Annotated in this window: 51 protein-coding genes and 1 tRNA gene; 45 read left to right on the top strand and 7 right to left on the bottom strand. The window is 69.8% G+C overall.

Annotated features, from left to right (window positions below):
* Positions 1-76: 76 nt before the first annotated feature.
* The 13 genes from IE660_RS03670 to IE660_RS03610 all read left to right on the top strand — a co-directional run bounded on the left by IE660_RS03670 (position 77) and on the right by IE660_RS03610 (position 13,900).
* Complete coding sequence (locus IE660_RS03670) at positions 77-301, top strand: hypothetical protein (RefSeq protein ID WP_203566917.1); 225 nt, start codon at positions 77-79, stop codon at positions 299-301.
* 348 nt (positions 302-649) lie between these two features.
* Positions 650-2,086, top strand: coding sequence for a hemolysin family protein (locus tag IE660_RS03665; protein ID WP_203566916.1), 1,437 nt, complete (start codon positions 650-652; stop codon positions 2,084-2,086).
* Complete coding sequence (locus IE660_RS03660; RefSeq protein WP_203566915.1) at positions 2,073-3,296, top strand: phosphotransferase; 1,224 nt, start codon at positions 2,073-2,075, stop codon at positions 3,294-3,296. Before IE660_RS03665 ends, IE660_RS03660 begins: the two co-directional genes overlap by 14 nt.
* Positions 3,297-3,473: 177 nt before the next feature.
* Complete coding sequence (locus IE660_RS03655) at positions 3,474-4,622, top strand: BMP family lipoprotein (protein ID WP_203566914.1); 1,149 nt, start codon at positions 3,474-3,476, stop codon at positions 4,620-4,622.
* Between the two features lie 146 nt (positions 4,623-4,768).
* Entirely contained in the window at positions 4,769-6,352 is a 1,584-nt protein-coding gene (locus IE660_RS03650) for an ABC transporter ATP-binding protein (protein ID WP_203566913.1), read from the top strand.
* Positions 6,345-7,556 (top strand): ABC transporter permease, encoded by a 1,212-nt coding sequence (locus IE660_RS03645; RefSeq protein WP_203566912.1) that lies wholly within the window; start codon positions 6,345-6,347, stop codon positions 7,554-7,556. Before IE660_RS03650 ends, IE660_RS03645 begins: the two co-directional genes overlap by 8 nt.
* Before the next feature lie 38 nt (positions 7,557-7,594).
* A complete protein-coding gene (locus IE660_RS03640) occupies positions 7,595-8,977 on the top strand; it encodes an ABC transporter permease (protein ID WP_407928987.1) in 1,383 nt (460 codons plus the stop codon).
* A 7-nt stretch (positions 8,978-8,984) separates the two neighbouring features.
* Complete coding sequence (locus tag IE660_RS03635; RefSeq protein ID WP_203566911.1) at positions 8,985-9,407, top strand: cytidine deaminase; 423 nt, start codon at positions 8,985-8,987, stop codon at positions 9,405-9,407.
* On the top strand, positions 9,404-10,486 hold the full coding sequence (locus IE660_RS03630; protein ID WP_203566910.1) for an adenosine deaminase: 1,083 nt from the start codon (positions 9,404-9,406) through the stop codon (positions 10,484-10,486). The genes IE660_RS03635 and IE660_RS03630 overlap by 4 nt, the downstream gene beginning before the upstream one ends.
* The gene (locus tag IE660_RS03625; RefSeq protein ID WP_203566909.1) at positions 10,483-11,466 is read left to right on the top strand and encodes an RNase H family protein; all 984 of its coding nucleotides are present in this window, start codon (positions 10,483-10,485) and stop codon (positions 11,464-11,466) included. The genes IE660_RS03630 and IE660_RS03625 overlap by 4 nt, the downstream gene beginning before the upstream one ends.
* Positions 11,467-11,661: 195 nt before the next feature.
* Positions 11,662-12,426 carry a 5-oxoprolinase subunit PxpA gene (locus tag IE660_RS03620; protein ID WP_203566908.1) on the top strand — a complete coding sequence of 255 codons (765 nt, stop codon included), beginning with the start codon at positions 11,662-11,664 and terminating at the stop codon, positions 12,424-12,426.
* Entirely contained in the window at positions 12,426-13,049 is a 624-nt protein-coding gene (locus IE660_RS03615) for a 5-oxoprolinase subunit B family protein (protein ID WP_203566907.1), read from the top strand. The genes IE660_RS03620 and IE660_RS03615 overlap by 1 nt, the downstream gene beginning before the upstream one ends.
* Positions 13,046-13,900: a 5-oxoprolinase subunit C family protein gene (locus IE660_RS03610; RefSeq protein WP_203566906.1), complete on the top strand. Its 855-nt coding sequence runs from the start codon at positions 13,046-13,048 to the stop codon at positions 13,898-13,900. The genes IE660_RS03615 and IE660_RS03610 overlap by 4 nt, the downstream gene beginning before the upstream one ends.
* A 15-nt stretch (positions 13,901-13,915) precedes the next feature.
* Here the strand turns inward: IE660_RS03610 and IE660_RS03605 are convergent, their stop codons facing one another.
* Entirely contained in the window at positions 13,916-14,689 is a 774-nt protein-coding gene (locus tag IE660_RS03605) for a maleylpyruvate isomerase family mycothiol-dependent enzyme (protein WP_203566905.1), read from the bottom strand.
* A gap of 510 nt (positions 14,690-15,199) precedes the next feature.
* On the opposite strand from IE660_RS03605, the gene IE660_RS03600 reads away from it, so the two are divergent.
* The 5 genes from IE660_RS03600 to IE660_RS03580 all read left to right on the top strand — a co-directional run bounded on the left by IE660_RS03600 (position 15,200) and on the right by IE660_RS03580 (position 21,612).
* Positions 15,200-15,514: a DUF6504 family protein gene (locus IE660_RS03600; protein ID WP_203566904.1), complete on the top strand. Its 315-nt coding sequence runs from the start codon at positions 15,200-15,202 to the stop codon at positions 15,512-15,514.
* An 11-nt stretch (positions 15,515-15,525) separates the two neighbouring features.
* Positions 15,526-15,951, top strand: a complete 426-nt coding sequence (locus IE660_RS03595) for an SAV_6107 family HEPN domain-containing protein (RefSeq protein ID WP_203566903.1) — start codon at positions 15,526-15,528, stop codon at positions 15,949-15,951.
* Positions 15,948-19,922 (top strand): DNA polymerase III subunit alpha, encoded by a 3,975-nt coding sequence (locus tag IE660_RS03590; RefSeq protein ID WP_203566902.1) that lies wholly within the window; start codon positions 15,948-15,950, stop codon positions 19,920-19,922. Before IE660_RS03595 ends, IE660_RS03590 begins: the two co-directional genes overlap by 4 nt.
* The gene (dinB, locus tag IE660_RS03585) at positions 19,919-21,109 is read left to right on the top strand and encodes a DNA polymerase IV (protein WP_203566901.1); all 1,191 of its coding nucleotides are present in this window, start codon (positions 19,919-19,921) and stop codon (positions 21,107-21,109) included. The genes IE660_RS03590 and dinB overlap by 4 nt, the downstream gene beginning before the upstream one ends.
* 113 nt (positions 21,110-21,222) lie before the next feature.
* A complete protein-coding gene (locus IE660_RS03580; RefSeq protein ID WP_203566900.1) occupies positions 21,223-21,612 on the top strand; it encodes a DUF3040 domain-containing protein in 390 nt (129 codons plus the stop codon).
* 247 nt (positions 21,613-21,859) lie between these two features.
* Here IE660_RS03580 and IE660_RS03575 read toward each other — a convergent pair whose 3' ends face one another.
* Genes IE660_RS03575 through IE660_RS03565 form a run of 3 tightly spaced genes read right to left on the bottom strand, consistent with a single transcriptional unit; the run spans position 21,860 to position 26,261 of the window.
* Complete coding sequence (locus IE660_RS03575) at positions 21,860-24,082, bottom strand: transglutaminase family protein (protein ID WP_203566899.1); 2,223 nt, start codon at positions 24,080-24,082, stop codon at positions 21,860-21,862.
* Positions 24,079-25,341 carry a DUF58 domain-containing protein gene (locus IE660_RS03570; protein WP_235997003.1) on the bottom strand — a complete coding sequence of 421 codons (1,263 nt, stop codon included), beginning with the start codon at positions 25,339-25,341 and terminating at the stop codon, positions 24,079-24,081. The genes IE660_RS03575 and IE660_RS03570 overlap by 4 nt, the downstream gene beginning before the upstream one ends.
* The gene (locus IE660_RS03565; RefSeq protein WP_203567003.1) at positions 25,341-26,261 is read right to left on the bottom strand and encodes an AAA family ATPase; all 921 of its coding nucleotides are present in this window, start codon (positions 26,259-26,261) and stop codon (positions 25,341-25,343) included. The genes IE660_RS03570 and IE660_RS03565 overlap by 1 nt, the downstream gene beginning before the upstream one ends.
* Before the next feature lie 341 nt (positions 26,262-26,602).
* Here IE660_RS03565 and mraZ point away from each other — a divergent pair, with 341 nt between their 5' ends.
* From mraZ to pyk, 21 genes are all read left to right on the top strand, one after another.
* On the top strand, positions 26,603-27,034 hold the full coding sequence (gene mraZ / locus IE660_RS03560) for a division/cell wall cluster transcriptional repressor MraZ (RefSeq protein WP_203566897.1): 432 nt from the start codon (positions 26,603-26,605) through the stop codon (positions 27,032-27,034).
* Positions 27,035-27,209: 175 nt separating this feature from the next.
* Positions 27,210-28,184 (top strand): 16S rRNA (cytosine(1402)-N(4))-methyltransferase RsmH, encoded by a 975-nt coding sequence (gene rsmH, locus IE660_RS03555; RefSeq protein WP_203566896.1) that lies wholly within the window; start codon positions 27,210-27,212, stop codon positions 28,182-28,184.
* A complete protein-coding gene (locus IE660_RS03550; protein ID WP_203566895.1) occupies positions 28,181-28,837 on the top strand; it encodes a hypothetical protein in 657 nt (218 codons plus the stop codon). Before rsmH ends, IE660_RS03550 begins: the two co-directional genes overlap by 4 nt.
* 179 nt (positions 28,838-29,016) lie before the next feature.
* The gene (locus tag IE660_RS03545; RefSeq protein ID WP_407928986.1) at positions 29,017-30,792 is read left to right on the top strand and encodes a peptidoglycan D,D-transpeptidase FtsI family protein; all 1,776 of its coding nucleotides are present in this window, start codon (positions 29,017-29,019) and stop codon (positions 30,790-30,792) included.
* Between the two features lie 2 nt (positions 30,793-30,794).
* Positions 30,795-32,348: a UDP-N-acetylmuramoyl-L-alanyl-D-glutamate--2,6-diaminopimelate ligase gene (locus IE660_RS03540; RefSeq protein WP_203566894.1), complete on the top strand. Its 1,554-nt coding sequence runs from the start codon at positions 30,795-30,797 to the stop codon at positions 32,346-32,348.
* The gene (locus IE660_RS03535) at positions 32,335-33,822 is read left to right on the top strand and encodes a UDP-N-acetylmuramoyl-tripeptide--D-alanyl-D-alanine ligase (RefSeq protein ID WP_203566893.1); all 1,488 of its coding nucleotides are present in this window, start codon (positions 32,335-32,337) and stop codon (positions 33,820-33,822) included. The genes IE660_RS03540 and IE660_RS03535 overlap by 14 nt, the downstream gene beginning before the upstream one ends.
* Positions 33,819-34,889 (top strand): phospho-N-acetylmuramoyl-pentapeptide-transferase, encoded by a 1,071-nt coding sequence (gene mraY / locus IE660_RS03530; protein WP_203566892.1) that lies wholly within the window; start codon positions 33,819-33,821, stop codon positions 34,887-34,889. Before IE660_RS03535 ends, mraY begins: the two co-directional genes overlap by 4 nt.
* Positions 34,871-36,376, top strand: a complete 1,506-nt coding sequence (gene murD, locus IE660_RS03525; RefSeq protein WP_407928979.1) for a UDP-N-acetylmuramoyl-L-alanine--D-glutamate ligase — start codon at positions 34,871-34,873, stop codon at positions 36,374-36,376. Before mraY ends, murD begins: the two co-directional genes overlap by 19 nt.
* A gap of 14 nt (positions 36,377-36,390) precedes the next feature.
* A complete protein-coding gene (gene ftsW, locus IE660_RS03520) occupies positions 36,391-37,662 on the top strand; it encodes a putative lipid II flippase FtsW (protein WP_328701820.1) in 1,272 nt (423 codons plus the stop codon).
* A complete protein-coding gene (gene murG, locus IE660_RS03515; RefSeq protein ID WP_203566890.1) occupies positions 37,659-38,789 on the top strand; it encodes an undecaprenyldiphospho-muramoylpentapeptide beta-N-acetylglucosaminyltransferase in 1,131 nt (376 codons plus the stop codon). Before ftsW ends, murG begins: the two co-directional genes overlap by 4 nt.
* Positions 38,776-40,209, top strand: coding sequence for a UDP-N-acetylmuramate--L-alanine ligase (gene murC / locus IE660_RS03510; protein ID WP_203566889.1), 1,434 nt, complete (start codon positions 38,776-38,778; stop codon positions 40,207-40,209). Before murG ends, murC begins: the two co-directional genes overlap by 14 nt.
* Entirely contained in the window at positions 40,209-40,931 is a 723-nt protein-coding gene (locus tag IE660_RS03505; RefSeq protein WP_203566888.1) for a cell division protein FtsQ/DivIB, read from the top strand. The genes murC and IE660_RS03505 overlap by 1 nt, the downstream gene beginning before the upstream one ends.
* Before the next feature lie 190 nt (positions 40,932-41,121).
* Positions 41,122-42,321, top strand: a complete 1,200-nt coding sequence (ftsZ, locus tag IE660_RS03500) for a cell division protein FtsZ (RefSeq protein ID WP_203566887.1) — start codon at positions 41,122-41,124, stop codon at positions 42,319-42,321.
* A 15-nt stretch (positions 42,322-42,336) separates the two neighbouring features.
* On the top strand, positions 42,337-43,116 hold the full coding sequence (pgeF, locus tag IE660_RS03495) for a peptidoglycan editing factor PgeF (RefSeq protein ID WP_203566886.1): 780 nt from the start codon (positions 42,337-42,339) through the stop codon (positions 43,114-43,116).
* 57 nt (positions 43,117-43,173) lie between these two features.
* The gene (locus IE660_RS03490) at positions 43,174-43,713 is read left to right on the top strand and encodes a cell division protein SepF (RefSeq protein WP_203566885.1); all 540 of its coding nucleotides are present in this window, start codon (positions 43,174-43,176) and stop codon (positions 43,711-43,713) included.
* 50 nt (positions 43,714-43,763) lie between these two features.
* On the top strand, positions 43,764-44,057 hold the full coding sequence (locus tag IE660_RS03485) for a YggT family protein (RefSeq protein ID WP_203566884.1): 294 nt from the start codon (positions 43,764-43,766) through the stop codon (positions 44,055-44,057).
* A gap of 180 nt (positions 44,058-44,237) precedes the next feature.
* Positions 44,238-45,197, top strand: a complete 960-nt coding sequence (locus IE660_RS03480; protein ID WP_203566883.1) for a DivIVA domain-containing protein — start codon at positions 44,238-44,240, stop codon at positions 45,195-45,197.
* 155 nt (positions 45,198-45,352) lie between these two features.
* Complete coding sequence (locus tag IE660_RS03475; protein WP_203567000.1) at positions 45,353-45,778, top strand: TraR/DksA family transcriptional regulator; 426 nt, start codon at positions 45,353-45,355, stop codon at positions 45,776-45,778.
* A gap of 82 nt (positions 45,779-45,860) precedes the next feature.
* The gene (lspA, locus tag IE660_RS03470) at positions 45,861-46,370 is read left to right on the top strand and encodes a signal peptidase II (RefSeq protein WP_203566999.1); all 510 of its coding nucleotides are present in this window, start codon (positions 45,861-45,863) and stop codon (positions 46,368-46,370) included.
* Positions 46,367-47,287 carry an RluA family pseudouridine synthase gene (locus tag IE660_RS03465; protein ID WP_203566882.1) on the top strand — a complete coding sequence of 307 codons (921 nt, stop codon included), beginning with the start codon at positions 46,367-46,369 and terminating at the stop codon, positions 47,285-47,287. The genes lspA and IE660_RS03465 overlap by 4 nt, the downstream gene beginning before the upstream one ends.
* Before the next feature lie 63 nt (positions 47,288-47,350).
* On the top strand, positions 47,351-48,790 hold the full coding sequence (pyk, locus tag IE660_RS03460; protein WP_203566881.1) for a pyruvate kinase: 1,440 nt from the start codon (positions 47,351-47,353) through the stop codon (positions 48,788-48,790).
* A 53-nt stretch (positions 48,791-48,843) separates the two neighbouring features.
* On the opposite strand, the gene IE660_RS03455 is transcribed toward pyk, so the two are convergent.
* Positions 48,844-48,926 (bottom strand) — tRNA-Leu (locus tag IE660_RS03455).
* Between the two features lie 128 nt (positions 48,927-49,054).
* Here IE660_RS03455 and IE660_RS03450 point away from each other — a divergent pair.
* Positions 49,055-49,681 carry an ANTAR domain-containing response regulator gene (locus tag IE660_RS03450; RefSeq protein ID WP_328701819.1) on the top strand — a complete coding sequence of 209 codons (627 nt, stop codon included), beginning with the start codon at positions 49,055-49,057 and terminating at the stop codon, positions 49,679-49,681.
* Between the two features lie 29 nt (positions 49,682-49,710).
* Here IE660_RS03450 and IE660_RS03445 read toward each other — a convergent pair whose 3' ends face one another.
* On the bottom strand, positions 49,711-50,175 hold the full coding sequence (locus tag IE660_RS03445) for a PaaI family thioesterase (RefSeq protein WP_203566879.1): 465 nt from the start codon (positions 50,173-50,175) through the stop codon (positions 49,711-49,713).
* 124 nt (positions 50,176-50,299) lie between these two features.
* Here IE660_RS03445 and polA point away from each other — a divergent pair, with 124 nt between their 5' ends.
* The 4 genes from polA to IE660_RS03425 all read left to right on the top strand — a co-directional run bounded on the left by polA (position 50,300) and on the right by IE660_RS03425 (position 54,378).
* A complete protein-coding gene (gene polA / locus IE660_RS03440; protein ID WP_203566878.1) occupies positions 50,300-52,987 on the top strand; it encodes a DNA polymerase I in 2,688 nt (895 codons plus the stop codon).
* 37 nt (positions 52,988-53,024) lie between these two features.
* Positions 53,025-53,357 carry a hypothetical protein gene (locus IE660_RS03435; protein ID WP_203566877.1) on the top strand — a complete coding sequence of 111 codons (333 nt, stop codon included), beginning with the start codon at positions 53,025-53,027 and terminating at the stop codon, positions 53,355-53,357.
* Positions 53,358-53,458: 101 nt separating this feature from the next.
* Positions 53,459-54,103, top strand: a complete 645-nt coding sequence (locus tag IE660_RS03430; protein ID WP_203566876.1) for a hypothetical protein — start codon at positions 53,459-53,461, stop codon at positions 54,101-54,103.
* Positions 54,104-54,165: 62 nt separating this feature from the next.
* Positions 54,166-54,378, top strand: a complete 213-nt coding sequence (locus IE660_RS03425) for a hypothetical protein (RefSeq protein WP_203566875.1) — start codon at positions 54,166-54,168, stop codon at positions 54,376-54,378.
* A 104-nt stretch (positions 54,379-54,482) separates the two neighbouring features.
* Here the strand turns inward: IE660_RS03425 and IE660_RS15635 are convergent, their stop codons facing one another.
* Entirely contained in the window at positions 54,483-55,277 is a 795-nt protein-coding gene (locus IE660_RS15635; protein ID WP_235996733.1) for a class F sortase, read from the bottom strand.
* A gap of 283 nt (positions 55,278-55,560) precedes the next feature.
* On the opposite strand from IE660_RS15635, the gene rpsA reads away from it, so the two are divergent.
* Positions 55,561-57,021 carry a 30S ribosomal protein S1 gene (gene rpsA, locus IE660_RS03415; protein WP_203566874.1) on the top strand — a complete coding sequence of 487 codons (1,461 nt, stop codon included), beginning with the start codon at positions 55,561-55,563 and terminating at the stop codon, positions 57,019-57,021.
* Positions 57,022-57,065: the final 44 nt, after the last annotated feature.

The following is a 57,065-nucleotide window of genomic DNA, read 5'->3' as shown; positions in this document are numbered from 1 at the left end:
CGTGTCGCGCTCACCCCCACCTCAAGGTTGAAGAGCCGGATTTCTGGCCCCTCTCCAAGTCATTCTTGGGTCATTCGTGGCCTACTTGACCGAGGACGTGTTCGGGTTCTCCTGGACTCGCTGGCCGGTCATCTTCCTTGCGGTCTGGGGATTCGGTGCGGCCTCAGTGTTCGCGATGAAGGAGTCCCTTGCTCGGAGGCTGCACTGGACCTTCCGCGTGCCGGGCTGGAGGGATGACCTCCTCGTGAGCCTGTGGGTGGTTGTCCTGCTCATGGCCATGGTGCTGGTTGTCAATTGGTGATGGCATCCGCTCACCACCCCCACTGTGACCGAGGAGGGCGCTGAGCGGCTCGGTCGCAGGATAGCCAGCGCTCTGGGTGTTCCCTTGGTGGTTGACGCGTCTCCACCGGAGTCACAGCCCCCCAAAAGGATGGCACCGTGAACACGCGCACCAGCCGTGGTGCTGTTCCACGGTCAGGTGCACGATGGCCCTCACCAGGCCGATGTACTCATTCGGGACTGCCGACTTCGGACCATACGTCGCCAGCGTCGCCGGCTGAGAAGCGCTGCGGCCCTATGCGCCCGAAGAGGTGGCAGGCGCCCCACCCGCTAGCATGAGGGGGTCGCGACCCCCGACGCAGGAGAGAACTTGACGCAGACCTTGGGCAACTTGGCCCTGATCTTTGTCTTCATCCTGATCGGTGGCGTCTTCGCGGCGGCCGAGATGGCTCTGGTGAGCCTGCGCGACTCGCAGGTCAAGCAGTTGGCCAGCAAGGGCAAGCGCGGTGCGGCCATCGAGCACCTGATCCGCAACCCCAATCGGTTCCTGTCGGCGGTGCAGATCGGTGTCACCCTGGCCGGCTTCCTGTCGGCCTCGTTCGGTGGTGCCACGCTGGCTGACGACCTCGCCCCGGTGCTCGCCCGCACCGGGCTGCCGATGTCGGTGGCGAGCCCGCTGGCCCTGGTGTTGATCACCATCATCATCAGCTACTTCTCGATCGTGCTGTCAGAACTCACCGCCAAGCGGCTGGCCATGCAGCGGGCCGAGGGCTTCGCCCTGGCGCTCGGGCCGATGGTCAACGGCATCGCGACGGCGGCTCGTCCACTGATCTGGTTCCTGGGCAAGTCGACCGACGTCGTGGTGCGCATCCTGGGCGGTGACCCGAAGGCGTCCAAGGAGGAGGTCTCCGACGAGGAGATCCGCTCGATGGTGTCGAGCTCGCAGACCCTGGGCGACGAGGAACGACTGATCCTCGACGAGGTGTTCGACGCCGGCGAACGCAGCCTGCGCGAGGTGATGGTGCCGCGCACCGAGGTCGACTTCCTCTCCGGCGACATGCCCGCCCACCGCGCCATGCGCGAGGTGCAGGGCGCCCCGCACTCCCGCTACCCGGTCACCGACGGATCCACCGACCGGATCGCCGGCTTCCTGCACGTGCGCGACCTGTTCGACCTCGACCCGCAGGTGCGCCAACTTCCCGTGAAGCAACTGGTGCGGCCGGTGCTCAGCCTGCCCGAGACCGTCAAGGTGCTGCGGGCGCTCACCGACATGCGCCGCGAGGGCGCGCACCTGGCCATCGTGCTGGACGAGTGGGGTGGCACCGCGGGCATCGTCACCCTCGAAGACCTGATGGAAGAACTGATCGGCGACATCACCGACGAGTACGACGTGGTCGACGACCAGCGCGCCCACAGCGAACTCAGCGACGTCGACGGCCTGACCACCCTCGAGGAGTTCGAGGAGGCCACCGGCTACGTGCTCGAGGAGGGCCCCTACGACACCGTTGCCGGCTGGGTGATGGCCCAACTCGGCCACGTGCCCCAGGTCGGTGACCAGGTCGAGGTCGAACTGGTGCGCAGCTTCGAGGCCTCACACGACCTGCCCGAGAGTGCCCTGGTGGTCTTCGAGGTCGCCGAACTCGACGGACGACGTGCCGCCTGGCTGCGGGTGCACCGGGCCGACGGCAGGCCCAGCGAGACCGACCCCGGCGACGCCACCGAGGCAGGCGAGACCACCGAGCCCGACGTTGCCAGCACCACCGAGCGCGAGCCGGCGGAGGCCGGCACCGGCGATGCCTCGTCCTGACGATCCCGACGGCGCCCACCTGCTGACCTCTGAGCGGGTCGGCGAACTACTCGCCGCCGCGGTCGAGCACGCCGGGGGAGTGCTGCTCAGCTGGTCGATGGACCACGTCGACGCCCACCCCGGCCACTCCACCACCGCCACCTACGTCGCCAGCGTGCGCTGGCCCTACGGGGTGCGAGAGGAACTGCTCGGGGTGAGCGCCCGATCAGGCGGGCGAACCCCGACCGACGCCCGCGCCGACATCTTCGCCGACGGTTCCCGCGAGGTCGCGGTTTGGCTGTACCCCAAGGATCCTGACCTGCCCGGCCTGGCCCGGGCCGCCTACCCCGAGCAGATGGCCGAACTGGTCAACGCCCACCGCCTGGTCGACCGCCCGGTCAGCGCCGACCAGATCAGCTTGGCCATGGTCGGCTACCGGCCCCGACGCCGCGCCGTGCTGCGGATGGTGGTCACCGACCCGCGCGAAACCTTCTACGTCAAGGTGCAGCGCGAACGCTCCTTCCGCGAGGTGCTGGCCCGCCACCGGCTGCTGCTCGACGCCGGCGTGCCCTCACCCGAGGTGGCGCTGGCCACCGACGACCACCTGCTGGTGCTGCGCGAACTGAGCGGTCGTCCGCTGGCCAAAGCGATGTTCGACCCCGAACCGCCCTGCACCGCCGAGCAACTGATCGACCTGCTCGACTCGATGCCCGCCAGCGTCGCCAGGCTCGATCGGCGCGCCCCCTGGTCGGCCGCCATCGACCACTACGTCGGCATGGTCGCCCAGGCAATGCCGAGCGAAGAGGCCCGGCTGACCTGGATGGCCTCCCAGATCCACCAAGGGCTCGACCGCATCCCGCAGGGGGACGAACCGACCCACGGCGACTTCCACGAGGGCCAGGTGTTCGTCGAGCACAGCCAGGTCAGCGGCATGCTCGACATCGACACCATCGGCCCGGGCCGGCGTGCGGACGACCTGGCCTGCATGATCGCCCACCTGTCGACGGTGCAGCGGATGAACCCCGAGCAGGCCAGCCGGGTGCACCACCTGATTCGCACCTGGGTGCCGGTCTTCGACGAGCGGGTCGACCCGGTGGAACTCAGGCTGCGGGCAGCCGCGGTGATCATCTCGCTGGCCACCGGCCCCTACCGGGGGCAGGAACCACAGTGGGAGCGCGAGACCACCGTGATCGTCGACGCCGCCGAGGCACTCGTCCGCCAGATCGGCTGACCCCCCTCAGAACGGCCCCGACGAACCGGGGCGATGGTTGCAGCTTGGTCACACTTGGCCCCGATCGGCACCCCCGCACTGGCCGGTTTCTGCACCAGTGGTTACAGTGCTCGTGCCCGCCACCAGCGAGCCCCCCAGAATCTCTGGCACGAATCATCTGCTCAGGAGGCAGTTCACGTGAAGAAGTCCCTTCTCGCGCTCTCGGCCCTGTTCTCGGCCGCCGCGCTCACCCTCGCCGGATGCGCCGAGGCGCCCGACGCCGCCGCACCTTCGACCCAGCAGTCCACCGCAGCCTCGTCGGCCCCCTCGGGTTCGGCCACGAGCGCGGCTGAGACCTCGGCCGCTGCTGAGTTCAAGGCCTGCATGGTCTCTGACTCCGGTGGTTTCGACGACAAGTCGTTCAACCAGACCTCGCACGACGGCCTCGAGAAGGCCGCCCAGGATCTCGGCATCCAGGTCGCCGAGGTCGAGTCGAAGGACGCCAAGGACTTCGCCACCAACATCCAGTCGATGATCGCCGAGAAGTGCAACATCATCATCACCGTCGGCTTCCTGCTCTCCGACGCCACCGTCGCGGCTGCCAAGGCCAACCCCGACGTCAAGTTCGCCATCGTCGACGACAACCCCGCCTCGGCCAAGGGCCTGACCAACCTCAAGCCGCTGGTGTTCAACACCGCCGAGTCGAGCTTCATGGCCGGCTACGTCGCCGCCTCGCAGTCCAAGTCGGGCAAGGTCGGCACCTTCGGTGGCATGAAGATCCCCACCGTGACCATCTTCATGGACGGCTACGCCCAGGGCGTGGCCTACTACAACCAGCAGAAGGGCAAGAACGTCCAGGTGCTCGGTTGGGACGCCAAGAAGCAGGACGGCCAGTTCGTGCCTGAGCCCAAGCCGTTCGAGAACATCGCCGGTGGCAAGTCCACCGCCACCAACCTGGTCAGCCAGGGCGCCGACGTGCTGTTCCCGGTCGCCGGCCCCGCCGGTCTGGGCGCCCTGCAGGTCGCCGACACCAGCAACGGTGCGGTCAAGGCCGTGTGGGTCGACACCGACGGCTGCATCTCTGCCGAGAAGTCGTGCAAGAGCATCCTGACCTCGGTGCAGAAGGCCATGGACGTGGCCGTGTTCGACGCCATCAAGGCCGCCCAGGACGGCAGCTTCAGCTCCGATCCCTACGTCGGCACCCTCGAGAACGGTGGCACCACCATCGCTCCGTTCCACGAGTTCGACGGCGCCGTCTCGGCCGAGACCAAGTCCGAGCTGGAGAAGATCAAGGCCGACATCATCGCCGGCACCATCAAGATCGAGTCCGCCTCGCAGCCCAAGTGATCCCGTCGCGGATCCACTGACATGACGGGAGGGGTCCACCGGGCCCCTCCCGTTCGTCATGTCCCCGCCGCCATCGTCGTCATCGCTCGTGGCGGGGCAACCCCGGCCTGAGGGCCACCCACCACCACTTGTGCAAGGATGCCAGCGTGTCGACCACCACGACTGCACCGATCGGCAGCGCCGCCGATCCTGCGCCCCAGGGCCTGAGCCTGCGCGGAATCACCAAGCGCTTCGGAACTCTGACCGCCAACGACCACATTGACCTCGACATCGTCCCGGGCCGCATCCACTGCCTGCTCGGTGAGAACGGTGCTGGCAAGTCGACCCTGATGAACATCCTCTACGGCCTGCTCGACGCCGACGAGGGGACCATCTCGATCGACGGGGTCGAGCAGCACTTCCGCAACCCGCGCCAGTCGATGGCCGCAGGCATCGGCATGGTGCACCAGCACTTCATGCTGGTCGACGTGTTCACCGTCGCCGAGAACATCATCCTCGGCCGCGAACAGGCCACCGGCGGGCTGCTCAACATGCGCCAGGCCCGCCAGAAGGTGCTCGAACTGTCGAACCGCTACCGACTGCGGGTGCAGCCCGACTCGAGGATCGAACATCTGCCGGTGGGCGTGCAGCAGCGCGTCGAGATCCTCAAGGCGCTGGCCAACGACGCCAAGTACCTGATCTTCGACGAGCCGACCGCCGTGCTCACCCCCCAGGAGATCGACGAACTGATGACCGTCATGCGCTCGCTGCGTGACGAGGGACGAGCCATCGTCTTCATCACCCACAAGCTGCGCGAGGTGCTCGCCATCGCCGACGACATCACCGTGATCCGTCGCGGCAAGGTGGTCGGCCAAGCCGACGCCAGCGCGTCCGAGGGTGACCTGGCCGAGATGATGGTCGGACGCTCGGTCAACCTGCAGGTCGACAAGTCCCCCGCCGAGGCCGGCGAGCCCACCCTGGTGGTCGAGAACCTCACCGTGGCGGACGCGTCAGGACAGGTCGTCGTCGACGACGTCTCCCTCGACGTGCGCGCCGGTGAGATCCTCTGTGTGGCCGGCGTGCAGGGCAACGGGCAGACCGAACTCGCCGAGGTGCTGTTGGGTCTTCGTCCGGTGTTGAAGGGGCGAGTGGAGCTGCAGGGACGAGACCTCACCAAGCTCGGCACCCGCGAGACCATCGCCGCCGGAGTCGGGTTCGTGCCCGAGGACCGCCAGCACGACGGCTACGTGTCGACCTTCACCGTCGCCGAGAACCTGGTGCTCAACCAGGTCGGCGGCTTCACCCGGCGCGGCAACCTGCGCTGGGACCAGATCAAGGCCAACGCCCGCGCCAAGGTCGACGAGTTCGACATCCGCACCCAGGGCATCGACCTGCCGCTCAGCTCGCTGTCGGGCGGCAACGCCCAGAAGGTGGTGCTGGCCCGCGAACTGTCCCGCCCCCTGAAGCTGCTGGTCGCCAGCCAACCCACCCGCGGCGTCGACGTCGGCGCCATCGAGTTCCTGCACAAGCGCATCATCGAGGAACGCGACCGTGGCACCGCGGTGCTGATCGTCTCGACCGAGCTGGACGAGATCGAGGCCCTCGCCGACCGGATCGCGGTGATGAACCGCGGCCACGTGGTCGGTATCGTGCCCGCTGGGACCCCGCGCGACGTGCTCGGGTTGATGATGGCCGGCATCCCGTACGACGAAGCGGTCGTCGCCGCTGAGGAAGGAGCCGGCGATGAGTGAGTCCATCGGTTCGGCCGGCCGGCGCATCCGGCTGCCCTGGTCAGACGTCGTGGTGACGCTGTTCGCGTTCATCCTCGCCTTCCTGCTGGGTGCGGTGCTGATGGTGGTCTCAGACCCCGAGATCGCCCCGAAGTGGTCGTACTTCTTCTCCCGCCCCAGTGACGCCCTGGGGGCGTCCTGGGACAAGGTGAGTCAGGCCTACTCGGCCCTGGTCGGCGGCGCGCTGGGCGGCATCGGCCCGATCACCTCGACGCTGGCCCGCTCGGCTCCGCTGATCTGCGCCGGCCTGGGCATCGGGCTGGCCTTCCGTGCCGGCCTGTTCAACATCGGCGCCCAGGGCCAGGCAGTCGTCGGTGCGATGATCTCGGCCCTGGTCGGCTTCTCGATCAAGGGGCTGCCGCTGGCGGTGCACCTGCCGCTGGCCGTGCTCGCCGGCGTCGCCGCCGGTGCGGCCTGGGGTGGCATCGCCGGTGCGCTCAAGGCGCGCGCCGGGGCCCACGAGGTGATCACCACGATCATGCTCAACTACATCGCCCTGGGCATGCTCGGTTGGGCGCTGACCACAACGCTGTTCCAGCGGCCCGGCCGAGCCGACCCGATCTCACCGATCGTGGAGTGGTCGGCCACCTTCCCGCGCATCGAGGGCACCCAGCTGCACATGGGCTTCGTGCTGGCGCTGCTGGCCGCCTTCGGCGTGTGGTGGCTGATGGAGCGCACCAAGCTGGGTTTCCAGATTCGCGCGGTCGGGTCGAACCCCAGCGCCTCGGCCACCGCCGGCATGAGCGTGTCGACCATCACCGCCACCACCATGGCGATCTCGGGTGGCCTGGCCGGTCTGGCCGGCGTGCAGGTCGCCCTGGGCGCGATCTCTGGCGCCACCCCCACCCCGTTGACCGCGGGCCTGGTCGGCTCGATCGGCTTCGACGCCATCACCGTCGCCCTGCTCGGACGCTCCCGGCCGTTGGGCACCGTGCTGGCCGGCCTGCTGTTCGGTGCGATGAACACCGGCGGGCTCAAGATGCAGTCGGCCGCCCAGACGCCGCCTGACCTGATCATGGTGCTGCAGGCGCTGATCGTGCTGTTCGTCGGCGCCCCGATGCTGGTGCGCACCCTGGTGCCCTTCCTCAAGGCGCGCCGCGCCGGCAAGGCACCCACCACGCAAGCTGTGGCCCCGGTGGCCTCGCAGGGAGGACTGGCCTCGTGAACACGACCTACCCTCGTCCCGATGGCACTCCCGAGAAGGTGCCCCCCGTTCCTGGCGACGCAGCACCTGCCGACGCAGAACCTTCCGACGCACGGCGGGCCGACGAGTCGTCGGTGACCACGGCCACGCTCGCGCCCTACCGCCACCCCGCCCAGCTGGACGAGGAGGTGCACCTGCGCACCACCGAGTCGGCCGAGGCCAGGCGCCAACGCCTGTCGACCGGTGCCCTGATCGGCATCGTCGCCGCGGTGATGCTGTGGCTGGTCACCCAGACCTCGGGCACCGCCCGGTTCGCGCTGTCGAACGCGTTGGACGAGGTGCAGTTGCCCACCATCTCGGTGCCGGGCCTGCCGGTCGTCCTGGTCAGTGCGCTGCTGCTGGCCGCTGCCTGCGTGGTCTACGTGCTGCCCGGCATGGGGCGTTGGCGCCGCTGGGCAGGCCTGGTCGCTGGGCTGGCCCTGGTCGCTGGGTTCCTGAGCTGGGCGGCTGCGGGACGATCGCTGCCGTTCCTGGTCTCGAACCAGTTGCAGGGCACCCTGCTGCTGGCCACCCCCCTGATCCTGGGCGCCCTGTGCGGTGTGATGTGTGAGCGCTCCGGTGTGGTCAACGTGGCGATCGAGGGCCAGATGCTCACCGCCGCCTTCGCGGCCGCGGTCGTCGGCTCGGTGACCGGGTCGGTCACCGCCGGGCTGTTCGCCGCGATGTTCGCCGGCGTGCTGATGGGGGCGGTGCTGGCCCTGTTCGCGATCACCTACCTGATGGACCAGGTGGTGCTCGGCGTGGTGATCAACCTGTTGGCACTGGGCCTGACCAGCTTCCTGTTCGACTCGCTGGTCAAGCCGCAGTCGGGCGAACTCAACGACGCGCCGCTGCTCGAGCCGATCCAGATCCCGTTGCTGCACAAGATCCCGCTGCTGGGCGACGTGCTGTTCAGCCAGACGATCCTGGCCTACCTGGCCCTGATCAGCGTGGTCGTGGTCTGGTTCATCCTCGAGCGCACGGTGTGGGGGCTGCGGATCCGCTCGGTCGGCGAGCACCCCAAGGCCGCCGACACCGTCGGCATCAACGTGGTCGCCATCCGCTGGAGCGCAGTGCTGGCCGGCGGCCTGTTCGCCGGTCTCGGCGGATCGTTCTTCACCCTCGGCGTCACCGGAGCGTTCAACGACGACATCACCGTCGGCAAGGGCTTCATCGCCCTGGCCGCGCTGATCATGGGCCGCTGGCGCCCAGGTCTGGCTGCGCTGATGGCGCTGTTCTTCGGCTTCGTCGACCAGTTGGGTTCGCAGGTGCAGACCATGGGCACCCCGATCTCGTCCGACTGGTTGAAGCTGCTGCCCTACCTGGCCACCATCGTCGCGGTCGCCGGCCTGATCGGACGGGTGCGGGGCCCGGCCGCCGACGGCGTCCCCTACGTGAAGTGAGCAACCGATGACCGATCCGTCGTCCACCATCGACTGGGACGAACTGCGCCGCCGCGCGATCGAGGTGAGCCAGCGCGCCTACGCGCCCTACTCGCACTACCGGGTGGGTGCAGCAGCCCTGGTCGACGACGGACGCATCGTGGTCGGCTGCAACGTCGAGAACGCCGGCTACGGGGTGACGCTGTGCGCCGAGTGCGGGGTGATCTCCGACCTGGTCGCCGGCGGTGGGGGACGACTGGTCGCCTTCGCCTGCGTCAACGGCCTCGGTGAGCCGATCATGCCCTGCGGGCGCTGCCGTCAGTTGCTGTTCGAGCACGGTGGACGCGAACTGCTGGTCGACACCCCCGACGGCACGTGGACGATGGACCAGGTGCTGCCGCTGGGCTTCGGGCCCGCAGCGCTCGACCACCTGCGGGAGGCGCAGGGGTGAGCCTGAGCGTTGAGCAACTCCGCGCGCTGCCCAAGGTGGCGCTGCACGACCACCTGGACGGTGGGCTTCGTCCGCAGACTGTGGTCGACCACTGCCTCGAGAACGGCCACGAACCACCCACCCGCGACGCCGACGCACTGGCCGACTGGTTCTTCGAGCACGCCGACTCGGGCAGCCTGGTCAACTACCTGACCACCTTCGACCACACCGTGGCAGCGATGCAGACCCGTGAGCAGTTGGTGCGGGTGGCGAGGGAGTTCGTGCTCGACCAGGCCGCCGACGGGGTCGTGCTCGCCGAGGCGCGCTGGGCGCCCGAACAGCACCTGCAGCGCGGGCTCACCATGGCCGAGGCCATCGAGGCGGTACGCGACGGACTGGCCGAGGGAATGACCCAGGCGGCCGAGAAAGGCACCCCGGTGATCGCCCACCAGATCGTCACCTCGATGCGCCACGGCGAGCCCACCCTCGACGTCGCCGAACTGGCGGTGCGCTACCGCAACGACTCGGTCTGCGGGTTCGACATCGCCGGCGCCGAGAAGGGCTTCCCGCCCAGCCGGATGGCCGCCGCCTTCGACTACCTCAAGCGCCAGAACGCCTATTTCACCATCCACGCCGGGGAGGCGTTCGGGCTGCCCTCGATCTGGGAGGCGGTGCAGGTCTGCGGCGCCCACCGCCTCGGCCACGGGGTGCGGATCGTCGAGGACATCAGCGTCGACGAGTCCGGTGGCGACGTGCTCGGGCCGCTGGCCGACTACATCCGCAACCAGCGCATCCCGCTCGAGGTCTGCCCCAGTTCGAACCTGCAGACCGGCATCGCCGACTCGATCGCCGAGCACCCCGTGGAGTTGCTCAAGCGGCTCAAGTTCCGGGTGACGATCAGTTGCGACAACCGGCTGCAGAGTCGCACCACGCTGTCGCGGGAGTTCGCGTTGTGCAGCGAGGCCTTCGGTTGGAGTGTGGACGACGTGCGCTGGCTGACCATCAACGCCGCCAAGTCGGCCTTCCTGCCCTTCGACCAGCGGCTGCGCCTGATCGACGAGGTCATCAAACCTGGGTTCGCCGCGGCGGGGGCGTCATGATCACCGCTGCCGCCGACGGCTCTTCCCTGTCGAACCCGGGCCCGGCCGGCTGGGCCTGGTACGTCGACGACCCGCGCGGGGCCGCCGGCGGGTGGGCGCACGGGACGAACAACATGGGCGAGTTGATGGCCGTGCTCGACCTGCTGCAGCAGACCGCAGACGTGGACGAGCCGCTGCACGTACTGTGCGACTCGCAGTACGTGATCAACTGCGCCACCAAGTGGATTCCTGGCTGGAAGCGGCGCGGCTGGCGCAAGGCCGACGGCAAGCCGGTGCTCAACGTCGAGTTGTTGCGCGAGCTGGACGCCGCCCTGGCTGGGCGCCGGGTGAGCTTCGAGTGGGTGAAGGGCCACGCCGGCCACGAACTCAACGAGGCCGCCGACCTGCGTGCCCGGGCCGTGGCCACCGCGTTCCGCGACGGCGCCGAGCCCGAGACCGGTCCGGGATGGGCCGGCGCGAGCTCCCCGGCCCGCGAGATCGCCTTTGCACCCACCCCGAAGCCCGAGCCGGAGCCTGACCTGTTCAGCCTGGACGAGCCGCCGGCCGGGGTGGATCAGCCGGTCGACCAGGGTGCGCCAGCAGGCGGTGAGTCGTTGGTTGAGGAGCGAGCGCCAGCGAGCGTCCCGAAACCCACACCCATCGACCCCGACCACCCGGTGCTCGCCCTCGAGCGCCGCCTGCTCGACGACGACGTCCGCACCGACCGCACCGCACTCGAACAGCTGCTGCACGCCCTGTTCGTCGAGCACACCGCCTCTGGCGGCATCCTCACCCGCAACCGGGCCGTGCTCGGGCTCGGTCCGCTCGGGCTCACCCCCAGGCTCGAGGTGATGGGCATCGACGAACTCGGCGCCGGGCTGGTCAGCCTGCGCTACCGCCTCACGCTGGGCTCGCGGGTGACCCTTCGCCACTCGCTGTGGCAGCAGGGCGGTCCGCAGGGCTGGCAGCTCCGGTTCCACCAGGGGACGCCTGCGCGCTGACCGGCGCCAGGTAGTCGACCAGCCAGTCGTCCAGCTGCGCGAACCGGCGCACATCCAGGCCGACCGTGGCGTACAGCGCCTCGGCGCGCTCGACCACGGCGTCGATGATGCGCTGGTTGCGTGCGTGCAGGTGGTCCACGACTCGTCCTCACTGCCCCGGCGTCGGCAAGCGGGGGTTCGGTGCAGACTACTGCCATGCGCATCGACCTCAACGCCGACCTGGGCGAGAGCGATGCGCAGGCGGGGCTGATCTTCCCCGACGAGCAGATGCTGGCCATCGTCACCTCGGCCAATGTCGCCTGCGGCCACCACGCCGGCGACCGGGACTCGATGCTGGCGACCACCCGCCGCGCCGCAGAACTGGGGGTGGTGGTCGGGGCCCACGTCTCCTACCTCGACCGTGACGACTTCGGCCGACGCCGCATGGACGTCGATGCCCCGATCCTGCACGGCTGGGTGGTCGAACAACTCGACCTGATGGCCGAGGTCTGTCGCCGGACCGGCGCCGTGCTGGGCTACGTCAAGCCGCACGGTGCCCTCTACAACCGGATCGCGGCCGACGACGAGCAGGCGCAGGTGGTGGTCGAGGCAGTTGCCGAGGCCGGTGGAGGCATCGGGCTGCTCGGCCTGCCCGGATCGGCGGTCGAGTCCCGGTGTCGACGGGCCGGGTTGCCGTTCCACATCGAGGCGTTTGCCGACCGCGGCTACGCAGCCGACGGCAGCCTGGTGCCCCGAGGCGAGCCAGGGGCGCTGCTGCACGACCCGGACGAGGTGGCCGCCCGGATCGTGGGTCTGGTCACCCGCGGCGAACTGGCCGCGGTCGATGGGACCGTGCTGCGGGTGAACCCGGACTCGGTCTGTGTGCACGGCGACTCTCCGGGGGCGGTCGAGATGGCCGCCGCAGTGCGCGCCGCACTGACCGCCGCCGGCGTTCACCTCTCTGCCTTCGCGGGGTCCTGATGCGGCTGCTGCCCTGCGGGGATCGCGCGTGGCTGGTCGAACTGCCCGATGCGGCCACCCGTCGCCACTGGGACGAGGCGCTGCGCGCCAACCCCATCGCGGGCGTGCTCGAGCACGTGCCCGCCGCCCGCACGATCGGGGTGCTGCTGGACGGTTCGCGCCCGCTGGCCGAGGTGGCGGCTGACCTGCGTGCCCTCGAGGTCGGGCAGGTCGACGAGGATGCGACGTCGGGGCCGGTGGTCGAGGTCGAGGTGGTCTACGACGGCCCGGACCTCGCCGAGGTCTGCGCCCTGCGTGGCTGGAGCGCCGACGACCTGGTGGTCTGGCACACGAGCCAGGCCTGGACCTGCGACTTCGTCGGCTTCCTGCCCGGGTTCGGCTACCTGCTCGGCGACGGGGAGCCGTTGGCAGTACCGCGCCGGACGAGCCCTCGTCCCCGGGTGCCGGCAGGCTCGGTCGCGCTGGCCGGGGACTTCTGCGCGGTCTATCCCCAGGCCAGTCCCGGTGGATGGCAACTGGTCGGGCGCACCGAGGCGGTGCTGTTCGACGTGACCCGCGAGCCGGCCTCGCTGCTGGCCTCGGGCACCCGGGTGCGGTTCGTCGACGCGGGTGGCCGGCGATGACGCTCCGGGTGGTCGAGCCGGGCCTGCAGTGCCTGGTGCAGGACCTCGGACGCCCCGGCTGGGCCCACCTGGGGGTCAGCGAGGGTGGGGCGATGGACCGCAGCGCACTGCGCCGGGCCAACCGCCTGGTCGGCAACCCCGAGCAGGCGGCAGGGCTCGAGCTGCTGCTGGGTGGGACCAGGTTCATCGCCGAGGACGACTGCCTGCTCGCGGTGACCGGTGCGGTGGCTGAGGTGACGGTCGACGGACGAGCCGTCGACCAGCACCGCGCGGTGATGGTCGCGGCCGGGCAGGAGGTCACGATCGGACGAGCCGTCGCCGGCCTACGCTGCTACCTGGCGCTGCGGGGCGGGATCGAGGCCGAGGCGGTGCTCGGCTCGTGCAGCACCGACCCGGTGACCGGGCTGGGACCAGCGCCGGTGCGAGCCGGGGACGAGCTGGTGGCCGGCGACGCTGGTGGGGCGGTGCCGACCGCCGACCTGGCCCAGGTGCACCTGCCCAGCGCCGAGGTGACCGTGCGGGCGATGCTCGGCCCGCGCCACGACTGGGTCGAACCCGATGACCTGGCCCTGCTCGGGTCACTGGCCTGGCGGGTCTCACCCCAGTGCGACCGGATCGGCATCCGGCTGACCGGGGGCGTGCTGCGACGCCGGGTCACCGACGAACTACCCAGTGAGCTGGTCGTCCGGGGGGCGGTGCAACTGCCACCCTCGGGCGAACCGCTGGTGTTCGGCGCAGACCACCCCACCACCGGTGGCTACCCGGTGGTGGCGGTCGTGCTCGACGACGACATCGACCTGCTCGGACAGGTCGGACCAGGATCCGTGGTGAGGTTCGACCTGCTCAGGTGAGGAGCGCCGCCGACCTCACTGCAGGGGTGCGGCGGCCGCGGTGACCAGGCGGGCCACGGCGTCCTCGTCCCCGCTGGTGACCACCTCCGACGGACGACCCCACATCCACAGGTCGAGTTGCTCGACGGTGCCTGACGCCTCGGCGGTGGGGGCGGGGGAGTCAGCGCCGGCCCGGCGCAGGAACGGCTCGTCGAACTCGTTGCCCGACTGCGGCCCGATGCCGCTCCAGCGGCCGACCTCGACCGTCCAGGTCTGGCCGGTGTCGGTCGCCCGCAGCACCGCGGTGACCGCCGGCGTGAGGGTGGCCCAGTCGGGCACCCCGCCGCGCATCACGTCGATCGAGTGGTCGATGCCCTCGGCGGCCACGGCGGCGGCGATCGGGCTGATCGGCACACCGGCGGTGAGTTCGGCGTCCACCCGGTGGATGGTGGCCTCGTGGGTCTGCATGCGATGGGTGAACCCGACGGTCTGGTCGTCCTCGAACCAACTCCAGGCCTGCTCGTCGTCGCTGCGCTGGCCGAGGGCGTCGAGCAGGGTGTCGGTGGCGTGGGTGCGCAGGTCGAGCAGGGCCTCACGGCCGTCGGGCCGGGGCGGGTTGCCGGCGGCGAAGGCGGCCTCGTCGTCGACCTCGGTGACCCGGTCGCCGATGATCCGTGACCAGAACAGGTGCACCTCGGTGAGGTGCCAGAGCAGGTCGTCGGCGGTCCATTCCGGGCAGGAGGGCACCGGCGCGCCGGCGTCGGTGGTGGCGAGCACGCTCGCGAACCGGTCGGACTCTGTGCGGATCACCCCGTCCCGGTCGATNGAACCGGTCGGACTCTGTGCGGATCACCCCGTCCCGGTCGATGCCGCCGGTGACTGGGCCGCCGGTGACTGGGCCGCCGGTGACTGGGCCGCCGGGGTCGGTACTGCTGGAGTCTGTGGTCATGGGCACACCCTAGGTTGCGGTGGGGACATTTCAGCGACATCGGCGGTGACTTCGTTCGATCCCGCCACAGGGCTGCAAGGGGATCGCCCCGAACGCCAGAACTCCCCCTTGACGAATTGTCGGTGGGTCGGCCTATAGTGGAACACGTTCGAACAGCTGTTCGATTGACTGGTTCACCCGCCAGTCGAACACCCGGGCCGGATCTTGGGGAAGGGCCACCCGGCGAGAACCGTTGGACGAACACCCGGACTGCTCCGGTGCGGATGGCTTCGACCCCCGTCCGCACCGGGGCTTCCGTCGCCTCTGGGTCGACACAGCGAGGCACCCCGAGCGATCCGACCCGTGCGGTCGGCCCCAGGAGGTGGACCACGATGCGTCGACACCACGACCCGGTGCAGGTGCGGCTCGGCCGCGAGGAGGATCCGGTCCAGTTCGTCTGGCGTGAACAACTGTGGCGGGTGCTGGCGGTGGAGTCGCGCTGGATCGAGTCCGGCCAGTGGTGGACCTCGCCGGCGGTCCGCGCCGCACGTGGTGAAGAGCTGCCCGAGGCCGAGAACGACCTGCTGTGCGAGATCGAGGTCTGGCGGGTCGAGGCCGCCAACGGCATGGCCGGCAGCCGCGGCATCTACGAGTTGGCCCACACCTGGAACGACGGCGCCTGGCAATTGCGCACCGTCGTCGACTGAAGGGGCGAGCGATGGACACCGAGCGCACAGCCGCCGACCGGCTGCTGGTCGACCTGACCCAGGTGCGGGCGCTGGTGGTTGAGGCCGAACTGGTCGAGGCCGCCGGGCACCGCTACGTGGCCGCCCACCAGGCCGCCGTGCGGGCCGCCGACCTGGTGCTGCGTGCCCGCACCGGGCGAGGCGTGGCCCCCGGGGTGATCGACCCCTGGGTGCTGGTTGCGCGCTACGCCCCCGAACTGGGGGAGTGGGCCAGCTTCTTCGCCGCCACCTCGGTGCGTCGCCGCCTGATCGGTCAGGGACGAGCCCACGCCACCACCCGCGAGGCCGACGACCTGGTCAGGGACGCCGAACGCTTCTGCACCGAGGTGGAGAGGTGGCTGCGCCGAAGCGGCCGCCGCCCCCGCTGGTTGCACGCGGTCGAGGACGACACGGCATGAACGACCCCTTCGTGCACCTGCGCGTGGCCTCGGGCTACTCGTTGCAGCACGGTGCCTCCCACCCCGAAGCCCTGGTCGCCAAGGCCGCCGAGCACGGCCAGGACATCCTCGCCCTCACCGACCGGGACGGGCTCTACGGCGCCATCCGGTTCGCCAAGGCCTGCCTGGCCCACGGGGTCGCCCCGGTGGTCGGGGTCGACCTCGCCCTGGCCCCGACCGGACGACCGCGGGACCGGTCTCGTCCCCCCACCGCGGTGCGCGGCGGCGAACTGCGCGACCCCCGACTGCCCCGGGTGGTGGCGATGGCCACCTCGCGGCGCGGCTGGGGCAGCCTGTGCCGGCTCACCAGCGCCACCCACCTGACCGGGGTGCGAGGTGAGCCGATCAGTTCGTCCGACCTGGTCGCCGAACATGCCCGCGACGGCGACCTGGTCGTGGTGCTCGGCAGCGACTCACCGTTCGGCGAACTCGTCGCCCGCGGCGAACGACAGCGTGCCCAGCAGGAGTTGCAGGCCTGGGTCGACCGGGTCGGCCCCTCGCAGGTGGTGGTCGCTGCCACCAACCACCGGGTCAGTGGACGCGGCACCAACTCCGCCGCCCAGGCCGGTGCCATGGTCGAACTCGCCGACCGGTTCGGACTCACCGCAGTGCTGACCAACCACGTGCGGATGGCCGAACGCCACCAGGCCGCCACCGTCGACGTGCTCGACGCCGCCCGACGACTCGTCCCTCTCGACCTGCGCAACATCGACCGCCGCAACGCCGAGGGCCACCTCAAGTCGGGCAAGGACATGCTCGAGGTCGCCGAACAGGTCGCCCGCGCCGCCGGACGAGGGTCCTCCGGCACCGCCCAGTTGCTGGGGCAGACCCGCGAACTGGGCCTGCGCTGCCAACTCGACCCGCACGCCGACATCGGTCTCGGCGAGATCCACCTGCCCGAGTTCGAAGTGCTCGGCACCACCGGACGCGAGGCGATGAGCGTGCTCAAGGCCCGCTGCGAGGCCGGCATCGCCGACCGCTACGCCACCGTCACCGACGAACTCACCCGACGACTGGACGAGGAACTGGCGGTGATCGCCCACCTCGGGTTCGCCTCGTACTTCCTCACCGTCGCCGACGTGGTCGAGATGATCCGCGACATGGGGGTGCGCTGCGCCGCCCGCGGATCGGGCGCAGGCAGCCTGGTCAACCACCTGCTCGGGGTCTCCGGGGTCGACCCGCTGGCCAACGGGCTGATCATGGAACGGTTCCTGTCACCGCTGCGGCGGGCACTGCCCGACATCGACCTCGACGTCGAGTCGGCCCGACGCACCGAGATCTACCAGAAGATCTTCGACGTCTTCGGGGGCCAGCGGGTGGCCTGCGTGGCGATGATGGAGACCTACCGGGTGCGCCACGCGGTGCGCGACGTCGGTGCCGCGCTCAGCCTGCCGCCGATGGAGATCGATGCCATCGCCAAGTCGTTCCCCCACAGCCGCGCCCGAGATGCGCGCAACGCGTTGCGCGACCAGCCCGAACTGCGCGCCGCTGGGCTGGCCGAACGTCGTCTCGACGTGCTGTTCGAACTGGTCGAATCCCTCGACGGGCTGCCCCGCCACGTTGCCCTGCACCCCTGCGGGGTGTTGCTCAGCGACGTCACCCTGGGCGACCGGACCCCGGTCGAGGCCAGCTTCGGCGGGTTCCCGATGAGCCAGTTCGACAAGGAGGACGTCGAGGACATCGGGCTGCTCAAGCTCGACGTGCTCGGCATCCGGATGCAGTCGGCGATGGCTCACGCCCTCGACGAGATCGAACGCACCGGGCACCCTCGTCCCGACATCGACGCCCTGGCCCCCTTCGACGACCCCGACACCTACGACATGATCGGCCACGCCGCCACCCTGGGCTGCTTCCAGATCGAGTCACCCGGCCAACGCGAACTGGTCGGCAAGTTCGGGCCCGCCGACTTCACCGACATCATCATCGACATCTCGCTGTTCCGGCCCGGGCCGGTGAAGTCCGACATGGTGGTGCCCTTCCTCAACGCCCGGCAGGGATGGGGCGCACCCCATTACCTGCACCCCGACCTCGCCCCGGTGCTCGCCGAGACCGGAGGGGTGGTGGTCTTCCACGAACAACTGATCCAGATCGTGTCGATCATGACCGGCTGCAGCCTGGCCCAGGCCGACGAGGTGCGCCGCGCCTTGGGCGACATCGCCGGACGACACGACGTGCAGGACTGGTTCATCCCCACCGCCCGCGACCGCGGCTACACCCCCGCGGTGGTCGACAAGGTCTGGGAGGTGCTGGCGGCCTTCGCCTCGTTCGGGTTCTGCAAGGCCCACGCCGCCGCTTTCGCCCTGCCCACCTACCAGTCGGCCTGGCTCAAACGCCACCACCCGGCCCACTTCATCGCCGGGGTGCTCACCCACGACCCCGGCATGTATCCCAAGCGGCTGCTGCTCGAGGAGGCCCGCCGGATGGGCATCCCGGTGCTCGGTCTCGACGTCAACGCCTCCACCGACACCTACCGGGTCGAATGCCTGCACCCCCACGAACGTTGGTCGAGTAGGGAGCGAAGCGACCGTGTCGAGACCACGCGCGACCGTGTCGAGACCACGAGCGACCGTGTCGAGACCACCAGCGACCGTGCCGAGCCCCTCCCCGAACCCGAGCAACCCGGCCTCGAGGAGTCCACCGACGGCTGGGCCGCCGTGCGTCCCCTCGACCACCGCGGACTGCCCGACGACTCCGAGCACGGCATCCGGCTCTCGCTGTCAGAAGTCAAGGGCATCAGCCAGGTCGAGGTGCTGCGGATCGTGGCCGGCCAGCCCTACCACTCGCTGACCGACTTCTGGAACCGTGCCCGGGTCGAAGCCCCCGTGGTCGAACGCCTGGTCAAGGCCGGTGCCTTCGACCGGATGTACCGGGTCGGACGAGCCAGCCAGGTGCAGTCACGCGATCAACTCACCCGCCGCGACCTGCTGCTCAGCGTGGCCGACCTGCACAGGTTGGCCGTGGTCGAACGCCGCACCCTCGCCCGGGGACGAGGCCTGCGCCGCACCAAGCCCCTACCCATGAACGGGGACGACCCACGCGACCTCGCCGCCCGCCAGGCCCAGGGTGAGGTGGTGCCGTCGCGGGTGGCCGAGTCGTTCACCGGCGTCCAACTCGCGCTCGACTTCGATGCGGGGGATGACCCCCTGCACCCCCACGCGGGGGATGACCCCCGGCACCCCCCGACAGACCATGCCGTCGGCCTGCCGCCGACCCCTGCTGACGTCACCGCGTCGCGGCTGCCCGAGATGAGTGACTCCGAACGCCTCGAGGCCGAACTCGACATCCTCGGACTCGACGCCAGCCATCACATCGTCGACTTCCACCGCGACTTCCTCGAGGCCCTGGGCACCACCTGGTCGACCGACCTGATCAGGCAACGCTCCCAGGCCGACCTGCTGGTGGCCGGGGTCAAGGTCGCCACCCAGACCCCACCGATCCGCAGCGGGCGCCGCGTGGTCTTCCTCACCCTCGACGACGGCACCGGCCCGGTCGACGCCACCTTCTTCGAGGACGCCCAGGGTCCCTACGCCCACACCGTGTTCTCCAGTTGGTTGCTCGTCGTCCGCGGAGAACTGCGCCGCACCGGCCCTCGCGGGATCTCGTTGCGAGCCACCGGCGCCTGGGACCTGCAGGTGCTGCACCGCTGCTGGACCGACGAACTCGCCCAGCACGGTGACCGCGACCAGGCCATGTCGGCCGTGCTCGACCTGGTCAACGCGGTCCCTGCCGGCGCGATCGCCCCCCAGGCCTCGGCACCCCGCCTGGTCGACGCCCCCACCCACACCTCGGGCGGGATGGGACCGCGGCGCGTCCTCGTCCACGCCTCCGGGTTCAAGCAGTCGCCCTATGCCGACGTCAAGCCCGCCGGCACCCCCGCCGACCAGGCCCCCCGCAAGCTGTGGCACTCGTCCCCGGGTAGCTCGGGACGATGACCCCCACCCCCGCGCCAGCTGCGCCCGGCTCTCGCAGCATCCTCCACGTCGACATGGACGCCTTCTACGTCTCGGTCGAACTGGCCCGTCGTCCCGAACTGCGCGGACGACCGGTCTGGGTCGGGGGAGCCGAGCGGGGAGTCGTCCTGGCCGCCAGCTACGAGGCACGCCAGTCGGGGGTGCGTTCGGGCATGCCCAGTTCACGCGCCCGACGGCTGTGCCCCCACGGGGTGCCCATCCCGCCCGACCACGACACCTACGCCGAGGTCAGCAAGGGAGTGTTCGCGATCTTCTCCGGCATCACCGCCCAGGTCGAACCGATCTCGATCGACGAGGCCTTCCTCGACGTCACCGGAGCCCAACGGCGACTCGGACCCGCCCGCGAGATCGCCGAACTGATCCGCATCCAGGTCGCCGACGAACAACAGATCACCTGCTCGGTCGGGCTGGCCCCCAGCAAGTTCGTCGCCAAGATCGCCTCGGGCCAGGCCAAACCCGATGGCCTGATCGAGGTCTCACCCCACCAGGTCACCAGCTTCCTGCACCCGCTGCCGGTCGAGACCATCTGGGGCGTGGGGGAGTCCACCGCCGCCAAGCTGCACAGCCTCGGCCTGACCCAGGTCGGCCACCTCGCCCACACCTCGCGCAGCACCCTGCAACGAGCGCTCGGCATGCACCAGGGCACCTGGCTGCACGACCTGGCTTGGGGACGCGACGCCCGCACCGTCGCCACCACCGCCGTCGAACGCAGCATCGGCGCCCAGGAGACCTTCTCGCGCGACACCGACGACGCCGAGGTGGTCACCACCGAACTGCTGCGGATGGCCGCCCGCACCGCCTCACGGATGCGTCAGGCCGAAGTGCTCGGACGAGCCGTCTCGATCTCGGTGCGGTTCGCCGACTTCACCACCATCACCCGCACCACCCAACTCGCCACCCCCACCGACGTCACCGACGAGATCTACGCCGCCGCGCTGCGCTGCTGGACCAAGCTGCACCTGCAGCGCGCCCGGATCCGCCGGGTCGGGGTACGGGCCGAGCACCTCGTCGACGCCGACGAGGCCTTCCAGCAGTTCACCCTCGACGCCCCCGAACGCGGCATGCGTGAGGCCGAACGCGCCGCCGACGCTGCCGTCGCCCGGTTCGGGCCCCACGCCGTGCGCCGAGCCCGGCTGACCACCCGGTAGGGGGGCTACAACAGTCGGTTCGCACCAGCCCTGTTGTGCGACCGCCCAGCGACCTACACTGGAGCGACCACCCCCGAGCAACGGGGGCAACTGGGCAAAGGGGGTCAGGAATCGTGGCACTGTCCGACGAGGAACAGCGACTGCTCCAGCAGTTGGAGGCGTCGTTGGCCAAGGACGACCCCAAGCTCGCCCACACCCTGCGCGGCACCCGTCCACGGACGATGGTCAGCGCCCGCACCACCGCCCTCAGCGCAGTCGGATTCGTGCTCGGACTGGGCTTGCTGGTCGCTGGCATCTCGATCCACTGGTCGGTCAGCGTCGTCGGATTCCTGATCATGCTGGCCTCGGCCCTGGTCGGCCTCGGCGCCTGGAAGGCCGGCGATCCCGACCCGGACAGCCCTCCACCCACGGTGCCGACCTCGTCGGCGCCCACCGGATCGTCATCGCCGTTCATGGACAAGCTCGAGGAGCGCTGGCGTCGCCGCCAGGACGAGGGCTACTGAGCTGAGGCATTGACGCGGGGGAGCACCCCCTGCAACCCCGGTTGCGGGGAACCCCGGAGGCGTCGTCCGATCATCGAGCTCCACCGGGCTATCGGCTGACCACGAGGAACAACGTTTCCGGAATTGCCGCGATGACGAGGCAATGGCCGAAACCCCGATCAGGCCGCGCCCCAAGCCTGCCCGACCCCACCCACAGCGTCCCCCACCGCGACTTCGTCACAGCGCGACCCGGGCGCGGGGCCGCTGATCAGCGCCCGAAGTGCGCCATCAGGTTGCGCCACAGCGAGGCCGGTGCCCACTTCATGGCGAACTGACCCGCGCGAGTCTGGCGCAACCGAAGTTCGCTGCTGACCGTGCGCACGTCGTCCACCAGTCCCTGCGGCACCGAGCCCAAGGCGCGGGCGTAACGCGAGCGCTCGACCGCGTCGGCCAGACGGCCGATTGCGGCAGTCGAGTTCTCCGACAGGCCCATCGACAGGACGGCTGCCCGCTCCCGGGGCGAACCCGACGGCCAGCGCTCCCGTGCGTCCCAGAAGGTGTCACGCAACTCCGCCCACGCGGCCGCGACCTGTTCGTGCGGATCGGTCACCGACTCACCGAAGCGGCGCCGGCGCACCAGCATGCGGGCCAGCCCGGGCACAGCCGCGACCGCCAGCACCGCAGCCAGGATGCCCAGCCCGGTCAGCACCTGACGCCACGGGAAGCCACCGCCCTCGGTGGGCAGCGGGTCGTCGCCCATGTCGATGCTCGGACCGGCCGTCGGGATCTCAGCCGTGTTGGACGAGGAGGTGGCGCTCGGCGAGGCGCTCTGCGAGGCCGACGGGCTCGGGTCGACGTCGCCCGAGGTCACCGTCCACTCCGGGGCGTCCGCGACCGCGCTGGTCGGCTCGAAGCGCACCCACCCGAAGCCCTCGAAGAACAGCTCGGGCCACGCGTGCATGTTCTTGGCCTGCACCTGCCAGGTGTCACCCTCCTGGGTGCCGGGCAGGAAGCCCACCGCCACCCTGCTCGGGATGCCCTCGATGCGGGCCATCAGCGCCATCGCCGAGGCGAAGTGGATGCAGTAGCCGGCCTTGTCGCGCAGCAGGAAGTTGCTCATCACCTCGTAGCCGTCACCGGCTGGGGCCTGGGTGGAGTACTGGAACTGGCGCGGGTCGCGCAGGAAGTCCTGGATCGCCGCCGCCTTCAGCACGTCGGTCGGCGCGTCCTTGGTGACCTCGGCGGTCAACTCGATGATCTCCTGCGGCACGTCCGACGGCAACGCCTTGGTGATCGCCGAGTCGGGCGGAGTGCCCGCCCTCGCCTGCGAGAACGCCGCCGGATCCGGGGTGTTCGGCACGCTGGTCACGCGGTAGGTGATGTTGCGGGTGGCGGTGGAGTTGTTGTCGGCGGTCGAGACCATGGTCAACGTCCGCGGGTCGTAGCCCCAGGGCCCCTCGACGGTCACGTCGGTGGGGGCGTAGGGCACCGGCAGGTACTGGCTGGAGAAGTCGCCGGTGGTGATCTCGCTGGTCACCGTCGGCGACGAGGCCGACGTACCGGACGGACGCCCGGGGGACGACCCCTGCCGCAGGTCCATCGTGGTCAGCTTCCACCCGGAGCGGTCCATCACCGGCAGCGCGGTCATCCGCAGGTACTCACCGGTCTGGCTGGTGGTGCGGTAGGTCACCACCACACGCTCGGACTGCTGGGCCAGGTTGCGGTTCAGTTCGACGGTGGGGTCCTGCAACTGGATCGGCCCGCTGCCCCGAGGACGCTTGGAGTCGATGTCGAGGCTGCCCAGCGCCGGCAGCACCGCACCCAGCAGCAGCGACAGTGCGATCGCGGGCACCCCGACCACAGTCGCCATGCGCCAGATGCCCGACTGGCTGTGACTTCGGGCGGCATTGTCCTCGGCCAGGTTCCTCGTCCAGCCGGCCAACTGGTTGAGCGAGTCGGTGGCCATCACCACCAAGTAGGCCAGCGCCAGCGGCACGAAGGTGCGCCAGCTCACGTCACTCGGCAGCGCGAGCGCGGGGATCGCATAGAGCGTGAGCAGGGGGGCCAGCGACCACGCCGGGGTCGCCAACGAGATCACCAGGATGTCGGCAATGATCGTGATCAGTCCCACCAGCAGCACCAGCAGCCAGCGCACGCCCGGGCTCGGTGACATGGGGGCCGACGAGGTCTGGATGTGCAGCAGGCCCTCGAGGTAGAGCTGCCACAGCTGCGACAACCAGTTGCCCGACTCGGGATTCGCGCCGAGCCCCAGCCCCAACCCGATGCCGACCAGCACCAACAACTGCCACAGGTGGATCAGCCAACTGGTGATGCCGAAGCGGCGTGACAGGGCCGAGATCGCCATGATCACCGCGATCACCGGCACCACGACGAACAGCATGCCCCGGTCGCTGGTCAGCTCGAACAGGGTCAGGGTGGCCAGCGTCATCGCCACCCCCAGCGCCAACGCGAGGCGATCGGTCGACTTCACAGCGAGGCTCCCATCCGGTCGAGGGAGCGCCATGCCTCGTCGACGCCCATGGAGTGCTTCACGTCGACCACGCGCCAGGCGTGCCGGCGCAGCAGGTCGATCGATGCCTGGTGTTCATCGGCCTGCTCGGGAGTGCCCCGGAACCGACGAGCGGTGAAGGTGTCGACGTCGAGCACGAGCGCCAGCCCCTGCGAGCGGCGGGCCCGCATCGTCACCAGCGCCTGCACGTCGGCCTGGGTCAGTCGTCCCATCACCGCCACCATCATGTCGCCGGCCTTGTACTGGCCACAGGCCTCGGTGGCCACCTTGAGGTCGGTGGTCTGGCTGAAGTCCTCATCGGTCATCGCAACCAGCAGCGCCTCACGGGCAGCGGCGGGGTCCTGGCTGGACGCCTCCAGCAGTTGGCCCTCGCAGTCGACCACGGTCGTGCGGAACCCGGAGCGGATCATGTGCATGCCGATGCTGGCCAGCGCCGAGACCGCCCACTCGAAGGAGTTCTCCCGTCCCTGCCCCGCGTGGGAAGCCGGACGATTGTCCAGGAACAGCGTCGCCGCCGGGTCCCAGGCCTGCTCCTCGCGGCGCACCATGATCTCGTCGCGTCGGGCGGTCGAGCGCCAGTGGATGCGGCGTACGTCGTCACCGGCGCGGTACTCACGCACCAGCACGTCGTCCTGGCCGACCAGGCCGATCTTCTGCGGGGTCGACTCGCCACTCTGCCCACTGCCCGGCGCGGTGCTCATCGACGACAGCGGCACCACCCGTGGGGTGATCATCACCTCGCGCACCGAGCGGAACCGGCGATCGATGTGGGCCAGGCCGAACGGGTCCTGGGCACGCACCAGCAACGGCCCCACGGTGTAGCGGCCGCGGGCCAACCCCACCAACGGGTAGCTCACTCGCCGGGTCCACTCGCCGGTGAACTGGTGCACCGTGAACCGAGGACGACGCCCCAGCTCGCGCGGCACCGTCTCTTCGAAGCGCAGCAGGCCCAGCGGCCACTGGTCACGCTTGGTCAGGTCGAGGTGGGCGATCAGGCGCTCACCGATCGCCGTCCGGCCGGGCTCGAGGCGACGCTCACAGGCCAACTGCATCCGTGAACGACCGACGACCACCACCGCAGCCACGGGCAGCAGCACCAGCAGCGCGAACAACCAGACCAGGTCGCGCTGGCCGAACGACATGGCCGCGATCGTCCCCACCACCCCGGCGACCAGGAAGGTCCACCCTCGGGCAGTGAGCAGTTGCCAAGGCTTGAGCATCACCTGCGATCAGGAATCTCCACCGAGGTGACCGCGGCGTCGACGATCTCGTCCACGCTGCGGCCGTCGAGCTGCGAGGCCGTCGACGGCAGCACGCGGTGACCGAGCACCGGCCCGGCCAAGCGCTTCACGTCGTCCGGGATGGCGTAGTCGCGGCCGGACAGCGCGGCGAACGCGCGCACGCCACGCAGCAGGTGCAGGCTGGCGCGCGGCGATGCGCCCAGACGCAGGTCGGGATTGTCTCGGGTCGCGCCGATCACGCTGACGATGTAGTCCTTGACCGCCGGAGCCACGTAGACCTGCTTGACGATCTCGATCAGGCGAATCACCTCGTCGGCGTCGGTGACCGGCTCGAGCTGCCGCAGGGGGTCACGCGCCCCGTGGCTGTCGAGCATGTCCAGCTCGGACGCCTTGGTCGGGTACCCCATCTGGATGCGGGCCAGGAAGCGGTCACGCTGGGCCTCGGGCAGCGGGTAGGTGCCCTCCATCTCGATCGGGTTCTGCGTGGCGATCACCATGAACGGCGCCGGCAGCTGGTGGGTCACACCGTCGGCCGAGACCTGGCGTTCGGCCATGGCCTCGAGCAGCGCCGACTGGGTCTTGGGTGAGGCGCGGTTGATCTCGTCGCCGACCACGATGTTGGCGAAGATGCCGCCGGCCTTGAACTCGAACTCCCGGGTGACCTGGTTGAACACGCTGACACCGGTGATGTCGCTGGGCAGCAGGTCGGGGGTGAACTGCAGCCGCCGCACGGTCGAGTCGATCGAGCGGGCCAACGAGCGGGCCAGCATCGTCTTGCCGACACCGGGCACGTCCTCGACCAGCAGGTGGCCCTCGGCCAGCAGCACGGTCAGGGCCAGGGTGATCTGGTCGGACTTGCCCTCGATCACGCTCTCGATGGCGCCGCGTACCCGGCCCATCACCGTCACGACGTCGTTGACGTCGACCCGGTCGTCGGCGGTGGTGGCCTGGTTCTGATCGGTCACAGGTTCTCCTCGGTTCGTCACCGACCACGGGCGCGGCCTACGACAGGACTGGCGGTCGTGCGTTGAGCAACAGGCATCAGGGAGCCTGCAGCAGCAGGACACGCCCCACAGCCTAACGGTTGGCCACAACCCGGCTGGACGAGCGGGTGGCACCGATCACGACCGCGGTGGAGAAGTCGGCGGGTCAAAGGAGTGGAAAGTGGAGCGAAGTGGAGTACTGTGGGGCCAGGTGGAGCGGATCGGCGCTTCTGTCAGCCAACGGGAGGGGTCCAGGCATGTTCTTGGGGACCCATACTCCGAAGCTTGACGAGAAGGGTCGGTTCTTCCTCCCGGCGAAGTTCCGCGAAGGACTGGCCGAGGGGCTGGTGATCACCAGGCAGCAGGAGCGCTGTCTGGCCATCTACCCCACGGAGACGTTCGTCGCACTGGCACAGCGGGCACAGAGTGCCCCCAGCACGGTCAAGCAGGTGCGTGACTACCAGCGCATGCTGGCCGCTGGGGCCTCGGACGAGGTGCCGGACAAGCAGGGACGGGTCACCATCCCGCCGACCCTGCGCAGCTACGCCGGGCTCGACAAGGAGATCGTCGTGATCGGGGCGGTCAATCGGGTCGAGGTCTGGGACGCCACCACGTGGCAGACGTACTCCGTCGAGCAGGAGGCGGCGTACGCGGAGATGAACGAAGTGGTCTTCCCCCTGGGGGAGTGACCACGGGAGCGAGGCAGGCCGTCTGCGCGGCGTGGCTCCATCCCGATGCCGGGCCCCCTGGCGCACCTTCCCCGGTGCCAGGTGGCCGGGCATGGGGCTGGAACCAGGCTGCACAGCCGGTGCAGTGGCAACGACGACGAGTCAGTGGGATGGGGTCGACACGGTGGTCAGCGACATGGCGCAGCCCGAGCCGCATGATGCGGCCGCGGCGCACGTGCCGGTGATGCGTGACCGCATCGTCGCCATCCTCAGCCCTGCGCTCGATCGTCCCGGCAGCGTTCACGTCGACGGCACCCTGGGCATGGGAGGGCACGCCGAGGCGATCCTCGAGGCCCACCCGACGTGTCGGGTCGTCGGCATCGACCGTGACCCCCAGGCCCTGGCCATGGCCGGTGCACGTCTGGCTCGCTTCGGCGACCGGGCCACGCTCGTCCACGCCGTCTACGACGAACTGCCGCAGGTGCTGGACGACCTCGGCCTGCGCCGTGTCGACTCGGTGCTGCTCGACCTCGGCCTGTCGTCGCTGCAGATCGACCGCACCGACCGTGGCTTCGCCTACGCCACGGACGCACCACTCGACATGCGGATGGACTCCTCGTCCCCGCTCACGGCGGCGGTCGTGGTCAACACCTATTCGGCCGCCGACCTCACCCGGATCCTGCGCACCTTCGGCGAGGAACGCTTCGCCGACCGGATCGCCCGCCGCATCGTCCAGGCCCGCGCCGAGGCACCGTTCGACCGCTCCGCCCGCCTGGTGCAGGTGATCAGCGACGCGATCCCGATGGCCGCGCGCGCCACCGGTGGTCACCCGGCCAAGCGCAGCTTCCAGGCTCTGCGCATCGAGGTCAACGCCGAACTCGAGGCACTCGAGGGCGTGCTGCCGGCCGCCATCGACGCGGTCGCCGTGGGTGGACGAATCGCCGTGCTCGCCTACCACTCGCTCGAGGACCGGCTGGTCAAGAACGCCTTCCGCGACGCCACCTCAGACCACGCCCCGGCCGGGCTGCCGATGGTCCCCGACCACCTGCGCGCCCAGTTCACCAACCTCACCCGAGGAGCCGAACGACCCACCCCCGACGAGGTCGGGCAGAACCCCCGGGCGGCCTCGGCCAGGTTCCGGGCGATCCAGCGCACCAGGGAGGCCGCATGAGCGCGCTCAGGAACTTCTGGCCGATCGCGGCCAAGCCCGAAGCCAAGCCCGAGGTCAAGCAGCGTCCGGCACTCAAGGCGGTGCCGACCCCCCGGCGTGCCCCGCTGGCGCGACTGCCCTTCCTGGCGATCCTGGGTGGGCTGTTGGCGCTCGGCATGGTGGGACTGGTGGTGCTCAACACCGCCATCCAGTCGCAGGCCTCAGAACTCGCCCGGCTCAACGGCCAGGCCTCCCGGCTGGGCAACGAGCAGGCCGCCCTCACCGTCCAGGTGCAGTGGCTGCGCTCGTCCTCACACCTCACCCAGGCCGCGCACGCGCTGGGCATGCGCCCCAACCCGCACCCGGCGTTCATCGTCCTGCCCGATGGCAAGGTGCTCGGCACCCCCAAGCCGGTCACCGGCAAGGAGATGCCCGACCAGACCTACAAGACCTGGCAGCAACTGCAGGCCGAGCAGGAGGCCGCGCGAGCCAAGGTCGCCGCCGAGGCCAAGGCCAAGGCCGATGCGGCAGCCAAGAAGAAGGCCGAAGAAGCCAGGAAGAAGGCTGAAGAGGCCAAGAAGAAGGCCGAGGAGGCCAAGAAGAAGGCCGACGCGAAGAAGAAGGCCGACGCGAAGAAGACCGCCAGTCCGACCCCCACCCCCGGAGGACGCTGATGAGCGATCGCCCACCCGCCAGGCGAAACCAGCCCAGGCCGCGCCCCCAGACCGCTCGGGGCAGCGCGAGCCGTTCGTCCTCGTCGAGGACGGGCACCCGCCCGACCCGTCCCGCTGGGCGCCCAAGCGGGCGCAGTGCGTCGTCTCGGCGTGTGCACCGCCCGGCCTTCAGGCTGCCGCTGGCCAAGCCGGAGCGCCGCCTCAACGTGGCGCTGGTGGTGCTGATCGCGGTGATGGTCGCCTTCACCGGTCGTGCCTTCGTGCTGCAGGCCTGGGACGCGCAGGCCTATGCGGCCGAGGCCGCCGCGAAGATGAAGGCCTCGAACACCCTGGTCGCCCAGCGCGGCCAGATCACCGACCGCAACGGTCAGGTGCTGGCCGCCACCCAACCCGCGGTCCGCGTGGTCGCCGACCCGCTGATGATCTCGCGCAACGGCGTGGACTCCCGGATCACCATGACCAAGAAGCAGAAGGCCAAGGCCGAGGCCGCCCCGGGCGAGATCGCCACCATCCTGGCCAAGTACCTCGGTGGTGATGCGGCCGAGTACAAGGCCCAACTGACCGACCTGTCGCGCAAGCACTACGTGGTGATCGCCCGCCAGGTGCCGGCCTGGACCTACCAGAAGATGCGCCAGGAGATCGCCGACGGCGGCTGGCTCGGCATCTACAAGGAGGACGACCCGATCCGGATCTACCCGGCCGGCGACGTGGCCAGCAACGTGGTCGGCTTCATGAACGCCGAGGGCAAGGGTGCCGGCGGCCTCGAGTACTCCCTGGACGCCCAACTCACCGGGATCGACGGCAAGGAGGTCTACGACTCCTCGTGGAACGGCCGGATCCCGCTGGGCACCAACACCCTGGTGCCCGCCCAGGACGGCACCAGCTACACCCTCACCCTCGACTCCGAGATGCAGTCCATGGTCAACCAGGCGCTCTCGGCCGGGGTGAGCAGGGCCGGTGCCAAGCACGGCACCGCCATCGTCATGAACGTCAAGACCGGCGAACTGCTGGCGCTGTCGACCACACCCGGCTTCGACTCCAACAGCCCCGGCACCGCTGATGCGGCCAACCTGGGCAACCGCGCGGTCTCGTCCCCCTACGAGCCGGGATCGGTGCAGAAGGTCATCACCATGGCCGCGCTGGCCGACCAGGGCCTGGTCACCCCCGACACCAAGGTCGAGATCCCCTCGCGCCTGGCGAGCGGTGACGGCCGGATCAAGGACGCCTACGAGCACGGCACCATCCACCTCACCGCCCGCGGGGTGGTGGCGAACTCGTCCAACATCGGCACCGTGCTGCTCACCCGCCAGATGCCCAAGAACCAACTGCGCGACTACCTGCTCGCCTTCGGGCTGGGCAGTCGCACCGGCATCGGCCTGCCCGGTGAGTCGGCGGGCTGGCTGCCCCCGACCCAGATGCCGGACTACTCCCGAGACCAGATCGCCTTCGGCCAGGGCCTGTCGGTCACCGCGGTGCAGGAGGCGGCCGCCGTCGCGGCGATCGCCAACGGCGGGCTCTACAACGCCCCCACCCTGATCAAGTCGGCCACCGACGGCCAGGGCAAACCGGCCGCGGTGCCCAGCACCGAACCCCGCCGGGTGATCTCGCCCGAGGCAGCCGGGCAGGTGATGGAGATGATGGAGTCGGTCATCACCCTCAAGGACGCCCGCAAGCTCGACAACTACCGCTGGGCGGGCAAGACCGGCACCGCGCAGCGGGTCGACCCGACCTGCTCGTGCTACCGCGGCTACACCGCCAGCTTCGTCGGCGTCGCCCCCGCCGAGGACCCCCAGATCCTGGTCTACGTGGTCATCGACCAGCCCACCCGCGGCACCGACGGCTCCGCACTGGCACTGCCAGTGGCCCAGCAGATCATGAACCTGGCCCTGCCGCGCTACGGGGTCGTCCCCTCGACCACCCAGCCCCCCAAGGGCAAGCTGACCTACGAGCCGTGACCATGCTTCGCCCGACCCGGACCGAGCCCACTCGGCTGGCCGACCTTCTGGACGGGTTGGTCACCTTTGACCAGACCGCCCTCGACCAGGGCGTCGGCGACCTCACCGTCACCGGCATCGGCCTCGACTCACGGGCCAGTTCGGCCGGAGACCTCTACGTCGCGCTGCCCGGCAGCCGTGCCCACGGTGCGGTGTTCGCCACCTCGGCCCAGCAACGAGGGGCGGTGGCCGTGCTGACCGACCCAGCCGGACGAGCCCTGGTCGCCGACCAGGGCGATCCGCTGCCGGTCGTGACGGTGGACGATCCGCGGGCCGCCATGGCCGAGGTCGCGGCCCGGCTGTACCGGCGTCCGTCGTCAGCGATGGAGATGTACGGCATCACCGGCACCAACGGCAAGACCACCACCGCCTTCCTGGTCGAGGCCGCGCTCACCCACCTGGGCGCCACCACCGGGACGATCGGCACCATCGGCTTCCGGATCGACGGGCGGCCCCTGCACTCGGGTCGCACGACGGTGACCACCCCGGAGTCGGTCGACCTGCAGGCACTGCTCGCGGTCTTCGTCCAGGAGGGCGCCCGCGCCTGCGTGATGGAGGTCAGCTCGCACGCCCTGGCCCTGCACCGGGTGGACGCCTGCGAGTTCGACGTCGTCGGCTTCACCAACCTCGGCCGCGACCACCTGGACTTCCACGCCGACCTCGACGACTACTTCGAGGCCAAGGCCACCCTGTTCGCTCCCGGTCGGTCGCAGCACGCCGTGGTGATGGTCGACGACGAGCACGGACGAACGCTCGCCGCCCGCATCCGCGAGGCCGGTGCACCAGCGGTGACCACGGTCGGCAGCGCCGAGGGTGCCGACGTGCGCATCGTCGAGCACGACGCCATCCCCGGCGGTGGTTCGCGCATCGTCCTCGACCACCGCGGCGACCACGTGGAGTTCACCATCGACCTGCCCGGCGAGCACAACGTGCGCAACGCGGCGCTGGCGCTGGCCATGGTGGCCGCCTCCGGCCACCCCATCGACCGGGCCGCAGCCGGTCTGGCCCACGCCCAGGTGCCCGGCCGCATGCAGCGCATCGACCTCAAGCGAACGGGACGGCCGGCCCCGAGCGTCGTGGTCGACTTCGCCCACACCCCGCAGGCCATCGCCGAGGCGGTCCGCCTCGCCTCGGCCTTCCGCCGCACCGCCGTCGTGGTGGGTGCCGGGGGGGACCGTGACCGGGCCAAGCGCGCGCCGATGGGTGAGGCGGCCGCAGCAGTCGACCTGGTGGTGGTGACCGACGACAACCCACGCACCGAGGACCCTGCCCAGATCCGCGCCGAGGTGGCCTCCGGCGCCCGCAACGGACGAGCCGAGGTGCGTGAGGTGGACGACCGCCGCGCAGCGATCGCCGAGGCACTGGCCTGGGCCGGGCCGGACGACCTGGTGCTCGTCCTCGGCAAGGGCCACGAGACGGGGCAGCAGGTCGGCGACCAGGTGCGTCCGTTCGACGACGCGGCCGTCGTCGCCGAGGTCTGGAACGAGATCGCAGGAGGTGGCGATGCGCACCCATGACCTGGCCGAACTCGCCCGCGTCGTGGGCGCGCAGGCGCCGTCGGAGCAGGAGCACGACCTGCTGGTCGGACCCGACGTGGTGATCGACTCGCGCCGCGCGACGCCCGGGGCGCTGTTCGTCGCCCTGCCCGGCGAGCACGTCGACGGCCACGACTACGCCGGTGCCGCCGCCCAGGCCGGTGCGGTGGCGGTCCTGGCCCAGCGACCAGTGGCGGCCGACGTGGCCACGCTGGTCGTCGACGACGCGGTCGAGGGACTGTCGCGGCTGGGTCGCCATGTCGTGTCGGAGGCCAAGCAGCGTGGGCTGAAGGTGTTCGCCCTGACCGGCTCGTCGGGCAAGACCAGCACCAAGGACCTGCTCGCCCAGGTGCTCGAGGCCCACGGCCCGACCGTGGCACCGGTCGGCTCGTTCAACAACGAGATCGGCGTGCCGCTCACCGCCTGCCGGGTGGACGAGCACACCCGCCACCTGGTTTCGGAGATGGGTGCCCGGGGCCCTGGCCACATCGCCTGGCTGTGCTCGATGACCCCACCCGACATCGCTGCGGTGGTCAACGTCGGCACCGCACATCTGGGTGAGTTCGGGTCGGTCGAGGGGATCTCCGCCGCCAAGGGTGAACTGGTCGAGGCCCTGTCACCGCAGGGGTGGGCCGTACTCAACGCCGACGACACCGCCGTCGCCGCCATGGCACAGCGCACCCAGGCCCGGCTGGCCTGGTTCTCGGTCGGCGACCAGCGTCCGGACCCGGTCTCGAGCACCGACCTGTGGGTGCAGGCCGCCCGGGTCGAGGCCGACGACCTGCAGCGCCACGATTTCGACCTCGTCGTCCACCACCCCGACGGCGTGGACGCCACCACCCACCGCGTGAGGCTGCCGCTGATCGGTGCCCACCACGTCGCCAACGCCGCTGCCGCGGCCGCGATGGCGATCGCCGGGGGAGTCGACCCCGCCCTGGCCGCCCAGGTGTTGGGCCGGGTCGAGGTGCGCAGCCGCTGGCGGATGGAACTGCTCGAACGTCTGGACGGTGTCGCGATCATCAACGACGCCTACAACGCCAACCCCGACTCGATGGCCGCCGCACTGCACGCCGTGGCCGCCATCGCCCGCGCCCGGCGCTCCACCACCCCCATGGCCCGAGCGGTGGCCGTCCTGGGCGACATGCTCGAACTCGGCGCCGACGCTCCAGCGCGCCATCGTGAGGTCGGACGACTGGCCGCCACCCTCGGGTTCGACGAGGTGTGCGCCGTCGGTGAGTGGGCCGACGAGGTGGTGGCCGGGGCCACTGAGTGCGGGGTGTCGGCGCGGGTGGTCAGCCGGGACGAGGCTTCGTGGCTAGATTTGCGCGTGGGTGACGTGGTCGTGGTCAAGGCCTCCCGAGGTCTGGCGCTCGACGAGGTCGCCGAGGCGTTGGCCCGTCCGCGGGGCGACGGGCCGACGACTGGGGCCGAGTTCGAGGGTGGAGGACAGCTGTGAAGAACATCCTGCTGGCGGGCGGGTTGGCCATGATGGTCACCCTGTTCGGCACGCGGTCGCTGATCAAGTTCCTGGTCAAGCGTGGCTACGGGCAGTTCATCCGCGACGACGGCCCCACCACCCACCACACCAAGCGTGGCGTGCCCACCATGGGCGGCCTGGTGATCATCTTCGCCGTGCTGTTCGGCTACGGCATGGCCCACCTGATCACCTGGAGCCGGATCACCCTGTCGGCCGTGCTGGTGCTCTACCTGTTCGCCGGGCTCGGGGTCATCGGCCTGCTCGACGACTGGGCCAAGATCCGCAACCAGCGCTCGCTGGGGCTCAACGCCAAGGGCAAGCTGCTCGGCCAGATCTTCGTGGCCGCCTCGTTCGCCGTGCTCGCCCTCAACTTCCCTGACGCCCGCGGCCTCACCCCGGCCTCGCAGGCGGTCTCGTTCCTGCGTGACATCGACTGGTTGGTGCTGCCGCTACCGCTGGCGGTGCTGTGGTTGATGGTGCTGATCGCCGGTGCGTCCAATGCCGCCAACCTCACCGACGGCCTCGACGGGTTGCTGTCGGGTGGGGCGACCATGGTGTTCGCCGCCTACGTGATCCTCAACGTGTGGCAGTACAACCAGTGGTGCGGCCGCACCTCGACCGCTGGTCCGCTGTGCTACGAGGTGCGCAACCCCTATGACCTGGCCGTGGTGGCGATGGCCTTGGCCGGGGCCTGCTTCGGCTTCCTGTGGTGGAACGCCAAACCGGCCAAGATCATCCTAGGCGACACCGGGTCGCTGGCCATCGGCGGCGCGCTCGCCGGCTTGGCGATCATGAGCCGCAGCCAGTTCCTGCTGGTGATCATCGGCGGACTGTTCGTCATGGAGACCCTGTCGGTGATGCTGCAGGTGAGCTGGTTCAAGCTCACCAAGGGCAAGCGGCTGTTCAAGATGACCCCGATCCACCACCACTTCGAACTGCTCGGCTGGGCCGAGATCACCGTGGCGGTGCGGTTCTGGATCATCTGCGGCCTGTGCGTGGCCGCCGGGTTGGGCCTGTTCTACGCCGAGTGGGTGGCCGGCCAGTGACCCGACTGTCGTGGTTGGCCGAGGCCGACCGCCGTTCCCCGTGGTCGCAGGCGAGGGTGGTCGTCGCCGGCCTGGCCCGCTCGGGCATGGCAGCGGCCGACGCCTTGGTCGAGGCCGGTGCCACGGTGATCGTCCTCGACGAGGCCTCCGACGAGGCCACGGCAGAACGCGGCCGGATCCTGGAGTTCCTCGGGGCCGAGGTCGAGCTCGGTCCCGGCTCGACCGCCACCCTGCCCGACGAGGTCGACCTCGTGGTCACCTCACCCGGATGGCGTCCCACCGCGCCCCTGCTGGCCCAGGCCGCCGAGCGTGGCGTCCCGATCTGGGGCGAGACCGAGCTCGCCTGGCGCTTCATGCACCCCGACCAGGTGGTGCCCTGGCTGGCGATCACCGGCACCAACGGCAAGACCACCACCACCCAGATGCTCGAGTCGATCCTCGCCGCCGCAGGACTGAAGGTGGCCTGCGTGGGCAACATTGGTCGTCCGGTGATGGAGGCGGTGCTCGACGAGGTGGCCTACGACGTCTTCGTCGTGGAACTGTCCAGCTTCCAGTTGCACTGGTCACCCTCGCTGCAGATGCACTCAGCAGCGGTGCTCAACCTGCACGACGACCATCTGGAGTGGTACGCCCACGCCGACGACCCGGCTGCCGCCTACGCCGACGACAAGGCCCGGATCTACCACATGGTGCGCCACGCCTGCGTCTACAACGTGGCCGACCCAGCCACCGAGCACATGGTCGAGGAGGCCGACGTCGTCGAGGGGGCACGCGCGATCGGCTTCACCCTGGGCATCCCGGGCCCGTCGATGCTCGGGGTGGTCGACGACCTGCTGGTCGACCGGGCCTTCGTCGAGCAGCGCCAGACCTCGGCGCTGGAGCTGTGCAAGGTGACCGACGTGCAGCCCGCGGCCCCGCACAACGTCGAGAACGCCCTGGCTGCCGCGGCGCTCGCCCGCAGCTTCGGGGTGCCCGCGACCGCCGTCGGACGAGGCCTGCGCGCCCTCGAACTCGGTGGCCACCGCATTCAGACCGTGGCCGAGGCCGACGGCATCACCTGGGTCGACGACTCCAAGGCCACCAACCCGCACGCCGCCAACGCCTCGCTGCAGGCCTACCCCTCGGTGGTCTGGATCGCCGGCGGGCAGGCCAAGGGGGTCAGCTTCGACCAGCTGGTCACCGACAACGCCTCGCGGCTGCGGGCCGCAGTCCTGCTGGGCGTCGACCGGCACGTGGTGGCGGCGGCACTTTCCCAACACGCCCCCGATGTCCCGGTGATCATCATCGACACCGCCGACACTGGAGCAATGGCCCACGCGGTCGAGGCGGCAGCCGGTCTGGCCCAGTCGGGTGACACCGTGCTGCTGGCCCCTGGCTGCGCGAGCAAGGACATCTGGTCGGGATACGACGCACGCGGTGACGACTTCGCCGCTGCCGTGCGGGCACTCCTCGACCAGGACGACGACCGGCACGACACCGACAACTGACGAGGAGGGCGCAGGTGGCCACCACGACCAGCGAACGCCTCTCCCGGTCCAGTCGCCGCGTCGGCCTGGTCGGGCAGATGCTGTCGCAGCCGATGGCCAGCTACTACCTGGTGCTCGTGCCCGTCGCCCTGCTCACCGGCGTCGGGGCGTTGATGGCGCTCTCGTCGTCCTCGGTGTACGCCCAGTCGCAGGGCCGCGCCCCCTACTACTACGCGATCCGCCAACTGCTCTTCCTGGCGGTCGGCATTCCCGCTGCGCTGTGGTTGTCGTACCGAAGCCCCAAGGTGCTCAAGATCCTGGGGCACCTGGGCATGTGGGGGTCGTTCGTCCTGCTGGCCCTGATGCACGTGCCGGGGATCGGTGTCGAGACCAAGGGCAACCGAGCCTGGATCGGCATCGGGCCGCTCACCATGCAGCCAGCAGAGTTCGCCAAGGTCGCCCTCGTGCTGTGGTCGGCGGCCGTGCTCGCCGACCGACACCGCCGCCTGGACGAACCGCGGCAACTGCTCTTCCCGCTCAGCCTGGGCTTCGGCCTGATCATCGGAGCCGTGCTGCTCGGCGGCGACCTCGGGACCGCCATGGTGTTGTGCGGTCTGTTCTTCGCGGTGCTCTGGGTCGCCGGCGCGCACATCGTGCTGATCGGTGGGCTGGCCACCATCGGGTTGGCCATCGTCGGCGTGCTGGTCGCCTTCAACGAGAACCGGATGACCCGGATCATGTTGTTCCTGTCGCCGCGCACCGACGACCCCTCGGTCTCGCAGCAGCCTCTCAGCGCGATCTACGCGCTGGCCACCGGCGGCTGGTTCGGTGTCGGTCTGGGAGCCTCGCGCCAGAAGTGGGGCAACCTCGCCGACGCCGCCCAGAACGACTTCGTGTTCGCCGTGCTGGGTGAGGAGATGGGCCTGGTCGGCACCCTGACGGTGATCGGGCTGTTCGGGGTGCTGGGCTATGCCGGCATCCGGATCAGCCAGCGGGTCAACGACCCCTTCCTGCGGATCGCGGCCGGCACCGCCACCGGCTGGCTGATGATGCAGGCACTGCTCAACATCGGTGTGGCCATGAAGATCTTCCCTGTCGTCGGCGTCACCCTGCCGTTCATCTCGGTCGGAGGTTCGGCGCTGGTGGCCAACCTGCTCGCCGCGGGCATCCTGCTGGCCTGCGCCCGCAACGAACCCGCCGCCCGCCGACTGATCGAGGCATCCAAGGGCGTGCCCCGGGCACGCGTCACCAGCGTGGTCGCTGACCGCCGAGCCCGGGCCGGCGCCGGCCGAGGGAGGAACGCGTGACCAGTGTCGTGCTCGCCGGCGGGGGTACCGCCGGCCACACCTCGCCCCTGATCGCCACCGCTGAAGCGCTGCGCGAGGCGGGCGTCGATTCGTTGAGCGCGATCGGCACCTCACGGGGTCTCGAGACCACCGTGATCCCGGCCGCCGGGCTCGAACTCGATCTGGTCGACCCGGTGCCGCTGCCGCGTCGTCCCTCGGTCGAACTGGCCAAGGTGCCGCTGCGCCTGGGACGAGCGGTTGCTCAGGCCCGCGACATCCTGCGCCGCCGCCGCGCCGACGTGCTGGTGGGTTTCGGGGGCTACGTCTCGCTGCCGGCCTACCTCGCCGCCCGGACGATGGGGGTGCCCGTGGTCATCCACGAGCAGAACGCCCTGCCCGGCCTGGCCAACAAGGCCGCCGCCCGCTTCGCCCACACGGTGGCGGTCTCGTTCCCCGACACCCCGCTGCCGAAGGCCCAGTTCATCGGCCTGCCGGTCCGCGCCGCGATCGCCGACCTGGCCCGCACCGGACGCACCGCGGCGAGGGTCGAGGCCCGTGCCGCGCTCGGGCTGGACGCGGATCGTCCCACCCTGTTGGTCAGCGGCGGGTCACAGGGAGCCCGCTCGATCAACGAGGCCACCGTTGCCGCGCGCAACGACCTGCTCGCCGCCGGCGTCCAGGTGTTGCACGTCTGGGGCGCCAAGAACTTCACCGACCAGGCCCTCGTCCGCGACGAGACGACCGGCGCGGCCTACCAGCCGGTGCCGTACGTGCCTGCCATGGAACAGGCCTACGCCGCCGCCGACCTGATGGTGGGACGATCCGGGGCCGGCACCGTGGTCGAGACTGCCGTCGTCGGGCTGCCGGCGGTCTTCGTCCCCCTGCCCCACGGCAACGGCGAGCAGGCCCGCAACGCGGTGGCCTCGGTCGAGGCCGGGGCAGCAGTGCTGGTGGCAGACGCCGAACTGGATGCCGCCCGCCTGGTCGCCGAGGTGGTGCCCAGGATCACCGATCCCGACACCCTGCAGCGCATGGGTGAGGCCGGCACCACGCTGATGAGCCCCGACGCCGCTCGCCAGTTGGCCGAGTTTGTGCGCGCCGCTCAGCGTCCGCGCCGCCGCAGAGGAGTCGGCCATGGCGCTGCGTGAACCGGTCGAGGTCGCCGCACCCGAACAGCTGGGTCCGATCCACTTCATCGCCATCGGCGGGGCGGGAATGAGTGGCATCGCCCAACTCTTCCGCCAACGGGGCAGCCAGGTCTCGGGTTCCGACCAGGTCGACTCGGCGGCACTGCGACAACTGGCGACCCAAGGCATCCAGACCCACGTGGGCCACGACGCCGACCAACTCGGACAGGCCAGCACGGTGGTGGTCTCGTCCGCCATCCGCGACGACAACCCCGAACTGGTCGAGGCCCGCGCCCGGGGCCTGACCGTGCTGCACCGCTCGGCGGCGCTCGCAGCGTTGATGACCGGGCACCGCGGGGTCTCGATCGCCGGCACCCACGGCAAGACCACCACCACCGGCATGACCGCGGTGATGCTCGACGTCGCCGGCGCCGACCCCAGCTACGTGATCGGTTCGCCACTGGCCTCGTCGGGGGTGAGCGCCCACCTGGGCGGCGGCGACGTGTTCGTGGTGGAGGCCGACGAGTCCGACGGCTCGTTCCTTCAGTACCCGACCGAGGTCGCCGTGGTGACCAATGTCGAGGCCGACCACCTCGACAACTGGGACACCCCCGAGGCGTACTACGCGGGCTTCGTCCGCTTCGCCACCCAACCGTCGGTCCGGGTGCTGGTGGTCAACTCCGACGATGCCGGCGCGGCCGAACTGGCCACCATGGTCGAGGCCCGCGGCACCCGCGTCGTGCGCTACGGCACCGGCGACGAGGCCGACGTGCGGCTGTCCGAGATGGACTTCGAGGGCACCCACGCCTCGGCGCGGCTGCAGTGCGGTTCGTCCGACGGGCGGATCGAACTCAAGGTGCCCGGCCGCTACAACCTCGAGAACGCCGCTGCCGCCTACGCGGCTGGACGAGAGCTCGGGCTCGACCACGACCGGCTGCTGGCCGGCGCCGCGTCGTTCACCGGGACGCTTCGTCGGTTCCAGCTGGTGGGGGAGCGGGGCGGTGTGCGGGTGTACGACGACTACGCCCACCATCCGTCCGAGCTGCGCGCCGCGCTGACCGCTGCCCGTCGTGCGGTCGGTGCGGGACGGCTGATCGCCTGCTTCCAGCCACACCTGTACAGCCGCACCGTCGAGTTCGCCGACGACTTCGGCCAGGCGCTGGCGCTGGCCGACGTCGCGGTCGTCACCGACGTCTACGGCGCCCGAGAAGACCCGGTGCCCGGGGTGAGTGGCCAACTGGTCGCCGACGCCGCCCGCGCGGCCGGCGCCCAGGTGCACTACGTCGCCGACAAGCGTGACCTGCCTGCCGCCCTGGCCGACCTGGCCGCTGATGGTGACCTGGTGATGACGCTGGGCGCCGGTGACGTGACCATCGTCGGTCCGCTGCTGGTCGACCAGCTGGGCCCGTCCGCCACGACGTCCGAGCGGGCCGGGTCCTGATGGCCTCGCGCGGCTCGGTGGCCGACGCGACCGGCCGGCTGAAGCAGCGAGCCTCCCGTCGCCGTCGCCAGCAACTGGTCGGGTTGGCCTGGTTGCTCGGGGTGGTCGTGCTGCTCTCGGGGCTGGCCTACCTCTTCTTCGCCTCGCCCGCCTTCGTGCCCCGACAGGTCAGGGTCGACGGGGTCAGCCTGCTGACCGTCGACCAGGTGCGGGCCAAGGCCGCCGTGCCCCGCATGCCGTTGGCCAGGATAGACACCGGCCAGATCGCCGAGCGGGTGGCGACCATGCCCGAGGTGGGCTCGGTGCGGGTACGCGTCCGCTATCCCTCGACCGTGGTGATCGAGGTGGTCGAGCGCACACCGGTGGTGCAGCGGCTCGAGGGCTCCAGCTTCCAGTGGGTCGATGCCGAGGGTGTCGTCTTCCACTCCCGCACGGCCCGGCTGCCCAACGTGGTGGCGGTCAAGACTCCGTCGGTCGACACCCGGCTGCTCAAGGACGCCGGGGTGGTCGCGCGCTCGCTGACCCCCCAGCTCAAGAAGCGTGTGGTCAGGATCGAGGCCGACACCCCCGATGCCTTCACCCTGGTGCTCGACAAGAACCAGAAGGTGGTCTGGGGCAGTGCAGCCGACTCCGAGACCAAGTCCCAGGTGGCCACGGCCCTGCTGACGGTGAAGGCGACCGTCTACGACGTCAGCTCACCCTCGACGCCGACCTCCCGCTGACCCGGCAACCCGCCGACTCTCCACCACTACTTGAGGCTTGGTCGAGACCTCCCGAGCGTGATGGACAGTCTTTCGCGGGCCACCCTAGCCTTGCCAAGGACGACCCCTGCGTCCCTGCGGGGAGTTCCAACCCCGGCCGGGTAGGGTCGACGCAACCGGCTGGCAGGACCTGACGAGAAGGCGGACTTCGGTGGCAAGTGCATCCCAGAACTACCTGGCGATCATCAAGGTCGTGGGCGTGGGTGGTGGCGGCGTCAACGCCGTCAACCGAATGATCGAGGCGGGGCTGAAGGGCGTCGAGTTCATCGCGATCAACACCGACGCCCAGGCGCTGCTGATGAGCGACGCCGACGTCAAGCTCGACGTCGGCCGCGACCTGACCCGCGGTCTGGGCGCCGGCGCCGACCCCGAGAAGGGTCGTCAGGCCACCGAGGACCACTCCGAGGAGATCGAGGAGACCCTCAAGGGCGCCGACATGGTCTTCGTCACCGCAGGCGAGGGTGGCGGCACCGGTACCGGGGGCGCCCCAGTGGTCGCCAAGATCGCCCGCTCGCTGGGCGCCCTGACCATCGGTGTGGTGACCCGGCCGTTCGGCTTCGAGGGCAAGCGCCGCGCCAACCAGGCCGAGGCCGGTATCGCCGCGCTGCGCGAAGAGGTCGACACCCTGATCGTCATCCCCAACGACAAGCTGCTGCAGATGACCGACCACCAGGTCGCCATCCTCGACGCCTTCAAGCAGGCCGACACGGTGCTGCTGCAGGGCGTGCAGGGCATCACCGACCTGATCACCACCCCCGGCCTGATCAACCTCGACTTCGCCGACGTGAAGTCGATCATGTCGAACGCCGGCTCGGCGCTGATGGGCATCGGCAACGCCCGTGGCGAGGACCGTGCCCGGGCCGCCGCCGAGATGGCCATCAGCTCTCCGCTGCTCGAGGCCAGCATCGACGGCGCACACGGTGTGCTGCTGTCGATCGCCGGTGGTTCCGACCTGGGCCTGTTCGAGGTCTCGAATGCCGCCAACCTGATCGAGCAGGCTGCCCACGACGAGGCCAACATCATCTTCGGCACCGTCATCGACGACACCTTGGGCGACGAGGTGCGGGTGACCGTGATCGCCGCCGGTTTCGACGGTGGCCAGCCGCCGCGTCGTCAGCCCGGTGTCGCCCGCCAACCCGACCTGCGCCGCCCCACTCCGGCCACCAGCGGCCAGTCCTCCAGCGGTCAAGCCCCCAGCGGCCAGGCCTCCTCGAGCAACCAGCCCGGTGCTGGCCAGCAGGCTCGTCCTGACCAGGCCGAGCAGGCCTCGTCGACCCCGACCGCTCCGCGCCCGCAGGCTCGTCCGCGCAACGATGACGACGACCTGGACGTGCCGGAGTTCCTCAAGTGAGCGCTGGCTGACCCGGTGTTCCGCATCCTGATCGGCCCCGACGCCAACCACGGCGTCGGGGCCGCTTTCACTGATCGCCACGGCGGGGTCTCGTCCGGCACGCACGGCTCGCTCAATCTGGGCCGCACCGACCTGGACGACCTGGCAGCGGTCGAGACCAACTTCGAGCGGGTGCGCCGAGCCATCGGCGTCGCCCGGGTGGTCACCCTCGACCAGGTGCACGGCGACCAGGTCGTCGTGGTCGACCAGCGCTGGATGCATGGTTGGGGTCCGCTCTCACACCTGGGTGGAGCGGCCGGTCAGCCCCCGCTGGTGAGCGCCGATGCGATGGTCACCACGCTGCCCGACGTCGCCCTGTGCATCAGGGTGGCCGACTGCGTGCCGGTGCTGCTCTGTGACACCTCCGCGGGGGTGATCGGTGCAGCGCACGCCGGACGAGCCGGGTTCCTGTCCGATGTGGCCGGACGCACCGTCGAGCAGATGCGTGACCTGGGTGCCCGCGACATCGTGGCTTGGCTGGGACCGCACATCTGCGCCTCCTGCTACGAGGTGCCCCAGTCGATGGCCGACGAGGTGGCGCAGTCACACCGGTACGCGGTCTCGACGACGACCTGGGGCACCCCCTCGATCGACCTGGCCGGCGGGCTCGAGCACCAACTGCTGCAGCGTGGCGTCGAGGTGGTCAGGCTCGACCCGTGCACGCGCACCGAACCCTCGCTGCACTCCCACAGGCGCGATGGCGCGGACGCCGGCCGGCTGGGTGGACTGATTTGGCGCGTGTCGGGCGCAGCCTGAAGGGCTGGCGAGCACTCAGCCGGTACCGTGGAGGCGACCCGAGGGAGGACTTTGGCGATGGCAGACACGTTCAAGCGAGCAGCGCAGTGGCTCGGCCTGGTGCAGGATGACCGCTACGACGACTACCGCTCCGAGGACGAGCTCACCGAGCAGGTCGCCATCGACACCGACGAGTGGGACGAGGCGGAGCCCTCGACCGAGGTCGCGCCGATCAACGCCCGGTCGACGCAGACGCGCGGCAGCCAGTCCCGTGAGCAGGCGCCCATCGCCGCGGTGGCCCGCACCACGAGCCGTCCCGCGGTGAAGCGGATCGACGACCTCTCCCGGATCATCACCGTGCACCCTCGCACCTACAACGAGGCCCGCACCATCGGCGAGCACTTCCGCGACGGCGTGCCGGTGATCATGAACCTCACCGACATGGAGGACACCGACGCCAAGCGGCTGGTCGACTTCGCCGCGGGGCTGATCTTTGGCCTGCATGGCACGATTGAGCGCGTCACCAGCAAGGTGTTCCTGCTCTCGCCCGAGAACGTCAACGTGACCGCCGAGGACAAGCAGCGGATCGCCAGCGGGGGCTTCTTCAACCAGAGCTGAGCACCGTCTGGCCATCGATCTGCGACGGTTGCGGTGCAGGGGAGTACGTCGTGGCAGGGATCGGCACGCTGATCGTCGCAGCGCTGCAGCTGTACCTGCTGCTGTTCCTGGTCAGGATGGTGCTGTCGCTCGTTCCTGCCTTGAGCCCGGGCTTCACCCCCAGGGGCGGGACGCTGGTGCTGTTCGAAGTGGTCTACACCCTCACCGACCCGCTGATCAGGTTCTACGAGCGCTTCCTGCCGCCGTTGCGGCTGGGACAGGTCAGCTTCTCGCTGGGTTTCCTCGCCGCGTGGTTCACGCTGGTGGCACTGCAGCGGTTGACGGTGATGGTCTTCCACAGCTGAACCGGGCGTCGATCGCCCCGTCACACGCTGCCGACGAGCGCGACTGCGGCCAATGACGATGTGATTGTGTCTGGTTCCAGTGGAACCACGCGAGCGGGCTGGAGTAGCCTGACGGGTGTCCTTGGCGCCGTCAGCGCCGAGAGCGGCACCCGAGTAGTACCTGACAACCAGGAGTTCACCATGACGCTGACCCTCGAAGAGGTCAAAAGGATCCGCTTCCCGATGGCGCGGCGCCCCAACGAGGGCTACCGGGCGGGAGAGGTCGACGACTTCTGCGACAACGTGCTCGCCACCTTCACGGCGCAGACCGATGAGATCGAGCGGCTCAAGGCCCAGATGGAGGCCCTGAAGGCTGACCAGGGCCAGGCCGCGCCGCAGGGTGACGACTCCGAGAAGGCCGCGCTCTCGCAGGAGAACGAGCGTCTGCGCGCCGAGGTGGAGCAGCTGCGCCAGCGTCCCGAGACCACCGGTGACCAGCCGGTCGTCGACACCACCGAGCTCGACGGCCTGCGCCGCCACAACGAAGACCTGCAGGGCCGCGTCCAGCAGCTCGAGGCCGACCTGCAGCAGGCCCGCGAGCAGGCCGCTCGTCCCTTCGCCGGCGACAGTGAGCAGGCTGCCCCGCAGCCCCAGAGCCTGGTCGTCACCACCTCGGCCGAGGCGAGCTCGTCGGCGATCCGCCTGGTCAGCCTCGCCACCGAGCAGGCCGAGCGCGTGATCGCAGAGGCCGACAACGAGGCCCAGAGCAAGCGCCAGGAGGCCGACCGGGTCGCCGCCGAGACGACGTCGGCTGCCGAGGCACGTGCCGAGGAGATCAAGACCGCCGCCCAGGGCGAGGCCGACCGCATGCTCGCCGACGCCAAGGCCACGGCCGACCAGGTCGAGGTCGACGCCCGCGGACGTCGCGAGGAGCTGTTCAGCCGGCTCGAGGCCGAGCGCGAGGAGTTCGCCGGCAAGATCGACCAGCTCAAGTCGTGGGAGTCCAGCTACCGCCAGGCCATCGCTGACCACCTGCGTGCCGAGGTCGAGAAGGTGCAGAGCGGAAACTTCCACCCCGCCGACTCGCCGACGCTGCTCGGTGAGGAGCGTCACACCTCGCCCACGCCGCGCCTCGATGCGCTGCTGGCCGAGAAGGAGTGAGCAACGCCCGCACGTGACCACGGCCGTCCCCGATGGGGGCGGCCGTGTCGCGTTGTGGGTGGCTGGGGGCAATCCTGCTTGACAGCGGGTATACCGTATGGGCTCAGCCACCCGTCGAGGCGTGGTGACCCACGCCCAGGAATGGAGCAGTGCCGATGGTGAGCAAGGCGTCCCGCGAGCCGCAGGAGACCACCCTGCCCGTGCGAGAGGGCGAGGATCCGTGGACCCCTGACGAGGTCGCCGAGATCCGCAGCGAGCTCGAGGACGAGATCGACCGGCTCGAACGGGCGATCCACAAGGCTGAGGCCGAGCTGCAGGGCCTGATGCGCGAGGGTTCCGACGGTGCCGGGCGCGACCCGGCCGACGTCGGCTCGTCCAACTTCGAGCGCGACCAGGAGATGTCGCTGGCGCAGAACGCCCGCGAGATGCTCGAGCAGGCCCAGCTGGCGCTGCGGCTGTTCAACGCCGGCGAGTACGGACTGTGCGAGAGCTGTGGCCAGCCCATCGGCAAGGCCCGCCTGCAGGCCTTCCCACGGGCCACGATGTGCGTCAGCTGCAAGCAGCGTGCCGAGCGACGCTGAGGCTCGCACCGAGCCCGTCGACGAGCCGGTGACCGGCCCGGACGAGCAACCCGCGGACGAGAGCCCCCGCGACGAGGCTCCGGTGCCGCGGCACCGGGCGGCGCGTGTGCTGATCGCCGGCCTCGCGGTGGTGCTGCTGGCCATCGACCAGGCCACCAAGGCGTGGGCGGTGGCCACCCTCGACCCCAGCGACCCCCCGTCCTACCTGGGCGGGTTCCTCACCCTGCGGCTGGTCCGGAACCCTGGGGCTGCGTTCTCGCTGGGCTCGTCGGCCACCTGGTTGTTCAGCCTGTTGGCCATCGCTGCGCTGACCTACTGCCTGTTCGTGCTCGCCCCGCGGATCACCTCGCGTGGCGGTGCGGTGGTCACCGGGCTGGCGATCGCCGGCATCGCCGGCAACCTGATCGACCGGATCGTGCGCCCACCGGGTGTGATGCGTGGCCACGTCATCGACTTCCTGCAGATCCCGCACTGGGCGATCTTCAACGTGGCCGACATGTGCATCGTCGCCACCGCGATCCTGGTGGTGCTGGGCGCGATCCGTGAGGCGGTCGTCGAGCGGCGCCAGAAGCAGGCAGCGGCGACCCCATGACCGTGCTGCTCGTCCCCGACGGCCTCGCCGGCGAGCGGGTCGACGCCGCCGCAGCCCGGATGACCGGACTGTCACGTTCACGGGTCGCCGACCTGATCGACGCCGGCGGGGTACGACTCGACGGCGAAGCAGTCACCAGGTCGTCGACTCGGGTCAGCGCCGGGGCGATGCTCGAGGTCGACCTCGACCAGCCCGCCCCCAGCGTCCAGGTGGTACCCCAGGAAGTGGCCGGGGTGCGCATCGTCCACGACGACCGAGACCTGGTCGTGGTCGACAAACCCGCTGGGGTGGCCGCCCACCCGTCGCTGGGGTGGGACGGGCCCAGCGTGGTCGAACACCTGGCCGGGGCGGGCTTCAGGATCTCGACCAGTGGCGCCCCCGAGCGGCAGGGCATCGTCCAGCGCCTCGACGTCGGCACCTCGGGCCTGATGGTGGTGGCCAAGTCCGAGACCGCCTACACCGTGCTCAAGCAGGCCTTCCGCGACCGTACCGTCGACAAGGTGTACCACGCCCTCATCCAGGGCCACCCCGACCCGTTCGAGGGGACGATCGACGCCCCGATCGCCAGGCATCCCGGCCACGACTGGAAGATGGCCGTGGTCGAGGGTGGACGCCGTTCGATCACCCACTACGCCACCCTCGAGGCGCACCGTGCGGCCACCTTGGTCGAGGTGCACCTCGAGACCGGCCGCACCCACCAGATCAGGGTGCACTTCGCCGCCCTGCGCCACCCCTGCGTCGGGGACCCGCTGTACGGCGCTGACCCGGTGCTGGCCGCCCGGCTGGGACTGGAACGACAGTGGCTGCACGCGGTCGAGCTCGCCTTCGTCCACCCCGGCACCGGCGAACCGGTCCGGTTCCACAGCGACCCCCCGGACGACCTGGCCCGGGCGCTGTCGTTGGTCAGGCAGGGATGAGCGACTCGCGCAAATGGTGGCGGCGTGCGGCCATGGTCGATCTGGGCTTGTAGGGTGGGGCACGTGCGTAGAGCAAAGATTGTGTGCACGCTGGGGCCTGCGGTCGAGAGCCCGGAGCGGATGGACGAACTGGTAGCGGCCGGCATGAACGTCGCCCGCCTGAACATGAGTCATGGTGACCACAACGAGCACCTGAACCGGCTCAGCCTGGTGCGCGAGGCTGCCCTGCGCGCCGGCAAGCGGGTCGCCTCTCTGGCCGACCTGCAAGGACCCAAGATTCGCTGCGGTCGCTTCACCAATGGGCGTGAGGAACTGGTGATGGGTCAGACCTTCACCATCACCATCGACGACATCATGGGCGACAACACCCGGTGCTCGACCACCTTCAAGGGCCTGCCCGGCGACGTCACCCCCGGCGAGATCATCCTGATCGACGACGGCAAGATCCAGCTCGACGTGACCGAGGTCACCGAGCGTGACGTGGTCTGCGTGGTCACCGTGCCCGGCATCATCAGCAACAACAAGGGCATCAACCTGCCCGGCGTCGCCGTGAGCGTGCCTGCGCTGAGCGAGAAGGACGAGGCTGACCTGCGCTGGGCGCTCTCTCAGGGCATCGACGTGGTCGCCCTGTCGTTCGTCCGCTCGGCCGACGACGTCGTGCGGGTGCACGAGATCATGGCCGAGGAAGGCCGCAAGGTGCCGGTCGTCGCCAAGCTCGAGAAGCCTCAGGCGATCGACAACCTGCAGGCGATCATCGACGCCTTCGACGCCGTGATGGTGGCCCGTGGCGACCTGGGTGTCGAACTGCCGCTCGAGGACGTGCCGCTGGTGCAGAAGCGGATCATTCGCGCTGCCCGCCGCTGGGCCAAGCCCGTGATCGTGGCCACCCAGATGCTGGAGTCGATGATCGACAACCCGCGCCCGACCCGGGCCGAGGCCTCCGACGTCGCCAACGCCATCTTCGACGGCGCCGACGCGGTGATGCTGTCGGGCGAGACCTCAGTGGGCCAGTTCCCGATCGAGACCGTGCAGACCATGGCCCGGATCATCGAGGAGACCGAGCGTCACGGCCACGCCGAGATCAGCAAGATCGAGTGGGACATCCACACCACCGGTGGTGTGGTCTGCCAGGCCGCCACCGACGTGGCCCGCAAGCTCAACTGCAAGGTGGTCGCCGCCTTCACCGAGTCGGGTGACTCGGCCAAGCGGCTGGCCCGGATCCGTCCCGAGACCCCCATCATCGCGTTCACCCCGAACACCGACACCTGCCAGCAGATGATGCTCAGCTGGGGCGTCGAGACCGTGCTGACCCCGAAGTTCGTCGAGCCCGAGGACATGATCGTCGAGGTCAACCGCTGGCTGATCGAGAACGGACGGGCCGAGCCCGGCGACATGGTCGTGATCGTGCGCGGCTCGCCGCTGGGTGTGGCCGGAACCACGAACTCGCTGCGTGTGCACCTGGTGCGCAAGTACGAGGACATGACCTACGCATCGAGGCGCTGACGCCAGCCGTGCAACGAGGGGGTGGGACCGGTCGGTCCCACCCCCTCGTCGCGTGCCCGGGAGGGGAGTCGAACCCCTACGGTCTTTCGACCAGACGGGTTTGAGCCGTCCGCGTATGCCATTCCGCCACCCGGGCGGGCAGCGCGCACCATTGTGCCACAGGGCGGCGAGCGCTCGTCCACCGCGACCGTGGGTGCGGGTGGGCGCTGCAGGCGGCTGGCCAGTACGATGGACGAGGCAACGATGGCGCGAGAGGTGACGACTGTGACGAACACCGAGAACGGCTCTGGCAAGGGCACCAGGCCCCGTGTGCTGGTGGCCGAGGACGAGGCCCTGATCCGGATGGACCTGGTCGAGTTGCTCACCGAGGAGGGCTACGAGGTGATCGGCCAGGCCGGCAACGGCGAGGAGGCCCTCACCCTCGCCCGCGACCTCAACCCCGACCTCGTCGTGATGGACGTCAAGATGCCGGTGATGGACGGCATCACCGCTGCCTCGACGATCGCCGAGGAGCGGATCTGCCCGGTGGTGATGCTCACCGCCTTCAGCCAACGTGACCTGGTCGAGCGGGCCCGCGAGGCCGGCGCCATGGCCTACGTGGTGAAGCCCTTCGACGCCTCCGACGTGGTGCCGGCGATCGAGATCGCCATGGCGCGCTTCGCCGAGATCCGCGCGGTCGAGGACGAGGTCAGTGACCTGGAGGAGCGACTTGCCTCACGCAAGGCCGTCGACCAGGCCAAGGGCATCCTGCAGGAGGGGCTCGGGCTGAGCGAGGCCGAGGCCTTCCGGTGGATCCAGAAGACCGCCATGGACCTGCGCAAGTCGATGCGCGAGGTCGCCGAGGGCGTCATCGACCACGGCAAGCAGACCAAGGGCCGCAGCAAGTCCTGACGCTGGAGTGTCTGCCGGGTGTCGGCCCGTCAGTCGGCGTCGTCGGGTAGCGGCACCAACTGGCAGGTCAACCTGCCGGTGCCCACGTGGTTGCCCTCGTCGTCGTGCAACAGCACCTGCCAGGTGGTGGTGCGTCCGCCCTTGTGGAGCGGTGTTGCGGTGCCGGTGACCCAGCCCTGGCGCACCGGCCGGTGGTGGGTGACGTTGAGGTCGACGCCAACCCCGATCATGTTGCGTTCGCGGCCGTAGGCGTAGGCGCCCAGCGAGGCCAGCGTCTCGACCGCCACCCCTGAGGCGCCGCCGTGCCACAGTCCGACCACCTGGGTGTTGCCCTCGACCGGGTAGCGGCCGACCACCCGGTCGGATGAGATCTCGAGCAGTTCGAAGCCCAGCTTGTGGTCCAGACCCAGCCGGAAGCCACGGGCCCACTCGGGCAGGTCGGGGTGGTGGCCCGCTCCCTGCGGATGGTCGAGGGGTGCGGATGACTCAGCCATGGCGCCACCCTAGTGGCCACGCCGATTCCGGGCACGGAGCACGCACTGCCCCGCAGCATCGCTGCCAGAAATCGGCGCATCACTCGCGCCAGTGGCTGTCGGCGCCGCCCGGTAGTGTCGCGGTGTGAACGAGACCAAGCTGCTGCTGATCGACGGCCACTCGGTGGCCTACCGCGCGTTCTTCGCCCTGCCGGTCGAGAGCTTCTCCACCACGACCGGGCAGCACACCAACGCGGTCTACGGCTTCACCTCGATGCTGATCAACGTGCTGCGCGACGAGCAGCCCACCCACGTCGCGGTCGCCTTCGACGTGTCACGCCAGACCTTCCGCACCACCGAGTACGCCGAGTACAAGGCCAACCGCTCCACCTCGCCCGACGAGTTCAAGGGCCAGGTGCAGTTGATCAAGGAGGTGCTCGACGCGCTCAACATCGTCCACCTCGAACTCGACGGTTACGAGGCCGACGACATCATCGCCACCCTGGCCACCGTGGTCGGCGCCGACCCCGAAGCCCAGGTGCTGATCTGCACCGGCGACCGCGACGCCATGCAGTTGGTCAACGACCAGGTGACCGTGCTCTACCCGCGCAAGGGTGTCTCCGACCTGGCCCGGATGACCCCCGAAGCGGTGCTCGAGAAGTACCTGGTCGTCCCGGCCCGCTACCCCGAGTTGGCGGCCCTGGTCGGTGAGACCAGCGACAACCTGCCCGGCGTGCCCGGGGTGGGTCCCAAGACTGCGGCCAAGTGGCTCGAGGGGTTCGACGGGCTCGAGAACCTCGTGCTGCGCGCCGACCAGGTGCCGGGCAAGGCGGGGGAGAGCTTCCGCGCCCACCTGGATGACGTGGTGCGCAACCGCCGGCTGAATGCCCTCGTCCGTGACCTGTCGCTGACGGTGGGGGTGGACGACCTGGTGCGACAGGACTGGGACCGCGAGGCGGTGCACACCCTGTTCGACGGGTTGGAGTTCCGGGTGCTGCGTGAGCGGCTGCTCGAGGCGCTCCCGGCCACCGAGACCGCCCCCGACGGTGGCTTCGAGGTCGAGGGGACGGTGCTCGAGCCCGGCCACCTCGCGGAATGGCTCGACGCGCACGCCCGCACCACCACCGGTGTCGACGTGGTCGGCCGTTGGGGATCGGGCACCGGTGACATCAGCCGGATCAGCATCGCCAGCCCCGACGGGGCAGCCGCCCACCTCGACGTCACCGAACTGACCCCCGCCGACGACCAGGCGCTGGCCGACTGGCTGGCCGACGAGTCCGCAGGCAAGGTGCTGCACTCGGCCAAGGGCCCGATGCTGGCTGCCTGGGCACGCGGCTGGAACTTGGCCGGTGTCACCGCCGACACCCTGTTGGCTGCCTACCTGTTGCGTCCCGACCAGCGCAGTTACGATCTGGCAGACCTGTCGGTGCGCCACCTCAAGCGTGAGCTGCGGGTCGAGTCCGGCGAGCAGCCGGACGAGCCCCAGCTCAGCCTGGACTTCGGCGACGACGACTCCGACCAGCAGGCCGCCTCGGCCTCGATGGTGCGGGCCCGCGCGGTGCTCGACCTGTCCGAGGCCCTGATGGCCGAACTGGACAGCTCGGGTGGCGCAGCGTTGATGCGCGATGTCGAACTGCCGCTGCAGGCGGTGCTCGCCCGGATGGAGCAGGTCGGCATCGCGGTCGACCTCGACCTGCTCGAGCAGTTGCGTTCGGACTTCGACGTGCGAGTGGTGGCTGCTGAGCAGGAGGCCTACGCGGTGATCGGTCGTCCGATCAACCTGGGCTCACCCAAGCAGCTGCAAGAAGTGCTGTTCGGCGAGCTGGACATGCCCAAGACCCGGCGCACCAAGTCGGGGTACACCACCGACGCCGACGCCCTGGCCGACCTGTTCGCCAAGACCGAGCACCCGTTCTTGGCCCACCTGCTCGAGCACCGCGACGCGATCCGCCTGCGCCAGGTGGTCGACGGACTGCTCAAGTCGGTTGCCACCGACGGCCGCATCCACACCACCTACGAGCAGACCATCGCGGCCACCGGCCGGTTGTCGAGCACCGACCCGAACCTGCAGAACATCCCGATCCGCACCGAGGCCGGACGACGGATCCGAGAGGCCTTCGTCGTCGGGTCCGGCTACGAGACGCTGATGACCGCCGACTACTCCCAGATCGAGATGCGGATCATGGCCGACGCCTCCGGCGATGCCGGCCTGATCGAGGCCTTCCGGTCGGGGGAGGACTTCCACACCCAGATGGCCTCCACGGTGTTCCGGGTCGAGCCCGACGACGTCAGCCTGGCCCAGCGGGCCAGGATCAAGGCGATGAACTACGGCCTGGCCTACGGGCTGTCGGCGTTCGGGTTGTCGGGCCAGCTGGGCATCCCGGTCTCTGAGGCCCGCGGCCTGATGGACACCTACTTCGAACGCTTCGGTGGGGTGCGCGACTACCTGCACGACGTGGTCAACGAGGCTCGTCGCACCGGGTTCACCGAGACCTTGCTGGGACGACGCCGCTACCTGCCCGACCTCGGCTCGTCCAACCGGCAGCGCCGCGAGATGGCCGAGCGGATGGCACTCAACGCCCCGATCCAGGGATCTGCGGCCGACATCATCAAGGTGGCGATGGTCAAGCTCGAGCAGGAGTTGGCCGGCTCGGGGCTCGCGTCACGGCTGCTGCTGCAGGTGCACGACGAACTGGTGATCGAGGTGGCCACCGGCGAACGCGAGGCCGTCGAGCAACTCGTCCGCCACACCATGGGTCACGCGGTCGAACTGCAGGTGCCGCTCGACGTCTCGGTCGGAGTGGGACGAAGCTGGCACGAGGCCGCCCACTGAAATGGTGCCGAGGAGACGGGTGCGGACGCACCTCGAGATGACCTCACCCGACAACCTGAGACCGTCCAGCCAGTCGGCGGTGATCACCTTCGAAGAGCGTCCTCCTGGAGATCGGGGAGTCCGGGACACCGTGGCGGCGGTGGGAAAGCCCTATGGGTGGCGGTGTGCCAGCCGCGATGAGCAGGGGTGGGTCGACTACTTCAACTCGGGCCGGCGCTACTGGCTGATCACGGACGGTGACCGGACCATCGGTTTGCTCGAGCTCGACATCGTCGGTCAGGTGGTGGAGATCGACACCTTCGGTCTCGTGCCGGAGGCGGTTGCAAGCCGCTGCGTGACCAGGAGATCCTGGACTGGGCCTCCCAGCTGATCCGCTCGATCTTCCTGGACGACTTCACCGCGGCGTAGGCGTGTCCGGCGGCGGTGCGGTGACTGATGAGACGGGCGCCGTGCCGAGGCTAGGGTTGATGTATGCACTTTCCCTTCGGTGGCATCTCGACTGAATCGCTTGAGGCTGCGGGCTACACGGTCACGGTCCGAGACCGCCCCGAGGGCACAGCCGGTTATGAAGACGTCCAGTCCCGCTGGCCGATCCTGAAATTGCCCCACGTCCGTGGCGACCTGCCCGCGACTGTGAAGCATCCCGACGACGCGCTGGACGTCGTCAGCGTGGACTGGAGGGGTGTGGCCATCGGCAACGCGGGCGAGACTCTGCTGGTCCTCGTCGAGGGCGTCACCGGGACCATCGACGCCAGCGCAGCTGACCTCTCCAGGATCGTCCCCGGCAGCGTCGCAGCTCTCCTTACTGACCAGGGGGACCGCGATCCGGATGGCTTCCGGGTGCGCTTCGTAGCCCCATCCATGAAGGCTTATGCCCGCTGCCACGTCCGCGCCCAGATGCTCACGCTGCAGTGGTGGACCTATGCCATCGATGGCGACGTGACGCCCCAGATCGAGATCGAGTCGGCCGTGCGAGCATTCGAGAGTGAGGTGGCGCAGATCGCCGGAGAGACCGACTTCTGGCCCGATCTCGTCGCAGACCTGGAAGACATCGGTCCGACGACGATGGTGATCTGGGACATGCTCGTTGGGCGAGCGGGGCTTCCCGAACGTTGAGAGCACCTGCCCTCACCGGTATGCCGCCCGGCCGACTCGTACTCCATCGGGGCCTCCCGAGGGTGTCATGGATTCCGGCCACCGAGGGCGCGATCATCTGGCACCTGTTCGACAAGGCCACCTTCGACCTCGGCCGTGACGCGATCGACATCCCCGGCACCGATGCCCTCCAGATCGGCCTGTACAGCCCGGAGCGGTGCATCGCCGACGCCTACCGACTCCGCGGGAAGCTCGGCTACGAGATCGCCACGCAGGCGTTGCGCACCTGGGGTTGACCACCACAAGCATCGATGCCCCCACAGCGTTGCCCAACTACCTTGCCCGCGGCATGGTCGTGACCCACACCGAGCTGGTCACCGACTGAATCCTGCGCGAGACCTCAGACCAACGGGGTGAGGTAGTACAGGATCCGGGAGTCCCACTCCTCGGTGCCACGGTTGAAGTCCCAGCAGATCACGATCACGGCCTGGGGCTTGCCGTTGTTGTTGTACAGCACGGTCGAGTTGGGGTCGTAGTCCTTGACCCAGATCTTGAGGGCGCGCTCGTACTTGTAGCACATGGTCTTGCCCTGGGCGTCGGTCATCCGCACCACCATGCCGGGCTTGATGCCCTTGTCGGAGTTGAGTTGGTTGCCCAACGCACCGCCCTGGCGGTAGGTGTGGATGGTCAGCACCACGTTGCCCTTGTCAGAGCCGACCTTGGGGCCCTTGTTCCACCAGCCGACGGTGTGGCTGGCGTTCTTGGGCGGGGCGGCGGCTGCGCCCGAGGAGTCGGTGCCCAGCGACAGCATCGGTGAGTCGACCTTGATGTCCTCGATCACGAAGCGGGTGGGCTCGATCTCAGTGGCGGTCGACATGCAACCGGGGTCGACCTTGGCCGGCGGAGAACTGGGACGAACCTGCGAGGCGATCCGGGTCGGGCTCGGCTTGGGGCTGGTGGCCGATGTCGACGCGCTCGTGGCCGAAGGGGTGGGGGTGTAGACCGGGACGTCGCCGGAGTGGGTGTCGGCGTCCCGATTCATCCACCGGTCGACCAAGAAGCCACCGGCCAGGCCGAGAGCCAGGACGAGCACGATGATCGGCAGCAACGGCGACCGGCGGCGACCACCGTCGGGAGCACCACGGCGCGGTGCGGGTGCCGACCTCTCGGGCCTGTTGTCCAGGTTCTCCGACATGCTCTCTCCCAGTGCTGTGCGCGCCTCGTTCAGGGTGCGCAGTGGCGATGATCCATTCCTACTCGATGAGCAGGCTACCTGACCGACCAAGCCACCCGTCCCGGCCGGGTTGGCGCAAGCCGACCCCGGATTGACCCTCGTGTGCGCGCGCAGGTAATCTGGGCGGGCACTGTGACCTGCGTCGCCTCGGACCTAGTGGGTGTCGCTGGTGGTCTTCGAGGATCCCTGTCTTCCACCGCGGTTGCGGTGTGCACACATCATCCATCCATCGGAGCCCTACTACATGACCTCCTCCACTGAGGCCTCGACGCAGGTCGCGGTTGACGACCTCGGCTCGCCGGAAGCGTTCCTCGCTGCGGTTGACGCCACCATCAAGTACTTCAACGACGGTGACATCGTCACCGGCACCGTCGTCAAGGTCGATCGGGACGAAGTCCTGCTCGACATCGGCTACAAGACCGAGGGCGTCATCCCGTCCAAGGAACTGAGCATCAAGCACGACGTCGACCCCTTTGAGGTGGTCTCCGTCGGTGACGAGATCGAGGCCCTCGTCCAGCAGAAGGAGGACAAGGAGGGTCGTCTCATCCTGTCCAAGAAGCGCGCCCAGTACGAGCGCGCCTGGGGCACGATCGAGAAGGTCAAGGAGGAGGACGGCGTCGTCACCGGCACCGTCATCGAGGTGGTCAAGGGCGGCCTGATCGTCGACATCGGCCTGCGTGGCTTCCTTCCCGCATCGCTGGTCGAGATGCGCCGCGTGCGCGACCTGCAGCCCTATGTGGGCCAGGAGCTCGAGGCCAAGATCATCGAGCTCGACAAGAACCGCAACAACGTCGTGCTCTCGCGCCGCGCCTGGCTCGAGCAGACCCAGAGCGAGGTCCGCCAGACCTTCCTCAACCAGCTGCAGAAGGGCCAGATCCGCAAGGGTGTCGTCAGCTCGATCGTCAACTTCGGTGCCTTCGTCGACCTCGGTGGGGTCGACGGCCTGGTGCACGTCTCGGAGCTGTCGTGGAAGCACATCGACCACCCGAGCGAGGTCGTCGAGGTCGGTACGCCGGTCACCGTCGAGGTGCTCGACGTCGACATGGATCGCGAGCGGGTCTCGCTGTCGCTGAAGGCGACCCAGGAGGATCCGTGGCAGACCTTCGCCCGCACCCACCAGATCGGCCACATCGTGCCCGGCAAGGTCACCAAGCTGGTGCCCTTCGGTGCGTTCGTGCGGGTCGAGGAGGGCATCGAGGGCCTGGTGCACGTCTCCGAGCTGGCTGAGCGCCACGTCGAGATCCCCGAGCAGGTCGTGTCGGTCAACGACGACGTCATGGTCAAGATCATCGACATCGACCTCGAGCGTCGCCGCATCTCGCTGTCGCTCAAGCAGGCCAACGAGGGTGTCGACGTCGCCGCTGACGACTTCGACCCGTCGCTGTACGGCATGACCGCCAGCTACGACGACCAGGGCAACTACATCTACCCCGAGGGCTTCGATCCGGAGACCAACGAGTGGAAGCCCGGCTACGAGGAGCAGCAGCGCGCTTGGGAGCAGCAGTACGCCGAGGCCCACGCCCGCTGGCTGGCCCACAAGAAGCAGGTCGAGGACGCCGAGACTGCCGACAAGAACGCGGCTGTCGCCGAGGCCAAAGCGGCCACCTACAGCAGCGCCGCCGAGTCGACTGAGGAGCCCGAGGGTTCGCTGGCCTCCGACGAGGCCCTGCAGGCCCTGCGCGACAAGCTCACCGGCGGCAACTGAGTCACCGGCTGATCTGACACGACCGGGGGTCCCCATCCACGCGG

It is taken from the genome of Aestuariimicrobium ganziense (assembly GCF_015352975.1).
In the GTDB taxonomy this organism is placed as follows: Bacteria; Actinomycetota; Actinomycetes; order Propionibacteriales; family Propionibacteriaceae; genus Aestuariimicrobium; species Aestuariimicrobium ganziense.
The sequence above is the reverse complement of the archived record's forward strand: the minus strand, read 5'-3'. Positions and strand labels throughout refer to the sequence as shown.

What these genes read in the sequence shown, in the direction of transcription:
- IE660_RS03660 (WP_203566915.1), top strand. Translation starts at nt 2,073, where the DNA reads ATGCCTCGTCCTGACGATCCCGACGGCGCCCACCTGCTGACCTCTGAG.
- IE660_RS03645 (WP_203566912.1), top strand. Translation starts at nt 6,345, where the DNA reads ATGAGTGAGTCCATCGGTTCGGCCGGCCGGCGCATCCGGCTGCCCTGG.
- IE660_RS03635 (WP_203566911.1), top strand. Translation starts at nt 8,985, where the DNA reads ATGACCGATCCGTCGTCCACCATCGACTGGGACGAACTGCGCCGCCGC.
- IE660_RS03625 (WP_203566909.1), top strand. Translation starts at nt 10,483, where the DNA reads ATGATCACCGCTGCCGCCGACGGCTCTTCCCTGTCGAACCCGGGCCCG.
- IE660_RS03620 (WP_203566908.1), top strand. Translation starts at nt 11,662, where the DNA reads ATGCGCATCGACCTCAACGCCGACCTGGGCGAGAGCGATGCGCAGGCG.
- IE660_RS03615 (WP_203566907.1), top strand. Translation starts at nt 12,426, where the DNA reads ATGCGGCTGCTGCCCTGCGGGGATCGCGCGTGGCTGGTCGAACTGCCC.
- IE660_RS03610 (WP_203566906.1), top strand. Translation starts at nt 13,046, where the DNA reads ATGACGCTCCGGGTGGTCGAGCCGGGCCTGCAGTGCCTGGTGCAGGAC.
- IE660_RS03600 (WP_203566904.1), top strand. Translation starts at nt 15,200, where the DNA reads ATGCGTCGACACCACGACCCGGTGCAGGTGCGGCTCGGCCGCGAGGAG.
- IE660_RS03595 (WP_203566903.1), top strand. Translation starts at nt 15,526, where the DNA reads ATGGACACCGAGCGCACAGCCGCCGACCGGCTGCTGGTCGACCTGACC.
- IE660_RS03590 (WP_203566902.1), top strand. Translation starts at nt 15,948, where the DNA reads ATGAACGACCCCTTCGTGCACCTGCGCGTGGCCTCGGGCTACTCGTTG.
- dinB (WP_203566901.1), top strand. Translation starts at nt 19,919, where the DNA reads ATGACCCCCACCCCCGCGCCAGCTGCGCCCGGCTCTCGCAGCATCCTC.
- IE660_RS03570 (WP_235997003.1), bottom strand. Translation starts at nt 25,341, where the DNA reads ATGCTCAAGCCTTGGCAACTGCTCACTGCCCGAGGGTGGACCTTCCTG.
- IE660_RS03565 (WP_203567003.1), bottom strand. Translation starts at nt 26,261, where the DNA reads ATGGGCCGGGTACGCGGCGCCATCGAGAGCGTGATCGAGGGCAAGTCC.
- mraZ (WP_203566897.1), top strand. Translation starts at nt 26,603, where the DNA reads ATGTTCTTGGGGACCCATACTCCGAAGCTTGACGAGAAGGGTCGGTTC.
- rsmH (WP_203566896.1), top strand. Translation starts at nt 27,210, where the DNA reads ATGGCGCAGCCCGAGCCGCATGATGCGGCCGCGGCGCACGTGCCGGTG.
- IE660_RS03550 (WP_203566895.1), top strand. Translation starts at nt 28,181, where the DNA reads ATGAGCGCGCTCAGGAACTTCTGGCCGATCGCGGCCAAGCCCGAAGCC.
- IE660_RS03540 (WP_203566894.1), top strand. Translation starts at nt 30,795, where the DNA reads ATGCTTCGCCCGACCCGGACCGAGCCCACTCGGCTGGCCGACCTTCTG.
- IE660_RS03535 (WP_203566893.1), top strand. Translation starts at nt 32,335, where the DNA reads ATGCGCACCCATGACCTGGCCGAACTCGCCCGCGTCGTGGGCGCGCAG.
- murC (WP_203566889.1), top strand. Translation starts at nt 38,776, where the DNA reads ATGGCGCTGCGTGAACCGGTCGAGGTCGCCGCACCCGAACAGCTGGGT.
- IE660_RS03505 (WP_203566888.1), top strand. Translation starts at nt 40,209, where the DNA reads ATGGCCTCGCGCGGCTCGGTGGCCGACGCGACCGGCCGGCTGAAGCAG.
- IE660_RS03490 (WP_203566885.1), top strand. Translation starts at nt 43,174, where the DNA reads ATGGCAGACACGTTCAAGCGAGCAGCGCAGTGGCTCGGCCTGGTGCAG.
- IE660_RS03480 (WP_203566883.1), top strand. Translation starts at nt 44,238, where the DNA reads ATGACGCTGACCCTCGAAGAGGTCAAAAGGATCCGCTTCCCGATGGCG.
- IE660_RS03475 (WP_203567000.1), top strand. Translation starts at nt 45,353, where the DNA reads ATGGTGAGCAAGGCGTCCCGCGAGCCGCAGGAGACCACCCTGCCCGTG.
- IE660_RS03465 (WP_203566882.1), top strand. Translation starts at nt 46,367, where the DNA reads ATGACCGTGCTGCTCGTCCCCGACGGCCTCGCCGGCGAGCGGGTCGAC.
- IE660_RS03445 (WP_203566879.1), bottom strand. Translation starts at nt 50,175, where the DNA reads ATGGCTGAGTCATCCGCACCCCTCGACCATCCGCAGGGAGCGGGCCAC.
- IE660_RS03435 (WP_203566877.1), top strand. Translation starts at nt 53,025, where the DNA reads ATGACCTCACCCGACAACCTGAGACCGTCCAGCCAGTCGGCGGTGATC.
- IE660_RS03430 (WP_203566876.1), top strand. Translation starts at nt 53,459, where the DNA reads ATGCACTTTCCCTTCGGTGGCATCTCGACTGAATCGCTTGAGGCTGCG.
- IE660_RS15635 (WP_235996733.1), bottom strand. Translation starts at nt 55,277, where the DNA reads ATGTCGGAGAACCTGGACAACAGGCCCGAGAGGTCGGCACCCGCACCG.
- rpsA (WP_203566874.1), top strand. Translation starts at nt 55,561, where the DNA reads ATGACCTCCTCCACTGAGGCCTCGACGCAGGTCGCGGTTGACGACCTC.